Here is a 57,671-nt window from a genome sequence, read left to right on the forward strand (position 1 = left end):
AACAGTCGTAAAATCCAACAGGTGGAAAGGATTTTGGAATGAATTTTCTGAAAGGTATTATACAAAATTAACTGCGTAATATGAGAACTGCACCCAAAGTTTTTAACTCAGATTCCGTTAATCTTCCTAATTCAGCAATGATGTCTTCTCTTTTAACGGTTACAATTCTGTCAGCTTTAACCACTGATTTAACCCGAAGCTGATTTGATCCTCCCGGAAAAACAACAAATTCCCTGGGCGATTTTTTAGCAGAAACTACAGAACTTATTGCAGATACCAAAACATCCTTATATCTATCTGCTGTTTCTGTAATAACAGCTGCTGGTCGAACCTTTTTTTGATTGAATTCTGCAAAAGGAAAAGGAATCAAAATGATATCGCCGATTGTCATTTCTTATCCCTTTTTTGAGGTATGTAGTCCTGATAAATGTCTTCTGCTGTATTTTTCCAAAAATCAAAACTTTCAGTCCGGGATGAAAAATCACGAATCTCCTGTTCATCATCAGTTACCTCTTCAAGAAAAGTGACAACTACTCTGTACTTTTTATTCTTGTTAACCGGTTCAATGATTTTCACCCGTTTTCCATCGTATATACCACGTACTGCAAACATTTTTTTGTTCAAATATACTGAATATTATAATTATAAGTGAAGCCGCTTATATCCCAAGCAGCATTTTCCCGGCATCTTTTCCACCGGTCAACAAACGTTCCGGATTTTCAATAAACTCTTTCACTTTTACCAAAAAACCGACTGAGTCTTTCCCATCGATGATGCGGTGATCGTAAGACAAGGCAATGTACATCATGGGACGGATGACCACCTGCCCGTTTACGGCAACCGGCCGCTCCTGAATGTTGTGCATGCCCAGAATAGCCGACTGTGGCGGGTTGATAATGGGTGTTGAAAGCAGTGAACCAAAAACGCCGCCGTTGGTGATGGTAAATGTGCCACCACTCAGTTCATCAACCGATATTTTTTTGTTTCGGGCTTTTTCGGCCAGGTCTTTAATTTCCAGCTCAATCTGCGGAATGGATTTACTTTCGGCATTTCGAACAATGGGAACCATTAATCCTTTGGGTGTGGAAACCGCGATGCCCACATCCACAAACTTTGGAGAAACAATTTCATCGCCGTCGAGCTGAGCATTTACCATGGGATGAAAATCCATGGCCAGCGCCACTGCTTTGGTAAAAAACGACATGAAGCCCAGTTTAAAGCCGTGTTTCTCCACAAACTGCTGCTGATATTTTTTGCGCAACTCCATCACGTTACTCATATCAATTTCGTTGAAGGTTGTCAGCATGGCGGTTTCATTTTTTACAGCCACCAGTCGTTCGCTGAGTTTCCGGCGGAGCGAGGTCATTTTCTTCCGCTCAAGTTCGCGCGATGCTTCTTTTTGAGGGAAGGCGGCATTGCTTCCCGCCGGTGCATTCAAGACGGCCTCCACTTCTTTTTTTCCCAGGCGTTTCAACCCTTTAATTACATCGTCAACCGAAATGCCGTGTTCTTTCATCAGTTCTTTGGCCACAGGCGTAACTTTAACCTGATCGTAATCTTTTGAAATCTTTTCTACTTTTTCCTCTTTTTTTTCAGGAACCGCCGGCCCTTTTTCTAAAGATTCTGGTTCCTTCTTCTTTTTATTTTCCTTTTCGTATTCGAGCGTAGTCTCCTTTTTCTGCGGTTTTTCTTCTTCGGGTTTTTCTTCCGGCTTTACGCTGGTATCTATGGTGCACACCACGGCACCCACTTCAACGGTATCGCCTTCGGCCGATTTAATGGCAATTTTTCCAGCCTCGGCTGCCACAATGGTTAGCGTAGCTTTGTCCGATTCCACTTCGGCAATTTCCTGATCTTTGTGAACCAAGGTACCGTCTTCAACAAGCCATGTGCCTATTTCAACTTCGGTTATGGATTCTCCCGGGCTGGGAACTTTAACTTCTACAATCATTTTTGGTTTTTTTATGTAGCAACAACTTCTTTTTCTTCAAAAACTGAATTTAATATTTTTTCCAGGGCCTGCGTGTGTTTTTCCATTAACCCAACAGCCGGACTTGCACTTTCATTTCGCGCAATTACTTTTAACCCCAGGCAACTGATTTTCCGGTTCAGGAAAGGCCATGCGCCCATATTTTCAGGTTCATCCTGCGCCCAAACCAGGTTTGTTGTGTTATATTTTTTCAGAATCTGGTCGATCTGTTTGTTAGGAATGGGGTAAATCTGCTCCATACGTACAATGGCAACATTCGACATTCCTTTTTCCAACTTATATTTTGCCAAATCATAATATAACCTTCCCGAGGTAAACACAACTTTTTCAACAACTTCCGGATCAGCTATCGGATCGTCAATAATTTCCTGGAAAACACCTTTAGCCAAGTCTTCAACTGTTGAAATTACCTGCGGATGACGCAATAAACTTTTTGGTGTGAAAACGATAAGCGGTAACCTCATTTTCATTTTTACCTGCCTGCGCAACAGATGGAACATATTGGAAGGTGTTGTGGGCACTACAACCTGAATGTTGTTGTTGGCCGACAATTCGAGAAACCGCTCGATACGGCCACTTGAATGTTCAGGTCCCTGGCCCTCGAAACCATGTGGCAAAAGCAAAACCAGGTTATTCATCATTCCCCATTTTTCAAATGCGGAAGTAATATATTGATCAATTACCACCTGAGCCACGTTATTGAAATCGCCAAACTGAGCTTCCCAAATGGTTAACCCGTTTGGTTTGGCAAGGGCATAACCGTACTCAAATCCCATAACGGCATATTCCGAAAGGGGAGAATTATAGACATGAAAAGTAGCCTGGTCTTCAGACACATGCTTCAAGGGAAAATATTTTTCATCTGTTCCATCTATTACAAAAGAAGCATGCCGATGTGCAAAGGTACCTCGTTCTGTGTCCTGTCCGCTTAACCGAACCGGATGGCCTTCTGCTACAAGTGTTCCGTAGGCCAGGAGTTCGGCCATGGCCCAGTCGAGGCGGTCGTCGAGCATCATCATTCGTCGGTCGGACAATATGCGGTTAACCTTTTTAAAGAAGGTTAAATCTTTGGGAAGGCTGTTTATTTTTTCTGCAATTACAAACAACGTTTCAGCTTTTACACCTGTTTTCACCGACTGGTCGAACATCGATTTCTGGGGCATTTCATACGACTGGTATTCGTTGATGAGAAATTTCCGGATTTTCAGCTTATCAATTTTTTCAGATTCCTTGTATTTTTCGTCTAGAAACTTGTCGAAATCTTTTATTTCCTTTCTGGCGTCCTCTTCGGTCAATATCCCAAGTTTTGCAAGTTTTTCGGCATAAATATCACGCGGATTCGGATGTTTCTCAATCGCCTTGTATAAATTGGGTTGTGTAAACCGGGGTTCATCGCCTTCGTTATGTCCGTATTTCCGGTAACAAAGAATATCGATAAATACATCGGTCTGGAATTTCTGTCTGAACTCCATGGCAAGTGTAATGGTAAAAACCAGTGCCTCCACATCATCGCCGTTTACATGAAAAACGGGCGAACGTGTTACTTTGGCCACATCGGTACAATAGGTGCTTGACCGGGCGTCGATGTAAGGTGTTGTAAAACCAACCTGATTGTTAATTACCAAATGAATGGTTCCACCTGTCCGGTAACCGTCGAGCTGCGACATTTGAATGGTTTCGTAAACCACACCCTGAGCTGCCACTGCTGCATCGCCATGGATAATGATTCCTGCCGCTTTACTGTAATCGCTGTCATACACAGAATTGATGCGTGCACGTACCATTCCCTGAACAATGGGACCAACCGCCTCGAGGTGTGAAGGGTTAGGCATTAGTTTCAGTTTCACCTTTTTTCCAAAATCGGTAAGTACCTCACTTTCATAACCCAAATGGTATTTTACATCGCCATGCCAAATGTCTTCCTCGTATTCCTTTCCGTAAAATTCCTTAAAAATACCTTCGTAGGGTTTTTCAAGAATATTGGCTAATATGTTTAGCCTGCCCCGGTGCGCCATTCCCAAAACAAACTCTTCAATGCCCAGTTCGGCTCCGCGTTCAATAACGGCATCGAGTGCAGGAATCAGACTTTCTGCACCTTCAAGTGAAAACCGTTTTTGACCTACAAACTTTTTATGAATATAACTTTCGAAACCGACAGCTATTTTCAAATGATAGAAAATATCCTTTCGTTTTTCCTCAGAAAGCTCCTGCGAATTGCGGCTGCTTTCCATTTTTTCCTTCAGCCACTGAACCACTTCGGGTTTGCGCATATATACATATTCAACCCCAATTGAACGACAATAAGTGGCTTCAAGGTGTTCAATAATATCTTTCAGTTTTGCATGGCCAATACCAATATCGTTTCCAGCCTGAAAGGATGTTTCCAGATCATCCTGACTGAGTCCGAAATTTTCTATATCAAGCGTAGGCACATATTTGCGCCGGGCCCTAACCGGGTTGGTTTTGGTAAACAAATGTCCCCGCTGGCGATATCCGTGAATTAAACCTAATATGGCAAATTCTTTGTTAATATCACCCGCCATATTTAAAGCTTGCTTAACCGGGTAATTTGTGCGGGCCAGCTCAAAACCGGCAAAAAAATGTTGCCAGCTTTTATCCAGTGATTCAGGGTTTTCAAGATATGTTTGATACAGGTCATTAATTGTTTCCTGTTCCTGATTTCCAACCGAAGAAAATTTATCCATTGCTGATTTAAATATTATCCAATAATTGTAAAGAAAAACAACGCATTATTTTTAATGTTTATCAAAAAGTTGCAATTCCATTACAAATTTAATTTTAATTGAATTGAAGACTACGTATAAACATGTTTTCTTTTTTAATTTTATAGCCAATTTCTTACCTTTATAACGGTTTAGATGAAATTAAAAAATCAAATTCCTATTTATGAATCCAGATTCTGATCAATTTTCATCTCTTGATTTTTCTGTCAGATTGCAGGAAGAAATAAAAAAATTTGCCCTGATAAAAGAAGTTCCTCAGAATGCCGAACTTATGCATGAGGGGCAATTTGTTAATATAATTCCAATTGTTCTTAAAGGGTTAGTTAAAGTGTTTACAAGACATGAAGATAAGGAACTTTTACTTTACTATATTAAACCGGGAGAAACATGTATTATTTCATTTAATGCGGCGCTATCAAATAGTGCAAGTAAAGCTTATGCCGTTTCAGAAGAAGACTCGAAAATACTTTTAATTCCAACTGAAAAAATTTTTGTCTGGATGAAAGAATTCCCTGAGCTGAACTCACTCTTTTTTCAGCAATACAACAACCGGTACAACGAGTTAATTGAAATGGTTAATAAGGTTCTATTCGAGAAAATGGACAAACGGTTGCACGAATATTTAAAAACAAAGTCAAAAATATCCCAAAAAAACATTTTAAAAATCTCTCATCAGCAAATTGCCAATGATTTGGGAACCGCAAGAGAAGTTGTAACGCGTGTATTAAAAAAACTCGAACACGAAAAAAAAGTAATTCAGGTCAAGGATGGGATAAAAGTTTTAAGGTAGTGACCGTGGTCACAGCATTTTAGTTCAAATAGGACTAATTTTGAAACAAATCATAAATTTTTTTCAATTATGAAAAGAAATATGGGGATTGCCGACAGAATTATCAGGGCCTTAATTGCTCTGACTTTTGCAGTTTTATATTTTACAGGAATTATTGAGGGAACTGTTGGAATAGTGCTGCTTATAGTTTCTGTAATTTTTTTGTTTACAAGCTTAACGAGTTTTTGTCCGGTTTACTGGCCATTTGGAATTAGAACCTGTGCTAAACAAAAAGATTAAGCGGACATCTGGTTTTTTTCAAAAAAATAAGGATATTAATATCTTTATTTATTATTTAAAACATTTTAAAAAAATATTCTATGAAAACAATTTTTACATTTTCAAAACAAATCCTGCGGAATGGGATAATCATTTCCGCATTGATGTTATTGACCTTTTCTCAACTGGTTGCTCAATCGAAGCATATAGTTGAAGTAACTCAAAATGTATTCACACCCAACGAACTTGAAATAAATACTGGCGATACGGTTGAATGGAGAAACACAGATGGTTATCACAATGTAAACGGTACTACCGAAACGTATCCTTCAAACCCTGAATCTTTTGGAAACGATCCTGGCTCAGGTTGGACTTACAGTCACGTTTTTACCATTGCCGGCGAATACGATTACCAGTGTGATCCGCATGTAGGATTGGGAATGGTTGGGGAAATAGTAGTAAAAGAAGCTGACGATAATGGTGAAAAACACATGCTTTCCATTCATTTTACAGGCATGAACCCACACATCGGACAAAACCTTCGGCTTGCAGTAATTGAAAAGAATTCCGGGATGGAAATCTCAAGATTGGATACTATTGCTGAAGCAGAATTTATGGTGCAAGTTTTCGGAATTGAAAACGGAAATTCCTATAATGTCGATTTTTATGCCGACCACAATTCAAACGGAATGTATGACGCTCCACCAACCGACCATGCGTGGAGACTCGATCTGGACGATGTGATGGGCGACACCACGCTCAATTTTGCCCACAATACTGACTTCACGGACATCATGTGGCAAAACAGACTGACTGTTCATTTCACGGGGATGAACCCGCATGTGGGGCAAGACATTTGGCTGGCAGTTACCGATAAAACTTCGGGAATGGAAGTGGACCGTGTTAAAACCACTGCCGATGTTGATTTCATGGTTCATATTTTCGGAATTGAAAACGGAATGTCGTATAACGTCGATTTTTTTGCCGACCACAATTCAAACGGAATGTATGACGCTCCACCAACCGACCATGCATGGAGGCTCGATCTGGACGATGTGATGGGCGACACCACGCTTAATTTTGCCCACAATACTGACTTCACAGATATTATGTGGCAAAACAGACTGACTGTTCATTTCACCGGGATGAACCCGCATGTGGGGCAAGATTTCTGGATAGGCCTGGTTGACCAGGAATCAGGAAATTTAACTGACAGTATTGAAATGACAGCATCAGTTGATTTTATGGTACATTTTTACGGAATTGAAAACGGAATGTCGTATAACGTTGATTTTTATGCCGACCACAACCGAAATGGTATGTACGATGCGCCGCCTGCCGACCATGCCTGGAGGCTCGAACTTGAAAACGTAACGGGCGATACCACACTGACATTTGCACACAACACCAACTTTACAGATATTTTTGAGACCACCTCCATTTCAGAAATAGGTATGAACCGGCTCAAAATGTATCCAAACCCGGCTACTGACATTGTTTCAATTGAAATGAATCAACAAAATTTAAGAGATTTCACCCTTTCAATTTATGATATTACGGGGAAACTAAATCATATAGAAACAATTCATTCGAACAATAAAATTGAGTTCAGTGTTCTGCATTTAAAACGTGGGGTGTATTTTGTTGAATTAAAAACAAACAACCTGCGGGAAACATTGAAGTTGATAAAAAAATAAAATCAGATATGAAGATATTCCTGTTTTCAGTGCTGTATTTTTTGTTTGTGCTAAATTTAGGTGCCCAAGATGAATCTGAGGAAGTAAAAATCATAGAGCATGCTTTTCAGGGAACCCGGTTTGTGAATGAGCAATCAGTAAACCTGGCCGATCAGGGTGAATTACGCCTTTATATTCAACACCGATTTGGAGAAATTGACGGAGGTTTGTATGAGCTTTTTGGTTTGGACCAGGCGACCATGCGGTTGGGTTTCGAATACGGACTTGGAAAAAATCTGAATGTGGGTTTTGGCCGAAGTACCTATTTAAAAACGTATGATGTATATGCCAAAGGAAGAATTGCCGGACAAACAGAAACTTTCCCGCTATCCATTGGCCTGGTAGCTGCCGGTTCAATACCCACACTCCGCAATTTTCCTGATAATGAAAACAACTTTTCTTCAAAATTCTCGGGTAACATTCAACTTCTGCTGGCCAAAACTATGGGGCCTGTTGGATTACAGGTTTCCCCCGGTTATTTGAAAACAGGATATTTGCTTTTTGAAGAAAAAGCCGTTTCAACATTTACAGCCGGTTTTGCAGGCTCAATGAGAATTTCGTCCAAAGTTTCTGCAAATATTGAGTACCTCTATCCTTTTACGGATAAGTTACCGGGTTCAAATCCCCTGTCATTGGGAGTTGACATCAATACAGGAGGCCACCTGTTTCAGCTAATTTTATCCAATTCTCAGCAAATTTTCACCCAGGGACTGTACACAGCCACCCACGGAAACTGGGGTGATGGAAAATTGTTTTTTGGTTTTAACCTTATTCGTGAATTCAGAATTAAATATTACTAAAATGGAAAGAAAAGATTTTATACAGAAATTTGCAATCGGGGGTAGTATTTTGCTAACCACACCATTGCTCTTCAATGCCTGCAGCGACGGCAACGATGATGTTATGGACGATGAAGAAAATGGCCAAAATGGCAACGGGATAAAAGTAGATTTAAATAATGCAAGTTTTGCTGCCCTAAAAGATGTTGGAGGCTTTGCATACACCGGTAATATTATTGTTATCCGCTCGGGTGAAAATGCATACATCGCCTTGTCGAAAATTTGCACGCATGAAGGTTGCACGGTAACATACAATCACGCAAACAGTCAGTTGCCATGCCCATGCCATGGTTCAGTTTTTTCTTCTACCGGAGCTGTTGTGAATGGCCCGGCAAATTCAAACTTAAAAACGTATTCGGTTAAAAAGGAGGGAGATATTTTAACAATAACCTGAAAAATTATTCAAAAGTATAATGTTTTTTAATTTTTGATTGAATATCCCAAACACATTCAAGACCTGCCGGAAAAATCAGGTAATCTCCGGGTTTAATGGTAAGCGCATCAAACTCTGATACGATGTTCGCTTCGCCTTCAATAATGAAGCAGTGTTCTGTTTTATCGTAGTACCAGTCGAATTTATCCTCATCGTGCTCCCAGACCGGCCAACCAAAAACGCCAGCCTCTTCAAGTTCCTCCTGGTCGGGTCTTTCAATTTCTATTCTCATCGTTTTACGTTTCTGCAAAAATAAAAAAGAAACCTTTTCAGGTTACTGCAATACCAAATAAAAATGTAATCTATCAATAAAACGCAGAAAATCAGGGTATAAGAATATCACTTTAATTTCATTTTTAAACTTATTCGCCACCATTTTGTTTGAATTTTCATAAAAGAACACAATATGAGCGAATTTTGGAACGAACGATACACATTGAAGGAATATGTTTACGGTACAAAACCCAACGTTTTTTTCAAAACCCAAATCGCCAACTTATCACCGGGTAAAATTCTTTTTCCCGCCGAAGGAGAAGGAAGAAATGCGGTTTATGCAGCCAGGTTGGGTTGGGATGTTTATGCATTTGACAGCAGCATTGAAGCCAGAAAGAAAGCTTATTTGCTGGCTAAAGATCATGCCGTTGGGATTAAATACGAATTGAACGATATAGAAACTGCAGAATATCCTTCGGATTTTTTTGATTGCATCGTATTAATATTTGCTCATTTTCATCCTTTCGAAAGAAATTATTTTCATAACAGGTTGCTTTCATTTTTAAAGCCCGGAGGCACCATAATTCTTGAAGGTTTTTCGAAAAAACAATTGCAATTTAGTTCCGGGGGTCCCAGAACTGTTGAAATGCTTTTTTCTGAAGAAGAAATTCAAAATGATTTTAAACTCTTGTCGAAATTGGAGTTGGAAGAAGCAGAAATAATTTTGGATGAAGGAAAATTTCACCAGGGATCTGCATCTGTAATCAGAATGGTTGGTGAAAAATAGCTTGTTTTTATTATTTTAGCCCCTTCATTTTAAAAAACCAACGCTTTTGAAAACAAGGTTTTTCCTGTCATGGATCTTATTAATATCCTTCCAAATTGTATTAGCGCAACCTGTAATTCAGGCTGTAAGAATTGATACCCCTCCCCACATCGACGGAAATGTGATGGAGGAAGTTTGGGACGAAGCATTTGTTGTGAGCGATTTTTACCAGCGCGAACCCAATTTAGGGGCGCCGGTTTCCAAAAAAACTGAATTTCTGGTTTGTTACGACGAGCACAACATTTATTTTGCTGTTAAATGCTGGGACGATCCCAAAAAGATTACTGCAAAAGAAATGGCCCGCGATGTGAGCTTGGGAAACGACGACAGGATTCAGATTATTTTAGATACTTACCTCGACAAACGTAATGGTTACTGGTTTCAGATTGGCCCGCGCGGTTCCATTGGCGATGCACTTATTAGTGAGAACGGGGCAGTATTTAATAAAGAATGGGACGGATTATGGACAGGCAAAGCCAGTATAAAAGATTACGGTTGGGAAGCCGAGGTGGCTATACCGTTTAAATCCATGGGGTTCGACAAATCGAACACAAAATGGGGGATTAAATACATCCGGCATATTGTGAGCAATATCGAATCATCTTACTGGCCCGAGGCCAACCTGAACACACATAAATTTCAGGTTTCCGACGCTGCCGTTTTAGACGAAATAAAAGATATTACCCAGGGAATTGGGCTCGATATTTCACCTTACCTTGTTACAGGCCTCGATACAAAAAAAGGGGAAAAGAATGATCCCAAACTTACCGGAGGAGTCGATCTTTTTTACCAGATTACACCCAGTCTGCGCTCGTCGCTTACCATAAATACCGACTTTGCCGAAACCGAAGTGGATGACCGCCAGATTAATCTCACCCGGTTCAGCCTTCATTTTCCTGAAAAACGGGACTTCTTTTTAAATGGCGCCAATTATTTTCAGTTTGGAATTGAAGGTGATGATAACAGCCCTGCATCAAAACGGCTTATTCCATTTTTTTCGCGCAGAATGGGACTCGATGAAAACGGCCTGCCCATTCCTATTAATTATGGTGCAAAACTTGCAGGGCAACATAAAAACTGGAATATTGGCATGTTGCACATGAACGACGAACGGCAAGTTGGCAACCAGAACTTTTCGGTAATGCGTATTTCCCATAATCTTGGGAAACAATCAGCAATTGGTTTAATTGGTACACATGGAAATGCACTGGCCGATTCAACCAACATGTTGGCCGGCGCCGATATGAAACTTTCCACTTCCACCTTTCAGGGAAATAAAAATATTACACTCGCGCTGTTTGGTTTAAAATCGAATACCAGAAATATGGAAGGAGACAATGGAGCCTGGGGCGCTCAGTTTTCGTATCCTAATGATTTGGTAAATGCCCGGTTGGGACATCATCAAATAGGGAAAAATTTTATTGCCGGAATGGGGTTTGTGCCCCGCACCAATATTAAAGAAAGTTACGGCGAACTGGAATTTGGCCCCCGGCCCGGTAAATGGGGAATTATGCAACTTCAGTTTGGTGCAACGTTTAATTATATTCAAAATCTGGAAAACAAAAATCGCGAATCCCGTGAAATAAACCTAAAACCACTGGGAATCCGGTTCTTTTCAGGAGAGGAAATCAGCTATTCAATAATTAATCAATATGAATTTCTGTATGCTGATTTTAATATTTTCCAGGATATAAGCATTGAGCAAAAAGGTTACGAATGGTGGCGCCACGAAATTGAACTTAAAACCAAGGGTGCCCGAAATATTTGGGGAGAAGCGACTTACGGTTTTGGCCAGTTTTATCACGGTACACGCGAAGACATTATTATGAAAGCCAACTGGAAAGTGGCTGTACCTTTTTTTCTTGGCGGGTCTTTTATTCAAAATCATGTTGAACTTCCGGATGGAAATTTCACTGCAAACATTTACCAGTTGAACGCCAACATTTTGGTTAGCCCCGATATCACGTTATATAATTTTGTACAATACGACAATGCCAGTAAAAACGCAGGCTGGCAATCGCGTTTTCAATGGATTTTAAAACCCGGGAATGAAATAATAATCGCCTGGAATACACTGTTCTTAAGAACCGTTAGCCCGTTTTTTATGGATGAAAGTGCCCTGCGGTTAAAATTGAAATACAATATCAGGTTCTGAAAAGTAAAACAAATTCACTTTTTATCCGTTTTAAAATAAATCTTACTTTAAAAATCAAAACTTTTATTCAGGGTAATCGTAAAAAACGTTAGTTAATAACCTGACGAAACTAAATTGCCAGTTTCCAAAACAAAATTGAAAGACATAAACGTTCTAATATTAAATTAGTTGCATAAAAACCGGATATGAATTAAAAAAAGATTTGTAATTTTTGGAATGTGGTAAGTATTTGTTATACTTGCAGCCGAATTTCAACAATTTCTCGTCTCCATTTTATTTGTTCCAAATAGATTATCAAAATAAGTTTTAATCAGGATAAGAGAATAATAACATTTATACAATGTACGACATTTTAGAATTGAATAAAAAACTCGTCCCTGAATTGCGCGATATTGCAAAGGGACTAAACATCAAACGCGTAGAATCTTACAAAAAACAGGATCTGATATATAAGATTCTTGATACGCAAGCCATTCAGGAAGCAGAAAAAAATGTAAAAAAGAATAATCCGAAAGATCAACCCGATCAGAAAAAGGAAGAACGTTCGACATTCAAGAATTTTTTGCGAAAAAAACAAGATACTCCGAAGGATAGTGAGAGTCAAAAAGACAAAGATGCACGTCGCGGCAGGAGACCACGCCGGGACAGAGCTGAACCGGTAACCAATACCCAGCGTATTGAGGCGAAGGATAAAAAATCGGATAATAGTGATGATTCGATTGAAACCCGACAGGACCAGATAAAAGCCATTATTAAAGGGTACAGCGAAAAGTCGAAAAATTCAAAAACCGACGATAAACCAAAAAACCAGCAAGCTCAACCTCCCGAAAAAGAGAAGACTGAATCACCCGTGGTTAAACACCAGGAGGAGAAAAAAGAGAATCAAAAACCGGTAATTAAAAAAGCTGAACAACCTGAACAAAAGCCTGCTGAGGAAGAAAATGTTCAACAGAACAATAAAGAACAGGAAAAGAAAAAATTCCACAAAAAAGAATATAAAGAGCAGAAACCTTATCAGAATAAACAACAAAACGGGAATCAATCTTCAGGCAAAAGTAGTAACAGCAAATTTTACGAGTTTGACGGAATAGTAACCAATACCGGGGTTTTGGAAATATTGCAGGATGGTTACGGATTTCTTCGTTCATCAGATTTCAATTACCTGAACTCACCCGATGATGTTTATGTTTCGCAATCGCAAATAAAACTGTTTGGGTTAAAAACCGGTGATACAGTTACCGGTACCATCAGGCCACCAAAAGAGGGGGAAAAATATTTTCCGCTTATTAAAGTATTGGAAATTAACGGCAGAAGTCCGCAATACATTCGCGACCGGGTACCGTTCGACCACCTGACACCGCTTTTCCCCGAAGAAAAATTTGAACTAACAGGAAACGGACACGATAACATTTCCACAAGGGTGGTTGATATGTTTGCCCCCATTGGAAAAGGCCAGCGCGGATTAATTGTGGCACAACCCAAAACCGGTAAAACCGTTTTACTGAAAGAAATTGCGAATGCCATTGCAGCCAACAACCCGGAAGTTTACATGATAGTTTTACTTATTGATGAGCGCCCGGAAGAAGTAACAGACATGGCACGAAGCGTTAATGCAGAAGTAGTTGCCTCAACCTTTGATGAACCGGCCGACAAACATGTTAAAGTTGCCAATATTGTTTTGGAAAAAGCAAAACGACTGGTTGAATGCGGACACGATGTGGTTATTCTACTCGATTCCATTACACGTTTAGCACGCGCATACAATACTGTGCAGCCAGCTTCAGGTAAAGTTCTTTCCGGTGGTGTTGATGCAAATGCACTGCACAAACCCAAAAGATTTTTCGGAGCAGCGCGAAACATTGAAGAAGGTGGTTCGCTCACCATTTTGGCCACAGCACTTACCGATACCGGTTCGAAAATGGATGACGTTATTTTTGAAGAATTTAAAGGAACCGGCAACATGGAATTACAACTCGACCGGAAACTCTCGAACAAACGAATTTTCCCTTCAGTAGATATTCCTGCATCAAGTACTCGCCGCGAAGATTTGCTTATCAAAAAAGAACTTCTCGACAGACTTTGGGTATTGCGCCATTACCTTGGCGACATGAATTCACTGGAAGCAATGGAATTTATGAGAACAAGGCTCATGCGTTCCAATTCAATTGCAGAATTTCTGGCATCGATGAACGACGGCTAAAGATTTAACATTACATACAACTAAAGGAAGCAGGCCAAAAACCTGCTTTTTTATTTTTATCAAATCTAAATTACACAAATTCTTTTTTACTGACATCTTCACATTACAATTTCAGGCAAAAACTGTTATTTTTGCAAGAAAATTACATCTTGGAATATTTTCAAAATACACATAGAACCTTGCTGGAAAGCACCCATCCAACGTTTCGGAGGGAGTTGCAAAAAACCATTGACTGGTCAGACCGTCTTATTTGTATTAAAGGAATAAGGGGTGTGGGCAAAACTACTTTTTTGCTCGACTACCTGAAACAGAAATATCCGAATGATAATTCAGTTTTGTATGTTAATCTGAACAACTTTTACTTTACCCAGCGAACAATAATTTCATTTGCCGATGAATTTGTAAAACGCGGCGGAAAAATTCTTTTGCTCGATCAAATTCAAAAATACCAAAACTGGTCAAAAGAACTCAGGCAATGCTACGAGAGGCTTCCTGGTCTGAAAATTATTTTTACTTCATCGCCTGTATTGCGTATCACCGAAGACAATCCGGACCTGAAGGGGATTGTTAAAGTCAACCATTTGGAAGGACTGTCATTCAGAGAATACTTAAATTACAGCACACAAAACAATTTTCCGGTTTATTCATTAACTGATGTATTAAACCACCACGTTGAAATTGCCGGCGAAATTGTTTCCAAAGTAAGGCCACTCGCCTACTTTGGTGAATACCTTAAAATGGGTATTTACCCTTATTTTATTGACAATCCGAATTTTTATTCCAACCGCCTGCTTAAACATATTAACCTGGCTTTGGAAATAGATGTACCTTATATCAACCAAATTGAATTAAAATATTTGCCAAAACTCAGAAAGCTGTTGCATATCATAGCTTCAGAAACACCTTTTTCGCCAAATGTGAGTAAATTGGCGGCTGATATAAAAACATCGCGTGCAACGGTTATGAATTACCTTCGCTATCTTAAAAATGCGCGGCTTATTCAGTTGCTTTATGCAAACGGAGGTGAAAACGAGTTGAAAAAGCCTGACAAAGTGTATATGCAGAATACAAATCTTTTATATGCCATTGCACCCGAAAATACTGAAAAGGAAAATCTTAGGCATACGTTCTTTTACAATCAGGTAGGTTACGTTAAGCCAATTAACAGTTCAGTAAATGGCAATTTTTTGGTAAACCAAACCTGGAATTTTATAGTTGGAGGCCATAAAACAGAACCGGGAAAGGGGCAATACGCTGCGGCTGATATGATTGAAACCGGAAGCAAAAACAAAATTCCCCTCTGGCTTTTTGGTTTTTTATATTAGAAACAATTCAATACGAAATATTAATTTTTTGAAACAAAGGAGAAAAATAATGGCAAAACAAAAAAAATTTATCACGTGTGACGGGAACTACGCTGCAGCTTACATGAGCTACATGTTTAGTGAAGTTGCTTGTATTTACCCTATTACGCCTTCGTCAACCATGGCCGAATATGTTGATGAATGGGCAGCTTTTGGCAAAAAAAACATGTTTGGACGCCCGATTCGCCTGGCTGAAATGCAGAGCGAAGGAGGTGCAGCCGGAGCGGTTCATGGTGCACTTCAATCGGGTGCATTGGCCACCACCTACACTGCATCGCAAGGTTTACTGCTGATGATTCCGAATATGTACAAAATTGCAGGTGAATTGCTTCCTACAGTTTTTCATGTAAGCGCCCGTGCCATTGCCGGACATGCCCTTTCTATATTTGGCGACCACAGCGATATTTATGCTGCCCGTCAAACAGGATTTGCAATGCTTGCTTCAGGATCGGTGCAGGAAGAAATGGATTTGGCCGGTGTTGCACATTTGGCTACACTTAAATCAAGAGTTCCGTTCCTCGCATTTTTCGATGGTTTCCGTACTTCTCACGAAGTTCAAAAAGTTGAAGCACTACAAATGGAAGATATGATTCCGCTTGTGGATCAGGAGGCATTGCAGGAATTTCGTAACCGTGCCCTGAATCCGGAAAACCCGGTAACCCGTGGAACAGCTCAGAATCCTGATATTTTCTTCCAGGCAAAAGAATCTTCAAACAGGTTTTACGATGCAGTACCTGACATTGTAGAAGGATATATGAAAGAAATTTCCAAACTAACCGGACGTGAATACAACCTGTTCGATTATTATGGTGATCCTGAAGCTGAGAACATCATTATTGCCATGGGCTCAGTTACTGAAACCATTAAAGAAACTATTGATCATTTAGCTTCTCAGGGGAAAAAGGTAGGGATGATTGCTGTTCATCTTTTCCGGCCATTTTCAGTTAAACATTTTTTACAGGCGCTGCCAAAAACGGTAAAACGTATTGCAGTGCTCGATCGTGCCAAGGAACCCGGAGCTGGTGGTGAACCACTTTACCTCGACTTTAAATCTTATTTCTACGGAAAAGAAAATGCGCCCATAATTGTTGGCGGTCGTTATGGTTTGGGATCAAAAGATACCACACCATCTCAAATTCTTTCGGTTTACGAAAACCTTGAAATGAATGAACCGAAAAATGATTTTACTATTGGTATAGTGGATGATGTGACCTTTAAATCACTTCCCCTGAAAGAAGAAATAGACATTACACCCAAAGGAACATACCAGGCTAAATTTTACGGTTTGGGATCTGACGGAACAGTGGGCGCCAACAAAAACTCCATAAAAATTATTGGCGATGCAACCGACAAATTCTGTCAGGGATATTTCCAATACGACTCGAAAAAATCGGGCGGTTTTACCTGCTCGCATTTGCGTTTTGGCGACAAGCCAATCCGTTCAACCTATTTGGTAACCACCCCCGATTTTGTAGCCTGCCATGTTCCGGCCTATCTTCATCTGTACGATGTGCTTAAAGGACTGAAAAAAGGTGGTTCATTCCTGCTTAACTCCATTTGGGACGAAGAGGAAACCAAGCGTCGTTTACCCGATGGTATGAAAAAATACCTGGCAGAAAACGAAATCAAATTTTATATTATTAACGGAACCCAGTTGGGCGAAGATATTGGTTTGGGAACACGTACCAACACCATAATGCAGTCTGCCTTCTTTAAAATTACCGGAGTAATTCCTTATGAAATGGCAGTGGATGAAATGAAAAAAGCCATTGTAAAATCATACGGTAAAAAAGGTGAAAAGGTAGTTAATATGAACTTTGCCGCTGTTGAAGCCGGTGGAAAAAATGTTCACAAAGTTGCCATTCCGTCCGAATGGAAAAACATTGAAGTGAAAGACACCAACGGAACATCAGATCGTCCGGAATATATTGTTAAAGTTGTTGATGCAATTAACGGCCAAAGAGGAGACGATCTACCTGTATCTACATTCGTGGGTGCTGAAGACGGAACTTTCCCGCTGGGAACTGCGGCATACGAAAAACGAGGCATTGCAGTGAGTGTGCCCGAGTGGCAGGCCGAAAACTGTATTCAATGTAATCAGTGTTCTTATGTTTGTCCGCATGCTGCCATCCGCCCCTTCCTGTTAACAGATGAAGAAGTGGAAAAAGCACCGGAAGGAACAGAAACACGTGTTGCCACGCCATCCAAAATGTTTAACGGAATGAGTTTCCGGATTCAGGTAAGTGTACTCGATTGCACCGGCTGCGGTAACTGTGTTGAAGTTTGTCCTTCAAAAGAAAAATCGTTAATTATGAAATCACTTGACTCTCAGCAAGATGAAATTAAGCGTTGGGATTACCTGGTGAATGATATTTCTTTGAAAGAAAAAGTGGTGGACAAAACCAAATCGGTGAAAAACTCGCAGTTTGCGCAACCGCTGTTTGAATTCTCAGGCGCTTGTGCAGGTTGTGGCGAAACGCCATACGTTAAACTCATTACCCAGCTTTATGGCGAACGCATGATGGTGGCCAATGCCACCGGATGTTCATCCATTTACGGAGGTTCTGCACCATCAACTCCGTATTGCAAAAACAAAGACTCGGGTCACGGACCTGCCTGGGCAAATTCACTTTTCGAAGACAATGCCGAATACGGATTTGGATTTTCGGAAGGAGTTAACGCTCAGCGCAACCGGTTGGAAGACATCATGAGAAGTGCATTGTCAAACGGAGCTTCGGATGCTGAAAAAGAAGCATTCCAGCTTTGGCTCGACAATAAAAATGATGGCGACGGTTCTGCAGAAGCTTCTGCTAAAGTATTGGATGCCATTGCCAATAGCGACAGTGATTACGCCAAAGTTATTACCCAACTGAAACAATACCTGGTGAAAAAATCAATTTGGGTGTTTGGCGGCGACGGCTGGGCTTATGATATTGGTTACGGAGGTTTGGACCATGTAATGGCCAGCGGCGAAGATGTAAATGTTTTGGTTATGGATACCGAAGTTTACTCCAATACCGGGGGCCAGTCATCGAAAGCCACACCGGTTGGTGCCGTGGCAAAATTTGCTGCTTCGGGTAAAAAAATCCGAAAAAAAGATTTGGGTGCCATGATGATGACTTACGGTTACGTATATGTAGCTCAAGTTGCCATGGGTGCTAACCAGTCGCAGTACCTGAAAGCGTTGCGCGAGGCCGAATCATACCCGGGACCATCCATCATCATTGCTTACTCTCCTTGTATCAGCCACGGGCTGAGAGCAGGAATGGGCAATACGCAGGATGAAGAAAAGAGGGCTGTTGAATCGGGCTACTGGTCGCTTTTCCGTTACAACCCGCTGTTGGAAAACGAAGGTAAAAATCCGTTCCAACTCGACTCAAAAGAACCCGACTGGAGCAAATTCCAGGGCTTCCTGAATGGCGAAGTGCGTTATACTTCACTGAAAAAATCGTTCCCGGCAGAAGCCGACGAATTATTTAATGCTGCTGAAGAAAATGCAAAATGGAGGCATAATTCATATAAACGTTTGGCAGCCATGGACTTTTCCAAAGTTGAAGAATAAAAACCAAAAATATCCATACGGATTTCAGAACAGAAAATGGCCGGTGCAGCAATGTACCGGCTTTTTTTTCAGAAAAAAACAAGAGCTTTTACCCCTGCCGGAATATTGTAATTACTGCAAAGTTGCATTCCAGTCTTTTATAACTGATTCATTTTTCCCGTGAATTTGAACTATCCCGGTTATTTGTTTGCCTTCAACTCTGCCGCTGTAGATGTACTTTTCACCTGAAGAATGGTTTGCAGCAGTAAAACTAATTCTGTCGCCTTTAAGCAGGTTATTTGTTACTGGCAATATACTATTTCCATCTTTCATTTGCAAATCAATTTCCTGAAATTCCTGGCTGGCAGTCATGGAAAACGATTTTCCGTCAATTTTCCATGCCCACTGGCCTTGAATTTGTGCGGGTATCACCCAAAAATAAATGTCACTGGTTTCTTCCCTGAAAAACTGATCAGGCTTCCAGTTTCCCATGTCAAAATCGTGCGAAACCAGTCGCGAAGCGGGTTTCAGATTTTTAAGCAAATGAGGGCGCAACTGAATGTTTACCGAGTTAAGAAGATACATGGTAACGACACTGGCCCGGCTGAAATCAGCATCAAATATATTTCCTTCAATAAAAATCACTTTGTCCTCAACACCTGCTTTTTTAGCATTTTCCCGCGCCTCCTTAATTCTTCGCGGATCCAGGTCAATGCCATGCCCGTAAGCACCGCGTTTTGCAGCAGCAATTACAATGCGCCCGTCGCCCGAACCCAAATCAATAACATAATCGCCCGGCCCAACCTGGGCCATTTCGAGCATTTTTTCAACCACACTCTCAGGAGTAGGAACGTAGGGCACATCAAGTAGCTGGGCATTTAATTCCCCAATCAGAAAAACAAAAAAGAAAATCGCAGATAAAAACAAACTCATTTTTTTCTTCGACACCTTTATAATTCCCAAAGAATAATTTCTTTCAGTCTTAAAAGTACATGATTCCTTATTCATAACAATTTGATATAATTTATTAAACCGGATAATATTATCAGCTACAAGTTAAAAAAAATACCCATTCAAGACTGTCATTTCTGGTTTAAAAAAATTTCCGGCCTTTCTTCAAAACTTTCTGAACGGTTTAAGATGAGGAAATAATCGAATTTTTTTTAGTTGCATTTGAGGATAAAAAATATGTAAAAGTGTTGCTTTTAAGAGGATTGCGATTAGCTGAATTTTCTGATTAATTTGACCCAAATCAATGCTCTATTTTTCAAGCCTCTTTAAAACACAAATGGGAACTACTCTGTTACGAATAGCTCCCATTCACTTAGGTCAACCGAAGTTTTCCTCAGCGCCAGGCTACGGTTATTGTGGCCGGCTTCGAAATCATCTTTGCAGATGATTTTTTTGCCCTTTACTCTCCGGCTTTACTTTTTACGGTAAAACTTTTGAGCAGTCCGTTTGGCTTTCCGGATGCCTTCCCGGACGAAGTGTCATTCAGTGCTTTCGACAATTTTCCGAAGAAATTTGTCGTTGGCAATAAGCATTTTGCGGTTTGACCCGTTTGGTGCCATGCAGTTTGGGCTTTCAAAAAACCGAAGTTTTTTGCTGCTTTCCTTTCGGTTGGCGGCCTCCTGCCCGAAGACTCAATCTTGAAAGAACGTCTGGTTCTCTTCCAGTTGATTGAATGAACCTTTGGTTTCCAGACTCCCTGGTTCAAACTTCGGCTCCTCTGATATGCCCTCCCGAAGGAGGGGAAAAATGGTTCCGGTTTCAACTAAGAAACGTTCCCCGTTTCCACATTTTTGGAGCTGCCTTTTATCGCTCACCTGGTAAGTTCAAATGTAGGGGAAAACCACCATTCAAACCAAATATTTTAAACGGTTTGTATTCACCTTGTATCAACCTGTGTTATTAACAATTGTTGATAATTATTAGTTTAATTGATAAAACTGAGCGCCTTTTCAATGGCAGCCTGAATTCCTGAAACATCCTTGCCACCGGCAGTGGCATAAAATGACTGACCACCACCGCCGCCTTTTATTTCTCGTCCGGCCTCTCGCACTATTTTGCCGGCATTCAGTCCTTTTTCATTTACCAAATCTTCTGAAATCATTACAGTTAGGTTTGGCTTTCCGTCAATGTCGGCACCTAAAACCAGGTACAGATTTTCCACCTCATTTTTCAACTGAAACGCCAGGTCTTTCAACATCGCTGCATTGTCAATATCCACACGGTCGGCAATAATGTTTATGCCATTTTCCTTCAAAACTTTACTTTTTAGATTGCCTTTCAGAATTTTTAACCGTTCGCGGCCAAATGCTTCAATTTTTTTCGATAGTTCGGTGTTTTCCCTTAACAAGTTCATTACACCGGCTAAAATATCTTTGGAACCTTTTACCGTTTCCCGAATGTTTTTCAGGGTATTAATCTGGTCATTTACATATTTTTCAGCTCGTTTTCCTGTAATGGCTTCAATTCGGCGCACTCCGGCAGCTATAGCACTTTCAGATACAATTTTGAACAGCCCGATTTGCCCGGTGGCATCTACATGGGTTCCACCACACAACTCAACGGATTCACCAAATTTGATGACCCGAACCGACTCTCCATATTTTTCGCCAAAAAGCATCATGGCGCCTAATTCCTGAGCTTTTTGCATAGACATTTCCCGGTTTTCCTCGCGCGAAGTGTTGGCCCTGATTTTTTCGTTCACCAGAGACTCAACTTGTTCAATTTCTTCATCAGTCATTTTCTGGAAATGAGAAAAGTCGAACCGAAGGTGGTCGGAGTTTACCAATGAACCTTTTTGTTCCACATGCGTACCAAGAACTTCGCGTAAAGCAGCATGAAGTAGGTGAGTTGCTGTGTGGTTATTTGCTGTTTCCCGGCGCTTTTCCTGGTTTACCACTGCCAGAAAAGGTTCTTCAGGATTTTCGGGTAATTTTTCTGTTAGATGAACGATGAGGTTATTTTCTTTCTGCGTATCGAAAATAGTTATTTTAACGCCATCCTGTTCAATGTACCCAGAGTCGCCAACCTGTCCTCCAGATTCACCGTAAAAAGGAGTTTGATCAAATACCAGTTGGTAAAAGGATTTCTTTTTCTGGGAAACTTTTCTGTAACGCGCAATGCGAATTTCGGCCTCTGTGGAATCGTACCCTAAGAATTTTGTCTGCTCAATTTTTCTGATTTCAACCCAGTCTCCGGTTTCCAGTTGAGCTGCATTGCGCGACCGGTTTTTTTGTTCTTCCATTGCTTTTGTAAAACCGGTTTCGTCAACATTCAATCCGTTTTCACGAGCAATAAGGGCGGTCAGGTCGAGAGGAAAACCATAAGTGTCGTATAAAACAAAAGCATCATTTCCAGATATTTGTGATTTTTTTTCCTGTTTGGTTTTGAAAATCATTTCGTCCAGCAATTTAATTCCGGTTGAAAGCGTACGCAGGAAAGACTCTTCTTCTTCCTTCATCACCTTTTCAATGAGTTGCTGCTGTGCTGCCAGTTCAGGAAACGCATCTCCCATTGTTTTTTTTAGTACTTCGCTCAGGCGAAAAATGAAAGGTTCCCTGAAATTGAGGAATGTATAACCGTAACGAACTGCCCGGCGCAATATCCGGCGTATTACATAACCGGCTTTGTTGTTCGAAGGCAATTGTCCGTCGGCAATGGCAAATGCCACAGCCCGCAGGTGATCTGCAATTACACGCATGGCGATGTCGGTTTTTTCTTCAGCGCCGTATTTTATGCTGCTCAGGTTTTCAATTTCAGCAATGATGTTCTGAAAAATATCTGTATCGTAATTGGACGTAACGCTCTGCAATGCCATACATAACCGTTCGAATCCCATACCCGTATCTACATGTTTGGCCGGCAATTCCTGCAGGCTGCCATCGGCTTTCCGGTTAAATTGAATAAATACCAGGTTCCAGATTTCAATTACAAGTGGATGATCTTTATTCACCAATTCCTGTCCCGGTATTTTTTCACGTTCATTTTCAGGACGTATATCAATATGGATTTCAGAGCAGGGGCCGCATGGTCCGGTGTCGCCCATTTCCCAAAAATTGTCTTTTTTACTGCCATCCAAAATACGTTCTTTAGGTAAATGATTTTCCCAATAACCAGCCGCTTCGTTGTCGCGTTGCAGATTATCATCGCTGCTTCCTTCAAAAACGGTTGCATAAAGTCTGTCTGCCGGTAAACCCATTCTGTCAACCAAAAATTCCCAGGCCCAGTCAATGGCCTCTTTTTTAAAATAGTCGCCAAACGACCAGTTGCCCAGCATTTCGAACATAGTGTGATGGTAAGTGTCGAGTCCAACTTCTTCCAAATCGTTGTGTTTTCCAGAAACACGCAGGCATTTCTGCGTATCAGCAACACGTGGCCATTTTACAGGCTCATTTCCCAAAAACTGGTCTTTGAACTGGTTCATTCCGGCGTTGGTAAACATGAGAGTTGGGTCTCCTTTTACCACCATTGGCGCCGATTGAACTATCTGATGTTCTTTTTCTTTGAAAAAATCAAGGAAAGCATTTCTTATTTCTTTTGAAGTTCGTTTCATCATAAATCTTTCTGCCGTTTGTTAAAAATTTCTAATGCAATACAACAAATTGCCTGAATGAAAGTTATTTGTTTAATTTTGCGGCGTGAAAATAATTTCACATCATTATAAAATTGTTGCAAAGTTAGGTGTTTTAATTAATTTTGCTCAAAACAGAAAAAAATAGCCGGAATTTTATGGCGAAAAAGAAATACAAATTTAATCCCGACACCCTTAGTTACGAACGAGTGGGAATATCGTTCAAAGAAAAATTCGGCAAAATACTTACCTATTTATCGAGCAGTTTGGCACTGGCATTGATTATGGTTGTGGTTTTTCTGAATTTTTATGAAACCCCGCGTTCAAAAGCTTTGAAAAGGGAAAACCAGCAACTGCTTAGCCAGTATGAGTTAATGTCGCGCGATATTGAACGGATAGAAACTGTACTAAACGAGTTGCAGCAGCGGGATGACAATATTTACAGGGTGATTTTTGAAGCAGATCCAATTCCTTCTTCAGTAAGAAAGGCAGGTTTTGGCGGTACCAACAAATATTCCCATTTGGAGAATCTGAGCAATTCAAGTCTGATAATAGAAACCGCCAAAAAGATTGATGTGCTGGCCAAAGAGTCATATATTCAGTCTAAATCCTATGATGAGGTTTTGGAGATGGCTCTGAACAAAGAGCAGATGCTGGCAAGTATTCCTGCCATTATGCCGGTGGCCAACGAAGATTTAAAACGCACGGCCAGTGGCTGGGGATACCGGATTCATCCGATTTATAAAGTGCGGAAAATGCATTATGGAATGGATTTCACCGCACCGGTTGGCACTCCTGTTTATGCTACCGGCGATGGAAAAGTGGTGGAAGTGAGTGGCTCAAAGCGCAGCCGTGCCGGATTTGGACTGGTGGTAAAAATCGACCACGGATTTGGTTACGAAACAGTTTATGCTCACCTGAACTCTTTTAATGTAAGACAAAATCAGGAGGTGAAACGCGGAGATGTAATCGGATATGTGGGAAACAGCGGTGGCTCGACTGCGCCGCACCTTCATTATGAAGTGCACAGAAACGGAAGCGCCGTAAATCCGCAATATTTCTACTTTAAAGATCTCACTCCCCAGGAGTATGAAAGGATGATTGCCATTTCTTCGAACATTGGTCAGACGCTCGATTAAAAAACGTGCCCTACAAAAAGCCCATAATAGAAAAGGTTTTTTTCTCCATTGGAGAAGTTGCTGATATTGTTGGTGTTGCATCTTCTTCTATCAGATATTGGGAAAGCAGTTTTGAAGAACTTTCACCCAAAAAAAGCAGTAAGGGAACACGGCTTTTTTCGCACGATGATATAGAAACGGTTAAGTTCATCAATCATTTGGTGAAGGAACGCGGAATGACCATAAAAGGTGTTCAGCAAAAGCTAAAAGGCAACCGGCAGGCTGCTATTGATAATTGGGAAATAGTGAAACGCTTGCAAAAAGTAAAAGAAGAACTGGTTGCAATCCGAAATGAAATGGAGTCGTAATATGCTAAAAATAAAAGAAATAGTACAATTTCTTGAAACGGTTGCACCTCCGGCGCTGCAGGAATCTTACGACAATGCAGGTTTAATTGTTGGAAATCAGGAGGCTGAGGTTTCTTCTGCACTCGTTACCATAGATGTTACCGAAACGGTTGTTGACGAAGCCATTGAGAAAAAAGCAGGGCTGATTATTGCGCACCATCCAATTGTTTTTTCGGGTTTGAAAAAATTGACCGGCAAAAACTATGTGGAACGTACGGTGCTGAAAGCCATCAAAAATGATGTAGCTGTTTTTGCCGCACACACCAATCTTGATGCTGTTACCGGTGGTGTGAATACAAAAATATGTGAAAAACTGGGCTTAAAAAACTGCCGTGTGATGCAACCAGTTTCAGGCCAATTAAAAAAACTTGTAACGTTTATTCCTGCGGAATCTGTTGAAAAAGTGAGAACTGCGATTTTTGAAGCTGGCGCCGGACATATTGGTAATTACGATTATTGCGGTTACAATCTCGAAGGAACCGGAAGTTTTAGGGCAGGAGAAAATACCAATCCTTATGTGGGTGAAAAAGGACAGGTTCATTATAAAGAAGAGATCAGGTTCGAAACCATATTCCCGGGCTGGTTGCAAAATAAAATTTTAAAAGCGTTGGTTGAATCACATCCTTATGAAGAGGTGGCTTACGATATTTATCCGCTGGAAAATTCTTTTGAAAAAGCCGGAATGGGTATGATTGGGGAGTTGGAAAATCCCTTGTCAGAAAAAGAATTTTTGAAAATTTTAAAGAAAACATTTGACGCCGGTTGTATTAAACATACTGCACTAAAAGGAAAAAATGTGAGTAAGGTAGCTGTTTGTGGAGGAGCGGGTTCATTTTTATTAAACCATGCCATTGCTGCCGGGGCTGATTTTTTTGTTTCGGGTGATTTCAAATACCACCAGTTTTTTGATGCCGAAAACAAAATTGTGATTGCCGATGTGGGCCATTTTGAAAGTGAGCAATTTACTAAAGAACTTTTTCATGAATTACTTACGAAAAAATTCCCTAAATTTGCAGTCCGTTTTTCGGAGGTAAGAACCAACCCGGTATTTTACTTTTGATTTTTATTGAGTTGAATTTAAAGATTAACGAGCGATGAATACAAAAATTCCAAGGCAAGAAGACAAAGACATTTCGATTGAAGATAAACTGCGCGCATTGCATGAATTGCAGAGTGTGGTTTCTGAAGTTGATAAAATAAAAACTCTTAGAGGTGAATTACCGCTTGAAGTGCAGGACCTGGAAGATGAAATTGCAGGGTTGCGTACCAGGTTGGTAAACCTCGAGGATGAAATTAAAACCCTCGAAACCGCCATAAATAATAAAAAAATTGCCATTAAAGATTCGCAGGCTTTAATTGCAAAATACACCGAACAGCAAAATAATGTACGGAATAACCGCGAGTTCGATTCACTTTCGAAAGAAATTGAATTTCAAACCCTTGAAATAGAACTTTCAGAAAAAAGAATCAAGGAGTTTACTGCTGAAATGGAAGAGAAAAAGGAAACCATTGATTCTTCAAAAACACTGCTGAAAGAGCGTGAAGAGGATTTGGACAGGAAGAAGAATGAACTGGACGAAATTACTCAGGAAACCAGAATTGAAGAAGAAAAACTGAAAAGCAAAGCAGAAAAAATTGAATCATTTATCGAACCGCGTTTGGTTACCGCTTTTAAACGAATCCGCAAAAATGCTCGTAATGGTTTAGCAGTGGTTACCATTCAGCGCGATGCTTGCGGTGGATGCTTCAATAAAATTCCACCACAGCGCCAGCTCGATATTGCCAGCCGCAAAAAAATTATCGTTTGCGAATATTGCGGACGCATTTTGGTAGATAAAGATATTAACGTTGTTGAAGTAGAATAACACATTTGTTCGAAAATACTAAGAAAGCGCAGGAACATTTCTGCGCTTTTTTCTTTTCATTTAAAAATTTATTGCAATGAAAAAATTTAAAATTCTTCTCTTTTCAGTTTTTGCCTTTACAGGAATTATTGCTCAGGAAGCTCAGGACACTACGTATTGGAAAGTAACCGGTCAGGCATCAGTAAATGTGAGCCAGATTTCGTTTTCCAATTGGATTGGTGGCGGTAAAAACTCAGTTTCCGGTGTTGGTTTGTTCGACCTGAACGCCATTTACCAAAAAGAAAAAATTCAGTGGGACAATACATTAAAAACCGGTTATGGTCTTTTAAAAGAAGACGAGGACCAGGCAGTAAAAACTGACGACAAACTGGAGTTAAATTCAAAACTTGGTGTTCAAATGAAAAATGAACACTTGCTCTATTCAACCTACGCGAATTTTCTAACGCAATTTGCCAACGGGTATAAATATCCAAATACCACCGACAAAATATCAACACTTTTTGCACCGGCATATCTAACTGTGGCAACAGGGTTTGATTACCAGCCATCTGAAAATTTTTCACTGTTTTTTACCCCGGTATCCGGAAAATTTACTTTTGTTACTGATGAAGAACTGTCGGCTGCCGGAGCTTTTGGCGTGGAACCAGGGAAAAAAGCACGGGCTGAAATGGGCGCAATCGTTAAAAGTGAGTTTAAAACACCTGTAGTAAAGAATGTGGATCTTGCTACTACTTTAACTTTATTTTCCAATTATTTCAATAACCCGCAAAACATTGATGTAAACTGGGATATTGCATTGAATATGAAAATCAACGATTATCTTTCAGCCAATTTGCTTACCAATCTGATTTACGATCACGATATTTTGATTCCGATTGACGACGAAGGAAATACTGGAAGAAGAGTTCAACTCAAACAGTTATTTGGAGTTGGCCTCAGTTACAAGTTTTAGTCGGCTTTTTGAATTAAAAAATGGGGTAAGAAATCGATTTCTTACCCCATTTTTATATGGTATTTTTTGAATCTGTATTACCAGCTTCCGCCTGCGCCACCACCGCCAAAGCTTCCACCGCCAAAACCTCCAAAACCCCCGCCACCAAAACTTCCTCTGCCAGATGAAAAGTTACCGAATGAACCACCATGTAAATGATTCCCTGACAACATTCCTAAAGCTAACCAAAATGGCAGGTTTTTTCCGGGCGAATAAAACCGGCGTTTACGCCCCCGCAAAATGGGTAGGATAATAAAAAAGAAGATTAATATAATAATCATAGGAATTCCACTGCCTTTTTTGGTGTAGTTTTCCTGATAATATTCAGCAGTGTATTCTCCCTTGGTAATATCCATAATAACATTGATTCCACTTTCCAATCCCTGGTAGTAATTGTTTTGTTTAAAGTATGGAATTATTTCATTATCGATTATGGTGCCGTTTACTACTGCATCTGGCAGAACACCTTCCAGACCGTAGCCGGTGGCTATAAAAATCCGTCCTTGTTCATTGCCGGTTTTTGGTTTCACAAGTATCACCAAACCATTGTCTTTGCCTTGCTGCCCAACTCCCCATTTTTCACCCAAACGAAAGGCATAATCAGCAGCATCGTAACCTTCCAGATCAGGAACAGTAACCACCACAATCTGGGTTGAAGTTTCGCGTGCAAATTGTACCAGTTTTGTTTCCAGATTATTGGTTTCCGACTGGTCCAAAATTCCGGCAAAATCGTTTACCAGTTTAGGTGGAACCGGGCGTTCAGGTATTTCAGCGTGTAATCTTGAAAATCCTGCAAGTAAAATTAGCAGAATAAGTACTTTTTTCATTTTTCCTCCTTGTCTGTACCAAACGAAATTTCGTCTGATAATTCATTTACATCATCTTTTTGGAAAGGGAAATGTTGTTTCAATTGTTTCCCGGCTTGTTTAATTCCGGTTGAAAGGCCTTCGGTAAATTTTCCTTCCCTGAATTTTTCTGCCATTTCTTCTTTTATTTCTTCCCAGAAATTTTCCGGAACTTTTTGGTTTATTCCGGCATCTCCTAAAATGGCGAATTTATGATCTTCAATAGCCAGGTAAAACAGCACTCCGTTGCGCAATTGTGTTTTGTGCATTTCCAGTTTTTCAAAAATGTAGGCAGCACGGTCCAGCACATCGCCTTTACAATGCTTTTCAATATGCACACGTATTTCACCGGAAGTATTGTTTTCGGCTACCCGTATTGCATTTATAATTTGTAATTTATTTTCTTCTGAAAAATATTTCCGGACACTCATTTTTACTGAATTAAAATTCCACAACCGGGGGTTCATCGGCACCCTGGCGTGCTTCAAAATAGTTTTTCTTGTCGAACCCAAGCATTCCCGCAAAAATAAGTTGAGGGAACTTTCGGATGTAAGCATTGTATGTTTGCGTTACTTCGTTAAATTTCATGCGTTCAACTGTAATCCGGTTTTCTGTTCCTTCGAGCTGTGCCTGTAAATCAAGAAAATTCTGATTGGCTTTCAGGTCGGGATAACGTTCTACAACAACCATTAACCGGCTTAAAGCAGAAGAAAGTCCTTGTTGTGCCTGGTTGAATTGTTCAATGGCTTCCGGCGATAAATTATTTGGATCTATATTTATTGATGTGGCTTTCGAACGCGCCTCAATTACCCCGGTAAGTGTTTCCTGCTCAAATTCTGCATAACCCTTGACTGTATTCACCAGGTTGGGAATTAAATCGGCCCGGCGTTGGTAAACGTTTTCAACCTGCGACCATTGCGAAGAAACCTGTTCTTCCAGGTCAACCATTTTATTGTAACCGCAACTTGACAGAAACATGCCTGCCACTGCGACCAAAAGAATCAAAGTACCTCTTTTCATAACTAATTTTATTTGTTTAACTTTCAAATATCTTCAAAATGTGTGAAATATCATCTCGTTTTTCGGGGAAAGGCCCTAATTTGCCGCTGTATTTCATCTATCAAAAGATAAACCAAAGAAAAAAATGACAAAGGAAGAATTCAGGGAAGCAATTCTGGAAGGTATCCCGGCTGAACTTCCGGAAAATCCCCCTTATGATTTGTCGGTCAGCCACGCGCCTATAAGAAAAGATGTTTTGAACCGGGAAGAAAAAAAACTGGCGCTGAAAAATGCACTGCGGTATTTCCCGCAAAAATTTCACGACATTTTGGCACCCGATTTTTTTGAAGAATTACAGAAGTATGGTCGGATTTATATGTACAGGTTCAGACCCAATTACGAAATGCATGCCCGGCACATTAACGAATATCCCTTTCAAACGAAACAGGCCGCTTCCATTATGCTGATGATTCAGAATAATCTGGACCCTGCAGTGGCACAACATCCACACGAGTTGATTACTTACGGTGGAAATGGTGCGGTGTTTCAAAACTGGGCACAGTACCTGCTTACCATGAAATACCTGGCCGAAATGACCGATAACCAAACGCTGGTAATGTATTCCGGCCATCCGCTTGGTTTGTTTCCTTCGCATCCGGAGGCACCGCGCGTTGTGGTTACTAACGGAATGATGGTTCCCAACTATTCATCGAAAGAGGATTACGAAAAATTCAATGCACTTGGAGTAACGCAATATGGACAGATGACGGCCGGTTCATTTATGTACATTGGTCCTCAGGGAATTGTGCACGGAACTACTATTACATTATTGAATGCAGCACGCTTTCATGCCGACGGGCCAGTTGAAGGAAAAATTTTTGTTTCAAGCGGACTGGGCGGAATGTCAGGCGCACAGCCAAAAGCAGCGGTTATTGCCGGAATGATTGCCGTGGTGGCAGAAATCAATACGCAGGCGCTTCAAAAACGATATGAACAAGGCTGGGTAGATGAAGTTTATACTGACCTTGAAAAATTGATTCAAAGAATACTAAATGCCCGGAAGAACAAAGAAGCTGTTTCGCTGGCGTTTCAGGGAAATGTAGTGGATTTGTGGGAGATACTGGCTGAAAAAAATATAAAGATCGATTTGGGATCTGACCAGACTTCGTTACACAATCCGTTTGCCGGCGGGTATTATCCGGCTGGTTTATCGTTTGAGGAGTCGAATAAAATGATGGCAGAAAACCCTGCGGAGTTTAAGGAAAAAGTTTACCAATCACTGCGGCGGCAGGTGATTGCAATCAATAAATTAACGGCGAATGGAATGTATTTCTGGGACTACGGAAATGCGTTTTTGCTGGAAGCAAGCCGGGCCGGAGCCGAAATTTACGATCAACAGGGCGGGTTTCGTTATCCGTCGTATGTTCAGGATATTATGGGGCCGCTATTTTTCGATTACGGATTTGGCCCGTTTCGCTGGGTTTGTACTTCAGGAGATGCCAAAGATTTAGCCAAAACCGATCAGATTGCAGCGGAAGTTTTATTTGAACTGGCAGAAAAAGCTCCGGCAGAAATAAAGTTGCAAATGGAAGACAACCTGCATTGGATAAGGCAGGCCGGGTCAAATAACCTGGTAGTGGGTTCGCAGGCAAGAATTTTGTACGCTGACTGCACCGGCAGAATGCGTATCGCACAGGCATTCAATGAAGCCATCCGAAAAGGAGAAATTTCTGCGCCAATTGTTCTGGGTCGCGATCATCACGATGTTTCAGGTACCGATTCTCCTTATCGCGAAACTTCAAATATTTATGATGGATCGGCGCTGACTGCCGACATGGCCGTGCAGAATTTTGTGGGCGACAGCTTTCGAGGCGCAACCTGGGTTTCGTTACACAATGGCGGCGGAGTAGGGTGGGGCGAAGTAATTAACGGCGGCTTCGGACTTACCATCGATGGTTCGGAAGAAGCTGAAAAACGCCTGAGAATGATGCTGCACTGGGATGTAAACAACGGCATTGCCCGAAGGAGCTGGGCGCGCAACAAACCAGCGCGGTTCGCCATTGAACGAGCGATGGAAGAAAATCCGGAGTTAAAAGTGACGCTGGCAAATGAGGCAGATGAAAAACTTTTGGAAAATTTATTCTGAGAAAATCATGGAATAAGGCCGGCTGATTTCTCTTCGAAGTTCATCAATTCCAATGTTCCGGCTTTTACGGATGGTTTCGCGGCCATCGAAAAATACGAGGATGGTGGGTGCGGCAAAAACCTGGTGTTGCCCGGCCACATCTGGTAAAATATCCGATTTTACATAGGCCAGTTTTACCTTTGGAAATTCTTCCTGAATTAATTCCGCTACTTTGGGTTTCAGAACTTTGCACACGTTGCAGGCTTCAGTAGAAAAATATCCCAGCAGAGCAGATTCTTCCTGTTTCAGGGTGTTGAATTCTTCCAGCGAATGAATTTCTGTAAACATGTTCTGAATTTAAAATTGTTGAGTGCGCAGCATGACCAGTGTGCAGTTTTCAACGGTTTCAATGCCAGCCGATTCAAGTTTTTCTATAAATTCATCGTTTTCTGCACCTGGATTAAAAATTACCCGTTTGGGTTTCAACTTAATAATCTGTTCATAATATTCGGGTTGGCGTTTGGCTCCCAAATACATGGTAACGGTGTGAATGTCATTTTCTTTGGGAAACCCGGTTTGAATGCTGACACCGTCAACGTGGCCGGTTCGTTTAGCCAGTGCAACTACCTCATGATCATATTCACGCAACATTCGAATCGCTTTATTGGAATAACGCTCTGGTTTGGTGCTTGCTCCAATCACCAGCGTTTTTTTATTTGTGTTTTTCATAGTTTTTACTTTTTCTGAACCAGAACCACCGCAAGCGCTGAAATGCCCTCTTCCCTTCCTTCAAATCCCAGTTTTTCGGTGGTAGTGGCTTTTACCGAAATTTGTTCGGCTTCAACCCCAAGAACTTCAGCCATTACTTTTTTCATTTCAGGAATAAACGGTTTCAGTTTTGGTTGTTGCGCACTCACTGTGGTGTCAATGTTTACAATATCAAAACCTGCATTTTTTAGCAATGCATACGTTTCTTTTAACAGAATTTTGCTGTCAATGTTTTTGAATTTTTCAGTATTATCGGGGAAATGAGTGCCAATGTCGCCCAAATTAACTGCGCCAAGGAGAGCATCGCAAATGGCGTGGATCAGAACATCGCCGTCAGAATGGGCTACAGTTCCTTTGTGGTGTGGAATTAAAATACCGCCCAGCCACAAAGTTTCTCCTTCGGCAAGGCGGTGAACATCATATCCCTGTCCTATTCGAATCATTTTTTAACGCTGATTTCCAAAGGCTTCTACATCAAAAGAAAGTGTAAAACGCAATGTGTTTTCCAGCGGATGGTTTCGTTGGGTAGGCAATAAGTAAGAGAAATCAAGAGCAAAAACATTCATTCTGAAACCTGCACCTGCAGTCAGGAATTTTCTGTTTCCTTTGTTTTCATGTTCCCAGAAATAACCGGCTCTCAGTGCAAACTGATTGTTATACCAATATTCCACACCTGCCGAGAGGTTGATTTCCTGCAATTCCTCTTTCATTCCGCCTGGCGCATCGCCAAATGATGAAAATACACCGGCAATAACTGATTTGTCAGAATTAATTCCTCCCGGGTAAATAACGGCACCATCTTCAAAAAGGGTGGTATCTTTTGGTGGAGTTGGAACTAAAAGTTTGTTGGCTTCAAATGCAAAGGTAAATTTGTTGTATGTATCAAGTTCTGTTGTATAGGCTGCTCCCAGTTTCAACATGGTGGGAATAAAGTCTTTCACTTCGCCATCGGTATATGAAATTTTTGCCCCGATGTTCTGAATATTGATTCCGGCTGAAAAACTGTTGTCGCGACGATTTGCCCTGAATTCGTTAAAATAATAAAAAGCTACATCGGCAGCGTAGGAATTTCCAGGTTTGGATTCTACTCCGTTTATTAACTGTCCTCCGGTTAAATCAGAACGGATGTAACGAACTGTTACCGAACCGGAAAAAACTTCGGATAACAAACGGGAATAACCCAGGTCGATGGCAAATTCGTTCGGACTTTGTTGTCCCATAAATTCCCCAAATTCGCTTGTAAACATGATGTCTCCAAGCGAAAAGTAGCGGAGTGAACTGCTAACTGTTTGAACATCGTCTATTTTTTTGTAGCCTACCAGGTAAGCCAGGTTCATATCGTCAACCAGGTTACGCAACCATGGCGAGTAAGAAAGGCTTACGCCCATTTCGCTTTCCATAAACGCATATTTTGCCGGGTTCCAGTGTTGCGAACTTAAATCGGGAGTAGTTCCAACACCGGCATCGCCCATGCCGCCAGCCCGCGAGTCGGGAGTGATGGAAAGAAAAGGAACTGCTGTTGTAATTGTATTGGCACCTGAAGTTGTGGCTTGCCCTTTGGCTATTTCTGCTGTTGTTGCAACAAGTGCAATGACGAGTAAAATACGTACTAATTTGATCATAATTCTTTAAAAATTGGCGTTGCAAATATAAGAATAGTAAACGATGCAACAATTAAATCTAAAATGAGAGAACGGTGGTTTTTCTGAAAAAGTACATTTCGTTCATAAATTCATCTGGCTACAAGTAATTTTCCTGCATTTGAAGTAATTATACCGTCAGAATTCTGGGCAGTTACCCGGAATATATAAATGCCGCTTCGCATTTGTATTTTTGTTTCATTTAAATCCCACCTGACCGGATTGCTGACTGTACCGTTGGAACCCACCTGTGTTGTAAAATAGTCGATACGGCTGCCGTTTTGGTCGAATATTTCAAAAATAACTTCGAAAGTGGCATCAGCCTGGTTGTGATCGAAAGTAAAAAAGGTATAATCAGAAACCGGGTTGGGATAATTAGCCACATTAGATATTTCAAATTCTCCGGTTACTTCAAATTCAATTTCAACTTCGGTTGAATTATTGGCAACATCCCATGCTTTTAATTTTAAACTGTTTTTTCCTACCGGAATATCTTTCATCGGAAAACTTAAGGTTCCGCTGGTGAAATCTCCGGCATTTGCCTGATAGTAATTATTAAGGACCATTACCTTGGAATAATCGTTATTCAGAACTGCCGTAATATCGTGTCCAATTCCTGAACCGGCAGTATTTATACCGTTTTCGTCGGATAAATAAGCCAGAAGTGTGGGGTTTTTACTTACTTTATCACCAGGAATGAAATCAGGTGAATCGAGAAAAAGTTCAATTTCCGGGCCTTCGTTATCTGTAATTTCAGAACCCGGGCCTCCAATCATAAGATTGTCAAAAACTCCGTGGGCATCAACTTCTTCATTTTGTGCATAATAAATTATTTTGCCTTTTCCCAGGCTGTATGAAATGTCTTTTGGAATGACAAAACTAAAAGAGAAATCACCATTTGTTACCTCGGCAAGTCCTTTGTAAATAATATTTTCCTGAACTTTAAAATTCATGGGCCTTTCGCCGGCATTTCCCATGGTGCTCATCATTACAGCTTTATCGTAAACCGTTGGAATGATATCACCCGAAAAATTATTGAGTTTATTTCCCGATTCGTCTCCCACATATCCGGTAACAGTAACAGCCTGCATAGCACCAACTGTGTCAGCCGATTGCGTGGCATCGTGCCCGTTAATTGTGGTGGTGAAAACCCGGTGCCGCGGATAAGATAGTTTCAGCGCCGGATCGGCTAAAAGACTAAAATTTCTTTTATTGGTGGTATTTATGGTGTTTATTTTTGCCAACCGCATAATGTCTCCCATTCGGTAATGTTCGCCACTTTCATTTTTTTCAAAAACAAAATTGTAGAAGCTACGACTCAGTAAATAATTTGAATAGGCAAAAACAAGGCGGGTTGTTGAAAAAAGGCCGATTCCTCCTCCATTGGAGTTAAAAAGAACATATTCTCCAGCCGAAGTGTCATCTGCATCGAACCGGCTGAATTCACAGGTTGCCGTTACAAAAATAAAAAGCCGTTTACTATTCGACCAGGAATTAATGTGGCTGATATCCAGCACTTTTTCATCGGCAAGGAATCGTTCGTTTGCATGTCCCACGTAATTCAGAACAAGAACGCCATCTTTTACCCGCTGGTTGATTGCTCCGGTAACTTCAGGATAACTTTCACCTCCCGGACCGGTAATTTGCTGATAAGCATCGAAATATATTTTATCGGTTATAAATTCGCCGTGGTTTTCGTTGAGGTAGTTTGCAAGTTTTTCGGAATCAGACATGTGCAAGTTCCCGTCTTCATCGTCGGCAATAAAACTTACCATGTTTCGCCAGTTGCCCAACGCCTGCTGATTGTGGTAATCGTTCACCTTTTTAATGGCTATTTCAGCCTCAAAGGTAGTTGACGCCGGAATTCGTCCTATTCCCAAATCAATGGCGCCACTGTAAACACTTTCACCGGCATCAAGCATAACAAAGTAATCGTCAGTAACGAATGAATAAACGGGATTCAGGGAATTTTCTGACTGAAATGTAGGAATGAAAGCGGTACTTCCTTCAAGTATTCCTTTATTGTCATAACTTCCGTCGCCAAACAAAAGTACATACTTTAATCCATCGTTTCGGTCGTAAAACATTTTAATAAAATTGCGAATCCCGGTGGCATCCTTGTTCCCCGAACTGAACTCGTTATAAATTTTGTCGGATGCCACAACTTCAACCTTCATATTGTCTTGTGTACGATGAAAATCAGCCAGTTGATTGGCCTGTGTTAAAAATATTGGGTGCGAAATGATTAGAAACTCGGGAGTGCTAATTCCATGGAGATTTTGATTCTCCACCCCGCCAACCAATTCAGGTTCCGGAAAATTTCCATTCGGGCTAAATGCCACATATTCTTTTAATGAATCAGCCGGTCTTTTTCCTGTTGCTTTATTGTTGTTAATTTGTGTTGGAATTTCCTGAACATTAAAAGCATCGGTAACATCCCAAACTTTGAGGTCTGATGTCCCGGTCTCTATTGCAAATTCCAGGATGTTATTTTGCCCTACCGATTTTTTATCGCGGAAAAACAACAATTCGTTGTTCGTTTTGAGTTTTCTGATGTAATTGATTTCAATAAAATCGAGCCAGGCTTCCGGACTTGAGCCACTTCCGAAAAACTGTACTTTTAAATCGAGATTTTCAGCTTGCGCAGGAAAGGTAAATCGTTCTGAACGTCCGTCTGCAAACAAACTTGCATTATCGGCTGTGTTCACTTGCGAAAAATTAATTTTTCCGAGGTTGGTCTGGTTGGCACTCACTGGCATTTCAGAGCTGGAAGATGATCGTGCTGCTGCATTTACCCTGATATAAATATCTGAAGCGTTTTCAATGTCTTGAAGTTCAAAACTGTAATCTTTATTTGTACCGTTTATAAATTTATCGCTGAACCATTGCTTTCCTGAATGAATCAGATTAATTTTTTCAGTTTTATAAATTTGAAATGCATTAAAAGAGGAAATTGAATGAGTTGGTGAATCTTCAATAACAGGCAAAACCTGAATATTTTTTTGCGAACCTCCGTTTTCGCTTAAAAAGAAATGACCCTTTTGGGTATAGGAATTTAACCTGTGATCGAAAAAATCTCCTGTTGATGAAGGATTCCACTCCACAGTTCCGGGAGCATAAAAAAACAGGCAGTCGGCTCCATTGTTTTTTCCGTGCCAAACTGCAACCTGTGGCAAATCGTCATAATCAATTTTACCTGGATCTTCAGAAAGAATTATTCCTCCTGCACCAAATACCTTAACCTGCGAGGGATTTGTAAATCCGTATTCCGTAAGTTTAGAATATGGAATTTTGTAAATCCCTTTTTCCGAAATTCTGATTTTAACCCACTTGCCCTCCTTTAAAACCGATTCATTTTTCCATTCATGGGAATTAATTTGTGCCGATTTTAATTGCTGAGGGATTTGTTTTAATGCAAACTGGTTCAGTTTTAAGATTTTTTCTCCTTTGCGAATAATGGCAGGAATTTGAATTTCAATTTTTTTGTTTTCTCCCGATTTCAGCCGGTTTTGTTTAATTTGAAATTCCTCTGGAATTTCGTGAAAATGTGAATTCAATTGGTGCGATTCGATTTCTTCATATTGCGGATTTTCCAGAACGAATTGAAAATTCTGTTCATGGTTTTCAACTGGAAATGATTTAAAAAAAATGGGTACCTGCGAACCGGGAAACGCATACCCTGCATCAGGAAATGTCTGCCCCAGTTTGTTTTCAACAGCATCAGAAATTTCCCATTCGAGGGTGATTATTTCCCTACGGATATCGGTAGGAGTAAAACCGGTAAATAAAATCAGCAGCAGAATGATATATTTATTCATTACGAATCAACACTATTAAACAACTTTAAAACGCCTTCCGAAAATAATTATTGCAGGTGCAATCATTTACAATAAAACAATTATTTTTGTCAAATAACAGGCAAATATAACCACAAGGTTTATAAAACGTGAAAAATTATAATATTGCAAAACAATAAGAATTCAACAAATCAGTTATATTTGTGACAATTGGAAAAAAATGAAAAACACTAATTTGATGAAGCTAAGGACGTTATTGTTACTGTTTTTAGCCGCCTTTGTGTCAGGATGTGGACTTTTTGGAGGTGGCGGAAGTGGTGAATCTTCGCGTACTACCGGATGGGAATATAATGCCGAGGAAACGGGAAATATCCCTCATATATCTGGTTATGAACAAGAACCAGGGCCAGGGCTCGTTTTTATTCAGGGTGGTACTTTTACTATGGGCCGTGTTGAAGAAGATGTGTTGTACAAATGGGACAACCATCCGCGCAGGGTTACTGTTGCCTCATTTTATATGGACGAAACTGAAGTTTCAAACCAGGACTACCGTGAATATATTCACTGGTTGGGCAGAGTTTACCCCGGCGACAGGCAAAAACTGAATGCAGCACTTCCCGATACTACTTTGTGGAGAAGTGAACTTGCATACAACGAACCTTATGTCAATAACTACTTCAGGCACCCGGCTTATACCGATTATCCTGTTGTTGGTGTTACATGGGAACAGGCCGAAGCCTATTGCGATTGGAGGACTGACAGGGTAAATGAACAAATTCTGGTTTCACGAGGAATTCTTCAGCACGACAATGCTCAGTCTGGTGAAAATGTTTTTACCACAGACACATATTTGACCGGATTATATGATGGAACTGCAGGAGAAGATCCTCAGGAAAATCCTGACGGTACTTCACGCAGGGTTAGATGGGAAGACGGACTGATGCTTCCAAATTACCGCCTGCCCACCGAAGCAGAATGGGAATACGCAGCTTACGGACTAATTGGTAATACCGACGGAGAACTCCTCACCGATCGCAGAATTTACCCATGGAACGGAGCTTATCTCAGAGAGGATAGCCGCAAAGAAAAAGGTCGTTTGAAAGCCAACTTTGTAAGAGGCCGTGGTGACATGATGGGGATGGCTGGCGCTTTGAACGATAACGCCGACGTAACCGCTCCGGTATTTTCCTACGATCCGAACGATTATGGATTATATTGTATGGCAGGTAATGTTAACGAATGGGTGGCTGATGTTTATCGTCCGCTCTCATTTCTTGATGTGGAAGAATTCCAGCCTTTCAGAGGTAATGTGGTAACAGAATACCGCCGTGGACCTGATGGAGGATATGTTCGGGATCAGTACGGAGAACTGGTGCGGGACACTATTGCCGATTACCGAAATTATCTCGATGGAAGTGCCAATTCTCAATTAATTGAAACCGGAGACTGGAATGAAGTGGAAGGAAGATCTACTGATGATATGTACATTCAGGATGACAGACCTGGTTATTTTTCCTCCTTAATTAGCGACGAAGTTAGGGTTTACAAAGGAGGTTCATGGAGAGACCGTCCATACTGGCTTGTTCCCGGAACCAGAAGATATCTTGAACAATCCAAAGCTCAGAACGATTTAGGATTCCGTTGTGCCATGACTCGCGTTGGAAGTCCTGAAGGATTTTAATATGAATTGAATGTTTAACTGAACCTCATTTGCCTCGGGTAAATGAGGTTTTTTATTTTAGACTATGACTATTGACCAAATCTATAAACTTTTCGAAGCACACCCGAACGTAATTACCAACAGCAGGAAAATTGAAAAAGGTTGTCTGTTTTTTGCTTTGAAAGGTGAAAATTTCAACGGAAACAAATTTGCCCATGATGCACTGAATAAGGGAGCTGCTTTTGCTTTTGTAGATGAACAGGAATACCATAATTCAGAAAAAACAATTTTGGTAGAAAATGTTCTTCAAACTTTGCAGGAATTAGCACTATTTCACCGGAGAAAACTGGGAATACCAATTCTCGGTATTACGGGTTCAAACGGAAAAACAACTACAAAAGAACTTATCTCAACCGTTTTAAGTGAAAAATACCAGGTGGCATTTACACAGGGAAATCTGAATAATCACATCGGCGTACCACTAACACTCCTTACTATGAATAAAAGTACTGAAATAGGAGTTGTGGAAATGGGTGCGAATCACCCGTTTGAAATTGGCGAGCTTTGCGCCATTGCTGACCCTGATTTAGGTATAATTACGAATATTGGCCGGGCCCACCTCGAGGGATTTGGTTCATTTGAAACAATAAAAAAAACAAAAGCCGAATTATATGAGCATTTGAAAAGAAAAGGCGGCACTATTTTTTATAATAACGATAATATTATATTACAAGAATTGATTGGTGATTATTCCCGGACAGTAAGTTTTGGAAAAACAAGTGCCGATTTTACCGGAGAACCGGTTTCTTCACCTCCCTATCTTCATGCCAAATTGAATTTTCCCAAAGGTGCCATTTATTTGAATACTCAACTAACCGGGCATTACAATTTCGAAAATTTGATGGCCGCAGCCTGCATTGGGAATTATTTTCAGGTTGACCCGCTAAAAATTCAGTCAGCAATAAAAAACTACCGACCTAAAAATAATCGGTCACAACTTATTGAAAAAAGCGGGCTGCAAATAATAATGGATGCATACAATGCCAATCCTACCAGCATGCAGGCATCCATCGAAAGTTTTGTATCTGCCTTTCAGCAACCCCGGTTTCTGATTATGGGTGATATGCTTGAACTGGGCGACCAGGCATTAAAAGAGCATATTTCCATTTTGGAACAAACAAAAAAACACCCCTTTGAAGCGGTGTTTCTTGTTGGGCCGGTTTTTAAGGAAGCAGCCCAAAGTTCTTCGTATTATACTTTTCCTGATGTATCCGCGCTTTGCAATTATTTTGCTCAGAATCCTGTTAAAAAAGGATCTGTTCTAATAAAAGGCTCCCGCGGAATTCACCTCGAAAAAGTGCTCGATTTTCTTTAGTTTACTGAAGATTTTTCAACTTTCAGCACATCTGAAATAGCCTGTTCGAAAGTGGCTTTAGGAAGCGCTCCCATGGCCATTTGTGGTTGACCGTCAACCGGAACAAACAGTAATGAAGGGATACTCTGAATACCAAACATGCCTGCCAATTCCTGTTCCTGTTCTGTGTCAACTTTATAAATTACAAGCTTGTCGCCATACTCTTTCTGCAGTTCTTCCAAAACGGGGGCAACCATTTTGCATGGACCGCACCAGTCAGCATAAAAATCTATCATACAAGGTACTGAACCTTCGTATTTCCAATCTTTGTTCACTTCAAAGTTAAATACTTTTTCTTTGAATGTCTCTTTTGTTAAGTGTTCCAACATATTTATTAAATTTAAAGATTTACATATCTAAATTTGTCGATATCCAAAATACAAAGATAATACCATTTTATCTGAATGAAAAATAGAACTGGGTTTCCCTCAAATAATTGTAATTTTGTCACGATTTTTTCCCGGACTGTCAGGAAATTTTTTTTTTGAATACTTTTTTGTCAGAAAAATGAAGCATAAACTAAAAGATAAAATATTTGAATATATAGCTAATGGTGCTGAACAAATAGGCCAGGAAACCTATGTGATAGGAGGTTACGTGCGGGATTTGTTCCTGAACAGGCGTTCCAAGGACATTGATATTGTAACTTTGGGTAGTGGTATTGAACTGGCTGAACATATTGCCCGAAATTTAAAACCAAGACCTAATGTTACTGTTTTTAAGAATTTCGGTACAGCTCAATTAAAATACCGCAATTTCGAAATTGAGTTTGTTGGAGCCCGCAAGGAATCTTACCGCAGCGATTCACGAAAACCAATTGTGGAAAATGGTACGCTTGAAGATGATCAAAACCGCCGTGATTTTACCATTAATGCGTTGGCTCTAAGTTTAAACAAAGAAAATTTTGGGGAACTTTCAGATCCATTTAACGGGTTGAAAGACATGGAAGAAAAAATTATCCGGACTCCGCTCGATCCCAATATTACATTTTCGGATGATCCGTTGCGAATGATGCGTGCCATCAGATTCTCTACCCAACTGGATTTTGAAATTGAAGCAACTACACTGCAGGCCATTGCAGCAAACCGTGATCGAATAAAAATCGTTTCATCTGAGCGGATTGCTGATGAGCTGAATAAAATTATGATGGCAAAAAAACCCTCTGTTGGGTTTAAATTACTGGACGAGACTGGATTGTTAAACATTATTTTCCCCGAATTACAACAGATGAAGGGAGTTGATATAGTAAAAGGAACCGGACATAAGGATAATTTTTACCATACACTTGAAGTGCTCGATCGCATTGTTCCGCATACTGATAATCTTTGGTTACGGTGGTCGGCATTGTTGCACGACATTGCCAAACCAGCTACCAAAAAATTTATAGAAGGGCAGGGCTGGACTTTTCATGCCCATAATTTTGTAGGAGTTAAAATGATTCCCAAAATTTTCCGCAGATTAAAACTTCCACTCAACGAGAAAATGAAGTATGTTCAGAAAATGGTAAAGTTACACATGCGACCCATTGTTCTCTCAGAAGAGGAAGTATCTGATTCTGCTGTTCGGCGTTTGCTTTTTGAAGCCGGCGATGATATTGACGATCTGATGACTTTATGCGAAGCTGATATCACCTCCAAAAATCCGGAGAAGGTAAAGCGTTACATGAAAAATTTTAAAATTGTGCGCCGGAAGCTCAGAGAGATTGAGGAAAAGGACGCCATTCGAAATTTTCAGCCTCCCATTTCGGGTGAGTTAATTATGGAAAAATTTGGCCTGTCGCCCAGTCGCGAAGTTGGTCTGATTAAAGATGCGATTAAAGAGGCCATCCTCGATGGGGAGATAAGGAATAACTATGACGAAGCATTTGCTTTTATGCTGAAAAAGGCTGAGGAACTGGGTTTGACACCCGTATATTAAGGATTGTTTTGCAATTTTAACAAAACTGGCAAATGGTCGCTAAATCCTCCATTGTAACGAAATCCAATGTATGTTCGGTTTGTTTTTATTCCGCCATATCGTTCATCTTTTTCCAGGAGAAAAGGTAATTGAACGATTTTTGCCCACTCCGGCCGGGTAAACATATTATTTTCGCTTTTCAGTAAATTTCCTGAAACCATTATCTGGTCAAAAACAGACCATTGCGACTGGTATTTCAAAGTCCCCGGTTCCTGATTCATCCACGAATAGGAAAGATTGTAAATTTGGGTTTCATTATAATCAAGGTTTTTCTCTGAATATTCTTCGGCACCCAGATGAATAGAAACGCTTTCATCAGAAGGCTGGTCGTTAAAATCGCCAACAATTACAATGTTGGGTTTTTTGTGCTTTTTTTGCAGAATTTCAAATTCAGATCGTAAAATATGTGCTGCAAGATTTCTATGTAACTGACTTTCAAGCAGCCCCGAATACCTCGAAGGCCAGTGATTGACGAAAATATGCAAGGTATCAGTTTTGTTTACAATACCTGAAACATACAAAATTTCCCTTGAATTCAACACCGAATCATTGTCAAGCTGCAATGGTATATATTTGTACTCCAGTGGATAGAATTCATTTTCATTATATAAAAGCCCAACATCAATTCCCCTAAAATCTAGCGATTCTTTGTGAATGATTTTATAGGGAAAAGATTTTAATGGTGTTTCGCTGATTAACTTTTCCAGCACAAAGCGGTTTTCAATCTCGCAAAGTGCCACAAGTTTAGGCGGATTCCATCCTGATGAGCTTAATATTACTTTTGAAATATTCTGAAGTTTCTTGTTAAATCTATTGAATGTCCATCGCCGGTCTCCGTTCGGAGTAAATTCATCATCATTTGTTTCGGGATTATCTTTTAAATCGAAAAGATTTTCAACATTGTAAAAGAGAATAGTTGTTTCGTTTGAATGTTGTTGCGGAAAAGTTTTGCCAGCGAAAAGAATAAACAGGCAAAACAGGAAAACTTTATTTTTCATCCTTTTTTTCAATTCGCTCATAAGCGCCAAGGTCGGGGCCGTCGTCAGAAAGTCGGTCTTTATTCAGAATATCCGTGGGGAATAATTTGCCATAATCAGGATTTCCGATGTCTTTTGCAGCCGAGAGGGTATCCAATTCATAAATATAATCATCATACGGATCCATAAACAGTGGATTGAATTCTTCGCCTTTCCATACATTTTTGTAATGGTCTTTATTTGAGGTATTAAATGTGTCGGGAACCTGTATAATACAATGGTCAAAGAAATAATTAAAGGCTTTTTCTTCGTTTTTGCCCAATTCTATTTCCATCTGGTTATTCCCGTAAATAATGCTGTTTCCAAAAAATGCCTTTTCCAAATCTCCGGTATGTGTCACTTTTGAACCATCTGCCGATTCAATGACCAATGCGTTGGAAAGTACCAATGACGCCGTTTTTCGCACCCGTGAAGTATATCCACCCCAGTAATTGGCAATGGTGGTATGGTAAAATTCATATTCTCCGCCAACCAGCAATGCAGCAGCATAGAAACCGCAATTTGCAATTACGTTGTTGTACCCCGAAATTTTTGATTTCATGGCAAATAATCCGGCATAGGCCATGTTTTCAATTTTTGAGTTTGAAAGTTCGAGCGTGGCGTAACCTTCATCTTCAATTGTTCCTACCTGCAATCCAATATTCGCATTTTTAATGTTGGTGAAATTGAATACATTATCGTGGCTGCCCGAAAAGAGAATAATTCCGTTCCACTGGTCTGGTATGTTTTTGTAAGTATCTTCGAGCCTGTCAGCAGTAAAAAGTATCTGGTTTTGAAAATTCCCCTCTGCAATCACATTTCCCCTTACATAAAGTCCAGCATCTTTGTGAAAATAAATTCTGGTACCTGGCTCAATGGTTAAAGTTGAAGTGCTGTCAACATAAGCATAATCGTAAACCAGGTAAGGCTTTTCTGCAGTCCAGGTTGTTGTGCCAATGTTTTCGCTTTTAATCAGTTTAAAATCCTGACCATAGGCAATCAGTTTAATGTTTTGCCGGGTTGTATTGGTTGTAAATTCTATTGAATCCTGAACAACCATGGGCAGGTTTTGTCCATTTGGATCAATGGTAACTTCCACAAAAATAAAAATACTATCGCGCGCAGGTACTTCTACTTCATAAACTTCATTGGAAGATTCTCCGTTTACATTCAGCCTGAAATTTGAAAATTCGCCTCCGGCAACCCGAATACGGCCAATAAGAATATTTTCGTCGTAAGGATTGTATATTTTCAGATTTTGAGTTGTTGAACCAATGGTCGTGAAAATGGTATCAAACATTACCGTATCAACAGAAAACCTAAGTTGTGCATCGGGTGAATTCAAATATCCCTCATCTTCGCATGAAAACAGCGAAAAAGCCACGAAAGCCACAAGCAATATTTGAAGCAGATACCTTTTCAATTCCCCAGTTTTTAATGCTACAACGGATTTTATGCCATCTTATTCTGCAAATATAACAAATCAATTTACAAAATTTAACATTTATTTGCAACTATTCATATTTTAATTCATTTTTTTGAAATGACCCACAATCCTAAACATGTTAATAAGCCGTTTAGGATTAAAAGTTCAAATCCGAATTTGTACCCGTGAAAAAGTACTTCAGAATAGACAGAAATAACATAGCACAAAACGGGTGAAATTATTGCTACAACCGGAACCCATTTATCTTTAATATTTTTTTTGGTGTACATGCCAAACACAAACAAACCCAGAATTGGCCCATAGGTATAACCAGCCACTGTAAAAACTGCAACTACCACACTTTCGTTGCTGATGGCCCTGAACACCAAAATTATTGCTGCCAGTAAAACGGAAAACAGCAGGTGTGCCCTTTTTTTAATGCGTCTTCTTTGTGTCTCTTCGTATTTATCAATTTTTAAGAAATCAACACTAAATGAGGTGGTCAGCGCAGTTAGTGCCGAGTCGGCACTGGAATATGCTGCCGCAGTAATTCCCAACAGAAATGCAATGCCAACCGCTAAACTTAAATGGTTCAGTGCAATTAACGGATACAAGTCATCCGTATTTTCAGGAATTTGAATACCGGTTTCATGGGCAAAAATATACAGTAAAACCCCCAGGCAAAGGAAAAGAAAAACAGCCGCCAAAAACGATAAACTGAAAACTACCATGTTTTTTTGCGCCTCTTTTTTGTTTTTACAAGTTAGGTTTTTTTGCATCATGTCCTGGTCCATCCCAACCATAACAATGGTTATAAACATTCCGGCAAAAAATTGCTTGAAAAAATTATTCCCACTGCGCCAGTCCCAAAAGAATATTTTCGAAGTTGGTTCAGCAGAAATTCGTTCAGCAAGTGAAAAAAAATCGAGATTAAGTGAGCGGCTTATTGATATGATGGTAAATATTACGGCACTCACCAGAAAAAGAGTTTGCAGTGTATCTGTCCAAACTATGGTTTTTATTCCGCCTTTAAACGTGTAAACCCATATTAGGGCAATAGTAACCAAAACAGTTATTGAAAAGGGAATATTGAACGTATCGAAAAATGCAATTTGCAATACCGTAGCTACCAAATACAACCGAAATGCAGCGCCAATAAGTTTTGAAATAAGGAAGAAAAACGAACCGGTTTTGTAGGATGAATTTCCGAAACGCTGGTCTAGAAACGAATAGATGGAAACCAGGTTGAGCCTGTAATAGAGCGGGAGTAAAATTCCAGCCACAAGCCAGTACCCGACAATGTTTCCAAAAATAAATTGCAAATAGGAAAAAGCTGAATTGCCCACTTCGCCGGGTACAGAAATAAACGTTACTCCCGAAAGAGTTGCCCCAACCATGCCAAAGGCAACAAGGAACCAGGGCGATTTTCGGTTGGCTGTAAAAAATGCCTGGGTATCAGCATCTCGCGAGGTAAGCCAGGATATGCCAACCAATACTAAAAAATAACCTAATACAAGACTTAGAACGAGGTAGGGATTCATAACTATTCAAAATCGGGATAGAGTAAATATTTTTTTCTTATTCGTTTATATTTTTCCAGTTCGGGCTGCCAGCTTTGTACAATTTCTGCCTCGGAAAGCCCTTGCCTGATTTGCTGAATGAGTTTATCTGTTCCGGCAAGCAGGTTTAACCAGCGTTCGCGGGTAAGAAATTCTTCTTCGTTCTCATACTTCTGGTAAAAATCAAGAAAGAATTTCAGTGTAAATTGTGGTACTTCTTCGAGTTGTCTTAAATCAGCACCATAACAAACTTTTCCCTCGTTGAGCGGTTTTAGGGCTGCGTTAGGAATACTTCGGGGAGTAAAGCTGAAATCTCCCAGTTCTGGTTTTAACCCACCCAATACCTGAAAAGGAAAATCGGTACCACGCCCAACACTTACGCTGGTTGCTTCGAAAAAACAGAGGGAAGGATAGAGCCGTACTGCCAAATCGTTGGGTAGATTAGGCGATGGCGCAACGGGCAGGGAATAAGCCATCTGATGCGAATAATTGGCCACTGGAATTATTGTAAGCTCACACCGTTTCTCATTTTCCAGCCATTTTTCACCATTAATCATTTGAGCCAGTTCGCCAACGGTACATCCATGAACAAGAGCGATGGGGTGCATTCCCACAAACGACTTATATTCAGTTTTCAGTATCGGACCTGCAACATAATCGCCATTGGGGTTTGGCCGGTCGAAAACAACGAGCGGTTTATTGTTTTCAGCACAGGCTTCCATTACAAGGTGAAGCGTTGAAATGTAAGTGTAAAACCTGCATCCCACATCCTGAATGTCAAAAATAAGCAAATCGAGATCGGCCAAATGTTCCGGCAAAGGTTTGCGCGTATCGCCGTAGAGTGAAACCACCGGAACGCCTGTTTTACTGTCAACACCGTCTTTAATTAATTCGCCCGCCGAAGCATCGCCCCGGAACCCATGCTCGGGAGCGAATATTTTAACCACTTCAATGTTTTGTGCCCGTAAAAAATCGATAAGATGAACTTCTCCAACAAGCGAGGTATGGTTTACTACCAATCCAACTTTTTTATTTTGAAGTAGATAGATGTAGTTTTCCGGTTGTTCGGCACCTGTTTTTAATTCTGTTTTGGATTGCGCGTTGCAGGAAAAGGAAAACAGGATTACCGCAAGAAAACCAATTCTTTTCAGCATGGCATAATTTTTTTAATTCTGATGGCTAAAATACCATTTGAAAAATCGAAAACCTAAAAAATTAGTGTGTATTTCCGAAGGGAATTGTAAAACCGAGCCATGGAATAGCAATCAATCCGGCGTCTGCTCCAACAGGCATGAACAGCCCAAAGTCCAGTGCGGCCTTTTTTATAATCCAGCGTGCGCCGCCACTAATTATTCCTCCTCCGCTTTCAGCAAAACCAATGTAGTAATTTTCAGAAAGGAAGTACCACCGGGATGAAAGCCTGAACATTCCGCAAAAATTAATGAGTGGACTGGAAGCCCATTCACCTCCTGCAAAACCATATCCCAAACCAATACTTATATTGTTATCAGGCGTTCCGAAAGTTGAAACCCCATACAAAATACCAAAAGTTGCATCCGATTCTCCCAAAATTGTTCCTGCTAAAGCACCGGCTCCAAGGTTGAATTTATTTTTTTCGAGGGGAAACGATAATTTCGGGTTGATTAAGACTGGTGTGGGACCTCCACCAAATAAAAAAAGCGGAATAACTGTTGCTCCAATGGAAAAGTTATCTGTAATTCCATAAGCGAACTGATTCCAAAGTACCCATATGTTTTGGTAATATCCTTCTCCTTTTTTTAATCCGTAGCCATTGGGAGCCCAAAAATACCGTGTTGACTGTGGATTTGGAAACCAAAGCTCTCCATCCTTATACTGGTTTGGCAAAATTTCTTTTTGAGAAATAATGTCTTTGGTTAGAATGGAAATTTCTCCAAGATTTTCGGTTAAAAGAACAACTTTGGCAGTATCCTGGCTGGTTATTCTGCCAACAAATTCATTCCCGTCGCGGGTTTCAATTCTGACTAAGGTTGAGTCAGTTTCATTTTGTGCAACTACCTGGTTCATGGTTGGAGCCAGCAAAAAAATGAATAAAAGGAGTTTTACCTTTTTCATGCCATAAATTTTAAATTTCACTTAACCCGAATAATCCAAGAATTATTCCTGTCTCCGACAACGACTAAGATTACGTAAAAACTTTTTTTAAAAGTTTAACTTCCCCGAATCAACTTCGGGGCAGGCTATCTAAGTCGGGATTAACCTGCATTTCATTCATTACAAACAAAATTTATGAATAATGCAGGTTAAAATATATGCTTTGAAAGGTAAGGATATTTTGAATTGAAGGCAATACCAAAAATGGAGAATTAGCAAATATTAATTGGGAAGCTATTTGTTTTTCTGACCTGATGGCCGGCTTTTGAATTTTTTTCCTCCGTCTTTTCCTTTTTTGCTGTTATTGAATTTTTTTCGACGAAATTTTCCAGATGATTTTCCTGGTTTCCAATCTGGGCCCTGACCCAAACCTTCAGGTAACGGAAGTTTAATTACTTCCCGCTCAATGAGCTGTTCAATCTGTTGGAATTTTCCCATGTCTTTGTCGTTCACCAGAGTCAGGGCCACACCGGTGGCATCGGCACGGGCAGTTCGGCCCACGCGGTGCACGTAGTCTTCTGCATCGTGTGGAACATCAAAATTGATAATGAGGTTAATTTCCTTAATGTCGATTCCGCGGCTAAGCACATCGGTTGCAACCAAAATTCGTGTTCGGCGTGCTTTAAATCCCTGAAGTACTTTTTCCCGATCGGTTTGCTCCAAATCAGATGAAATGGGTTCAACCGACATGTTATTTTTTTTCAGCGACCGGGCCAGTTCGTTCACTTTTACTTTGGTGGAACAAAAAATAAGAATGCTGTTATATTCCGGTTTATCGGCAAGCAAGTGATTAATGAGATCAATCTTTTGGTTTTCGTAACACAGGTAAGCTGCCTGCAAAACTCCTTCAGCCGGTTTCGACATGGAAATGTTTATTTCCTTTGGATTAACCAGAATTTTTGAGGCCAGTGTTCTGATTTTAGGCGCCATGGTTGCGCTAAACATGAGTGTTTGTCGTTTTTTTGGCAAAAAAGAAATGATTTTCAGAATGTCTTCATGAAACCCGATGTCGAGCATGCGGTCGGCTTCATCGAGAATAAGGTATTTTATGGTATCAAATTTTACATATCCCAGGTTTAGGTGGGCAATAAGTTTACCGGGTGTGGCAATAACAATGTCGCCACCCTGGGTGAGTGCCTTTTTTTGCTGGCCCCAGTCGTCGCCGTCGCTTCCTCCGTAAATGGCTATGGAATGAATTCCCAAACCGTATGCAATTCCCTGAACCTGCTGATCAATTTGCATGGCCAGTTCGCGGGTGGGAACTAAAATTAATGTAGTTGTTTCACCGGCAGGATGTTCTAAAATTAAATCGAGAATAGGAATAACAAATGCTGCCGTTTTCCCGGTGCCTGTTTGGGCGCAGGCAATCATATCTTTTCCTGCAAGTATTTCAGGAATCGCTTGCTCCTGTATCGGAGTTGTGTTTTTAAAACCCATGTACGAAATGGCATGGAGTATGTCGTCGTGTACGCCTAATTCAGAAAATTTCATTCAATTCAATCATTTTTATTCTTTACTTGTTTGGGAAAAACATCTTGTTTTCTGAATGCAAAGTAAACTAAAATTATTGATTTATCGGGTTTTAAAAGTAAGTAAGAATTTTTTCGATGAGCTCCATTCCGGCGTGTTTTCCCTGATTTGAAAAAATCACTTTTCCATTGGTATCTGCAAGTTCAAGTTTTATTTCAGAGTCGATACTTTCTTTAATAATCCGGTTCATTTGGCCGGTAACAGGCGCTTTTAAGTTTCCACTGTTTTGCTGAACGGCCGTTACCTTTAACCTGTGTTTTTTATTTTGCATTTCAATTTGAAGTGTTTTTCCTGAAAATGAAAGTTTGGTGATTTTTGAATTGTTATAAGTAGCAAACAGGTAAAATTTTCCATTGAGGTATAAAAAACAAATGTGCCCGATAAAAAAACTGCCAAGCCAGGGAATTTTTGCCACCGAAAAAGTGAATGAGCAATTGGGGTGGTCAAACGTATTGCAGTGCAGCCAAATCCACGATTCAGGGAAGGATGTTCCCCAGTCTTTTTCGATGTAACCTGTGCCATCAGAGAAATCAACAGCATTGCCGTTTAGTTCAAGTTTTCCGGTTAATTGGTGCAAAACCGAACCAATGCCGTGTTTACATTCCATAAAAGGAACAAATGAGTACCACCCCATAATTCCGGGAGAAAACATACTTTTCGGAAATTTAATCATTTCTGAATAGCTGATTTCCCCAGTAACCGAAATTTCAGGTGAGTCAATCTGAAGCACAATTCCTTTTTCGGAAAACCTGTTGTTTTCAATATTAACCTCCATTTTTTTTGTTGAATATTGAAATGCCGAAAGCGGATATTTTACGTATGCCGTTTGCCCCGAAATTCCATCGATAAACTGGATAAATGCATGTTTGTCGGTTTTATTCAGCGAAATGCCCGGGATAAATGAAAAAACATGCTGCCCGTTTTTGGCAACATGTTTAAAATACCATCCTTCGAAATAGTTTTTTTTATTTAAATCTCCCTGAAAAACCTCAGGCTTAAATAGTTTCATCATTTTATTCCCGAACTTTTTTATATCCTTCCCAATCGAATGATTTAATAAACTCAAGGCCTTTTTTCGCTCCCAGCAAAAACAATTTCTTTTTCTTTTCGTCCTCCATTTTAAAGTTTAACCAGTTAAATTCCTTGTCGGCATCAATAAAACAAATCAATTTTCTGAAGTCGGGATTTTGTAACAGGAACTCGTTGTCGGCGTCGTGGCGCATGGTGCTAATCATCGACCCAACAAATCCGCCCAGGTCGTCCACATCGGCAAACATTTCGCGATAGGCGCTTAATTTAACACCAAATGTGGGTTTTCGGGGAATGGTTTTGGTTTTAGAGTGAAAAACATTGATTGGGAAATTAGAAATCATGCCGCCATCCACAAATTTTGCTTTTTTAGGAATAGGTCCGAAATAATTGGTTTGTCTAATCCATTCACCTGTAGCCGGTTCTCCGGCATTGGGAATATCTTTTATTTCGAAAGGAACAAAAAAGAAAGGAACCGACATGGAAGCGCGAACCATTTTGGCCGGCGATATTTCATTTACTTTTTCTCCATAGTACAAATGGCCCATTTTAGGGAACAACACCTTCGATTGTGTGGTAACATCTGCAGCTATAATATGAGTTAAAGCCATTTCGTCGGTAATTGCTTCTCCTGTGCGACGGTTGATAAGGCCGGCAGGGTAATATTTACTGCTCCTTTTTTCAAGAAGGTCTTTAATGTTTGTAATTTTATTGGGCGATTCAATCAGAATTTTTTCAATCCACTCTTCAAAAGCTTTTCCGGGATTCAATCCAAGGTTTACAAACAAAGCCTGTTTCACTTTCCTGAAATTCCAGGCCAGTTTTCCCAAAACCCTTTTGAATGGAGTTCCGTCGATTACACGCTGAACAATATTTTTTAAAGCAGGATCTCCGTCAACAAACTCAAATAAATCCTGTTTGGCCAAAACATCGAGCACCTTTTTCGACTTTTCTTTGTCGATGGAATCAATTCCTGCAAGTACCAAGGTGTTAATGGCTCCGGCAGAGGTTCCGGCCAAATGGAAAAAGCGAATTCCGGCAAGTTCAAGAATATAGGTGTAACCCACCAGAGCAATTCCCAAAACACCTCCGCCTTCCTGAACCAGGTCAACATACTGGTGGCCTTCTTCGTCAATTACATCTGAAAAAATCTTGTCTTTTAATCCTTCAGCTTCGCGCATCATTTGCTGAAATTCAGGCTGGTTGGTAAAATCTTCGTAAGTCATTTTATTTAAATTTTATTGAATTATAATATCAGAGTAAAAGGTACAAAATTTACTTTATAGTTTTATTGGAGGGCGGAGGAAATTTTAGTGGAAAATTATTCAGTGATGACATGGGCTTGTGCACCACATGTTTTGCAGGTTCCTTTAAAACCGTTTTGTACAATTTTAGTCTGATAATGATTTCGTTCAATTAATAATGCATGGCAATTCGGGCATCGGGTTGTTGCATGCTCTTCATCGTTTACGTTTCCGAGGTAAACGTGATACAGATATTGTTTGGCAACGGAAAACAGGTGATTCAAAGTTTCAACTGGTGTGGGAGGCAAAACAAGTTTATATTGGGGAAAATAGCGCGACAAATGAAGAGGAATGTGCGGACCTAATTCTCCGGCAATCCATTTTATCATTTCTTCAAATTTTTTGTCATTGTCGTTCAAACCAGGAATAACCAGGTTTGTAATTTCAAGATGATTTCCATGCGCCGCGATTATTTTCAAAGTTTCCAAAACCGGTTCGAGTTTTCCCCTGGTAAAGGTTTTGTAAAAATCATTGTCGAACGCTTTTAAATCAATATTAAAGGCATCTATTAAGGGAAGTATCTGTTTTAAAGGTTGCGGATTAATGTATCCGTTTGATACAACCACATTTTTCATATTTTTTTCTTTTACCAGTTTAGCTGTGTCAACCATAAACTCATAAAAGGTAAAAGGCTCATTGTAAGTGTAGGCAACTCCAATGTTATTTTTGGTTTTCATAGCTGTTTTTAAAATCTGTTCTGAAGTTACCGCATGAAAATCGTTGAATTCCTTTGCAAAGCATTGCGATATTTTATGGTTCTGGCAGAAAGAACAATACAGATTACACCCTACTTCGCCGATGGAAAGAATATTTTTCCCCGGGAAAAAATGATACAACGGTTTTTTTTCGATGGGATCTGTTCCCAATGCTGCCACCTGATTGTAAACATGCGTAACAAGCAATCCATCAATATTTTCGCGCACTTTGCAAATTCCGGTTTGTCCGGGTTTTAATTCGCAATACCAGGGACAAAGAAGGCATTTTGTCACATGGTCTTCAGCTTTTTGATAAAAACGTGCTTCCTGCATTTTTATGCTTTTTTTCAAAGTTACGAAAATTCTTTTGTTACTTTAGAAGCATGTTTTTTCGAATATTATCCGAATTTTAAGAAACTAATACGAATTGCATGTCAAAACCTGTGAAGAAAAAAACCTCCCGGCTGCAAAGGATCATGTTAATAGTAGCGCCGGTAATAAGTTTGCTCATTGTTTTATTTGCTGACCTCGATCCTGAGAATAAAAAAGTAACCTACACCTTTGCCATTGCGCTTTTAATGGCCATTTGGTGGATTACAGAAGCCATTCCGCTTGCAGCAACAGCGCTCATTCCGGTTGCACTTTTCCCATTATTCGGTGTTGTTGACGGAAAAACGGTTTCTGCCATGTATTTTAACCATCTCATTTTTTTGTTTATTGGAGGGTTTATAATGGCATTTGCCATGGAACGCTGGAATTTGCATCGCCGAATTGCGCTCAGAATTCTTATTTTGTTCGGAATTAGCCCAGGCCGGATATTATTGGGTTTTATGCTGGCCACTTCTTTTTTGTCGATGTGGATGTCGAATACAGCCACAGCCATGATGATGGTTCCCATTGCGCTCTCCATTATTTTGAAACTGGAGGAAAATCTTGGGAGAAAAGCTACCAGAAGATATTCAGCGGGGTTGTTACTTTCCATTGCTTACTCAGCCTCAATTGGCGGAATAGCCACTTTGGTTGGTACACCACCCAATCTGTCGTTTGCACGGATTGCGAGTATTCTATTTCCTGAAATGGAAGAGATTTCTTTTGCCGATTGGTTTGTATTTGCATTGCCAGTCACCATTTTAATTTTTTTTGCTGCCTGGGCACTGTTATATTTTATGTTCAGGCCAAAGAAAAATTGGGAAAATCTTCATTTAGATGATTTTAGAAAGGAATACAAATTGCTGGGCAGCGCCAAACCTGAAGAAAAAATAGTATTCGCGCTTTTTTCCACACTAGCATTACTTTGGATTTTCAGGACAGGATTCGAAATTCAGTCGGTTAAAATACCCGGATGGTCGCAGTTGTTCCAAACGCCGTCTTTTATAAACGATGGCACTGTGGCTATTTTTATGGCATTGCTCTTATTTATTATTCCCTCTAAAACTGAAAAAGGTGAGCGGTTAATGAATTGGGAAACCGCTAACCGCATTCCCTGGGGCATTGTACTTCTTTTTGGAGGTGGTTTTGCTCTGGCCCAGGGATTTGTGGATTCCGGTTTGTCGGTTTGGTTTGGAGAGCAATTGGCCGGGTTGGGTAAAATGGACCCAGTAATACTTACGCTGGCCAATGTTTCCATGATGTCAGTTCTCACCGAACTTACTTCGAATGTTGCTACCACCGAAATGATTTTACCCATTTTGGGCGGATTGGCTGTTACCATTAATATTAATCCGTTGTTGTTAATGGTTCCGGCTACTTTGGCCGCTTCCCTGGCATTTATGCTTCCGGTTGCCACTCCTCCCAACGCCATTATTTTTGGCACAAACCGAATTAAAATTAAACAGATGGTAAAAGCGGGAATTTTATTGAATATAGTCGGAATAATTGTAGCTACGCTTGTTATGTATTTCTGGGGAACCCTCGTTTTTGGAATCGATATTTCAGTTTTTCCCGACTGGGCCAAATAAAAAGCCACCCTTCAGATTAAGGATGGCTTTTTATCAATAATTTTATTCTCAAATCTTCCTGCTCAATACTCTGTACTTAATTCTTTGTACTTCTTCAAATTTAGCTTCCAAAATCGTCAAACTTCACGTTTTCGTCCGGAACGCCAAGGTTATAGAGCATTTTTTGAACAGCATCATTCATCATGGGTGGACCGCAGAGGTAATAGTCAATTTCTTCTGGTTCTTCATGTTTGCTGAGGTAATTGTCGTAAATAACCTGGTGAATAAATCCTGTTGGTCCATCCCACTTATCTTCCGGAAGGGGTTCAGAAAGAGCCAGATGAAAATTAAAGTTGTCATAATTTTTTTCAATATCACGGAACTGATCGTAGTAGAAAACTTCTTTCCACGACCGTGCACCGTACCAGAACGTAACTTTTTTCTTTTTCTCCTTAACCGTATGGAATAGGTGGAACAGATGCGAACGCATGGGCGCCATGCCGGCACCACCGCCAATAAACATCATTTCGTTGTCATTGTCATTCAGGAAAAACTCTCCGTAAGGGCCTGAAATTGTTACTTTATCTCCGGGTTTTCTTGAAAAAATATAAGACGAACAAATACCCGGGTTAACTTTTTTAAATGCGTTATTGGCACGGTCCCAGGGAGGAGTGGCAATACGTATGTTCAGCATAATAATGTCTCCTTCAGCGGGGTGGTTTGCCATGGAATAGGCACGGAATGTAGGTTCCGGGTTTTTCATTTGTAAATCGAACATACCGAATTTTTCCCATTCGTCGCGGAATTTTTTGTCCACTTCAATGTTTTTAAAATCCACTTCAATTTTCGGAACATCGATTTGAATATATCCCCCCGACTTGAAATTGAGGTTTTCGCCTTCAGGTAGTTTAACCACAAATTCTTTAATAAACGTCGCAACGTTTTTATTGGAAACCACTTCACATTCCCATTTTTTTACGCCCAGCACTTCCTGCGGAATTTGTATTGTAAGGTCTTCTTTCACCTTTACCTGGCAGGCTAACCTCCATTTTTCATTCTGTTCTTTTCGGGTGAAGAAGTCGGTTTCGGTAGGTAAAATTGAACCACCGCCTTCCAGAATCTGGCAACGGCACATGGCACAGGTTCCGCCACCACCGCAGGCAGAAGGAAGCAAAATTTTATTGTTGCTTAATGTGGAAAGCAAGGTGTTTCCGGGCTCGGTTACAATCTCTCGCTCTCCTTCATTAATTTTAATTTTTACCTCTCCTGATGGAGTCAGCTTTTTCTTGGCAAAAAGCAAAATAGCAACCAGCAGTACAATAACCCCAAGAAACACTGCCACACTGGCAATTACAACAGTAGTTTGTGTTGAAAGCAAAAGCATTGAAAATGTATTTTATTTTACAATTTAATTCCCATAAAACCCATAAAAGCCAATCCCATAAGGCCGGTAACAATAAATGTAATCCCCAGTCCGCGCAACGGAGCCGGTACATTTGAGTATTGAATTTTTTCCCGAATGGCTGCAATTCCCACAATAGCCAGAAACCAGCCGACACCAGAACCGAGGCCATAAACAGTAGCTTCGCCAATGTTTAAGAAAGCTTTTTGCTGCATAAACAGCGATCCGCCTAAAATAGCACAGTTTACTGCAATTAGCGGAAGGAAAATACCCAACTGCGTGTAAAGTACAGGTGCGAATTTTTCCACAATCATTTCTACCAGTTGAACCATGGAAGCAATTACTGCAATGAACATGATAAACGACAGAAAACTGAGGTCAACGTCG

47 protein-coding genes (1 of these 47 running past the window's edge) are annotated in these 57,671 nt (G+C 40.3%); 20 read left to right on the forward strand and 27 right to left on the reverse strand.

Going from position 1 to position 57,671, the window contains the following annotated elements:
- Positions 1 to 67: 67 nt before the first annotated feature.
- From ACESMA_RS06215 to ACESMA_RS06230, 4 genes are read right to left on the reverse strand one after another with little or no spacing between them, the layout of a single operon-like run.
- The gene (locus ACESMA_RS06215; protein ID WP_372947913.1) at positions 68 to 391 is read right to left on the reverse strand and encodes a type II toxin-antitoxin system PemK/MazF family toxin; all 324 of its coding nucleotides are present in this window, start codon (positions 389 to 391) and stop codon (positions 68 to 70) included.
- Positions 388 to 612, reverse strand: coding sequence for a hypothetical protein (locus tag ACESMA_RS06220; RefSeq protein WP_372947914.1), 225 nt, complete (start codon positions 610 to 612; stop codon positions 388 to 390). The genes ACESMA_RS06215 and ACESMA_RS06220 overlap by 4 nt, the downstream gene beginning before the upstream one ends.
- Positions 613 to 658: 46 nt before the next feature.
- Entirely contained in the window at positions 659 to 1,951 is a 1,293-nt protein-coding gene (gene odhB / locus ACESMA_RS06225) for a 2-oxoglutarate dehydrogenase complex dihydrolipoyllysine-residue succinyltransferase (protein ID WP_372947915.1), read from the reverse strand.
- Between the two features lie 11 nt (positions 1,952 to 1,962).
- The gene (locus tag ACESMA_RS06230; RefSeq protein ID WP_372947916.1) at positions 1,963 to 4,695 is read right to left on the reverse strand and encodes a 2-oxoglutarate dehydrogenase E1 component; all 2,733 of its coding nucleotides are present in this window, start codon (positions 4,693 to 4,695) and stop codon (positions 1,963 to 1,965) included.
- Between the two features lie 202 nt (positions 4,696 to 4,897).
- Here ACESMA_RS06230 and ACESMA_RS06235 point away from each other — a divergent pair, with 202 nt between their 5' ends.
- From ACESMA_RS06235 to ACESMA_RS06255, 5 genes are all read left to right on the forward strand, one after another.
- The gene (locus ACESMA_RS06235) at positions 4,898 to 5,524 is read left to right on the forward strand and encodes a Crp/Fnr family transcriptional regulator (RefSeq protein WP_372947917.1); all 627 of its coding nucleotides are present in this window, start codon (positions 4,898 to 4,900) and stop codon (positions 5,522 to 5,524) included.
- An 81-nt stretch (positions 5,525 to 5,605) separates the two neighbouring features.
- Positions 5,606 to 5,803 (forward strand): DUF2892 domain-containing protein, encoded by a 198-nt coding sequence (locus ACESMA_RS06240; protein ID WP_372947990.1) that lies wholly within the window; start codon positions 5,606 to 5,608, stop codon positions 5,801 to 5,803.
- Between the two features lie 80 nt (positions 5,804 to 5,883).
- Positions 5,884 to 7,479, forward strand: coding sequence for a T9SS type A sorting domain-containing protein (locus tag ACESMA_RS06245; RefSeq protein ID WP_372947918.1), 1,596 nt, complete (start codon positions 5,884 to 5,886; stop codon positions 7,477 to 7,479).
- Positions 7,480 to 7,487: 8 nt separating this feature from the next.
- Positions 7,488 to 8,318 (forward strand): DUF5777 family beta-barrel protein, encoded by an 831-nt coding sequence (locus ACESMA_RS06250; protein WP_372947919.1) that lies wholly within the window; start codon positions 7,488 to 7,490, stop codon positions 8,316 to 8,318.
- 1 nt (position 8,319) lies between these two features.
- On the forward strand, positions 8,320 to 8,751 hold the full coding sequence (locus ACESMA_RS06255; RefSeq protein WP_372947920.1) for a ubiquinol-cytochrome c reductase iron-sulfur subunit: 432 nt from the start codon (positions 8,320 to 8,322) through the stop codon (positions 8,749 to 8,751).
- Positions 8,752 to 8,755: 4 nt separating this feature from the next.
- Here ACESMA_RS06255 and ACESMA_RS06260 read toward each other — a convergent pair whose 3' ends face one another.
- On the reverse strand, positions 8,756 to 9,022 hold the full coding sequence (locus ACESMA_RS06260; protein WP_372947921.1) for a cupin domain-containing protein: 267 nt from the start codon (positions 9,020 to 9,022) through the stop codon (positions 8,756 to 8,758).
- A gap of 174 nt (positions 9,023 to 9,196) precedes the next feature.
- Between ACESMA_RS06260 and ACESMA_RS06265 the strand changes: the two genes are divergently transcribed.
- The 5 genes from ACESMA_RS06265 to nifJ all read left to right on the forward strand — a co-directional run bounded on the left by ACESMA_RS06265 (position 9,197) and on the right by nifJ (position 19,110).
- Complete coding sequence (locus tag ACESMA_RS06265) at positions 9,197 to 9,790, forward strand: class I SAM-dependent methyltransferase (RefSeq protein WP_372947922.1); 594 nt, start codon at positions 9,197 to 9,199, stop codon at positions 9,788 to 9,790.
- Positions 9,791 to 9,836: 46 nt separating this feature from the next.
- Positions 9,837 to 11,984 (forward strand): carbohydrate binding family 9 domain-containing protein, encoded by a 2,148-nt coding sequence (locus ACESMA_RS06270; protein ID WP_372947923.1) that lies wholly within the window; start codon positions 9,837 to 9,839, stop codon positions 11,982 to 11,984.
- Positions 11,985 to 12,324: 340 nt separating this feature from the next.
- Positions 12,325 to 14,184, forward strand: a complete 1,860-nt coding sequence (rho, locus tag ACESMA_RS06275) for a transcription termination factor Rho (protein WP_372947924.1) — start codon at positions 12,325 to 12,327, stop codon at positions 14,182 to 14,184.
- A 149-nt stretch (positions 14,185 to 14,333) separates the two neighbouring features.
- On the forward strand, positions 14,334 to 15,509 hold the full coding sequence (locus ACESMA_RS06280) for an ATP-binding protein (protein WP_372947925.1): 1,176 nt from the start codon (positions 14,334 to 14,336) through the stop codon (positions 15,507 to 15,509).
- Positions 15,510 to 15,558: 49 nt separating this feature from the next.
- Positions 15,559 to 19,110 carry a pyruvate:ferredoxin (flavodoxin) oxidoreductase gene (gene nifJ, locus ACESMA_RS06285; RefSeq protein ID WP_372947926.1) on the forward strand — a complete coding sequence of 1,184 codons (3,552 nt, stop codon included), beginning with the start codon at positions 15,559 to 15,561 and terminating at the stop codon, positions 19,108 to 19,110.
- Between the two features lie 111 nt (positions 19,111 to 19,221).
- Here nifJ and ACESMA_RS06290 read toward each other — a convergent pair whose 3' ends face one another.
- Both ACESMA_RS06290 and alaS read right to left on the reverse strand, forming a co-directional pair.
- The gene (locus ACESMA_RS06290; RefSeq protein WP_372947927.1) at positions 19,222 to 20,022 is read right to left on the reverse strand and encodes a class I SAM-dependent methyltransferase; all 801 of its coding nucleotides are present in this window, start codon (positions 20,020 to 20,022) and stop codon (positions 19,222 to 19,224) included.
- A 1,003-nt stretch (positions 20,023 to 21,025) separates the two neighbouring features.
- Positions 21,026 to 23,650 (reverse strand): alanine--tRNA ligase, encoded by a 2,625-nt coding sequence (alaS, locus tag ACESMA_RS06295; protein WP_372947928.1) that lies wholly within the window; start codon positions 23,648 to 23,650, stop codon positions 21,026 to 21,028.
- 176 nt (positions 23,651 to 23,826) lie between these two features.
- Here alaS and ACESMA_RS06300 point away from each other — a divergent pair, with 176 nt between their 5' ends.
- From ACESMA_RS06300 to ACESMA_RS06320, 5 genes are all read left to right on the forward strand, one after another.
- Positions 23,827 to 24,807, forward strand: coding sequence for a M23 family metallopeptidase (locus ACESMA_RS06300; protein WP_372947929.1), 981 nt, complete (start codon positions 23,827 to 23,829; stop codon positions 24,805 to 24,807).
- A gap of 5 nt (positions 24,808 to 24,812) precedes the next feature.
- Positions 24,813 to 25,154, forward strand: a complete 342-nt coding sequence (locus ACESMA_RS06305) for a MerR family transcriptional regulator (protein ID WP_372947930.1) — start codon at positions 24,813 to 24,815, stop codon at positions 25,152 to 25,154.
- Between the two features lies 1 nt (position 25,155).
- A complete protein-coding gene (locus ACESMA_RS06310; RefSeq protein ID WP_372947931.1) occupies positions 25,156 to 26,253 on the forward strand; it encodes a Nif3-like dinuclear metal center hexameric protein in 1,098 nt (365 codons plus the stop codon).
- A 34-nt stretch (positions 26,254 to 26,287) separates the two neighbouring features.
- Positions 26,288 to 27,058 (forward strand): zinc ribbon domain-containing protein, encoded by a 771-nt coding sequence (locus tag ACESMA_RS06315; RefSeq protein ID WP_372947932.1) that lies wholly within the window; start codon positions 26,288 to 26,290, stop codon positions 27,056 to 27,058.
- A gap of 76 nt (positions 27,059 to 27,134) precedes the next feature.
- Positions 27,135 to 28,010 (forward strand): DUF3078 domain-containing protein, encoded by an 876-nt coding sequence (locus tag ACESMA_RS06320; RefSeq protein ID WP_372947933.1) that lies wholly within the window; start codon positions 27,135 to 27,137, stop codon positions 28,008 to 28,010.
- Positions 28,011 to 28,087: 77 nt separating this feature from the next.
- Here the strand turns inward: ACESMA_RS06320 and ACESMA_RS06325 are convergent, their stop codons facing one another.
- The 3 genes from ACESMA_RS06325 to ACESMA_RS06335 are packed head-to-tail and all read right to left on the reverse strand — an operon-like array spanning position 28,088 to position 29,914.
- Positions 28,088 to 28,876: a TPM domain-containing protein gene (locus tag ACESMA_RS06325; protein ID WP_372947934.1), complete on the reverse strand. Its 789-nt coding sequence runs from the start codon at positions 28,874 to 28,876 to the stop codon at positions 28,088 to 28,090.
- On the reverse strand, positions 28,873 to 29,325 hold the full coding sequence (locus ACESMA_RS06330; protein WP_372947935.1) for a TPM domain-containing protein: 453 nt from the start codon (positions 29,323 to 29,325) through the stop codon (positions 28,873 to 28,875). The genes ACESMA_RS06325 and ACESMA_RS06330 overlap by 4 nt, the downstream gene beginning before the upstream one ends.
- 10 nt (positions 29,326 to 29,335) lie before the next feature.
- Positions 29,336 to 29,914 carry a LemA family protein gene (locus ACESMA_RS06335; RefSeq protein ID WP_372947936.1) on the reverse strand — a complete coding sequence of 193 codons (579 nt, stop codon included), beginning with the start codon at positions 29,912 to 29,914 and terminating at the stop codon, positions 29,336 to 29,338.
- Positions 29,915 to 30,038: 124 nt separating this feature from the next.
- On the opposite strand from ACESMA_RS06335, the gene ACESMA_RS06340 reads away from it, so the two are divergent.
- Entirely contained in the window at positions 30,039 to 32,039 is a 2,001-nt protein-coding gene (locus ACESMA_RS06340) for a urocanate hydratase (protein ID WP_372947937.1), read from the forward strand.
- On the opposite strand, the gene ACESMA_RS06345 is transcribed toward ACESMA_RS06340, so the two are convergent.
- From ACESMA_RS06345 to porU, 5 genes are all read right to left on the reverse strand, one after another.
- Positions 32,031 to 32,366, reverse strand: coding sequence for a thioredoxin family protein (locus ACESMA_RS06345; RefSeq protein ID WP_372947938.1), 336 nt, complete (start codon positions 32,364 to 32,366; stop codon positions 32,031 to 32,033). The genes ACESMA_RS06340 and ACESMA_RS06345 overlap by 9 nt on opposite strands.
- Before the next feature lie 9 nt (positions 32,367 to 32,375).
- Entirely contained in the window at positions 32,376 to 32,747 is a 372-nt protein-coding gene (locus tag ACESMA_RS06350) for a CoA-binding protein (protein ID WP_372947939.1), read from the reverse strand.
- Positions 32,748 to 32,752: 5 nt separating this feature from the next.
- Positions 32,753 to 33,229 (reverse strand): 2-C-methyl-D-erythritol 2,4-cyclodiphosphate synthase, encoded by a 477-nt coding sequence (gene ispF / locus ACESMA_RS06355; protein ID WP_372947940.1) that lies wholly within the window; start codon positions 33,227 to 33,229, stop codon positions 32,753 to 32,755.
- A 3-nt stretch (positions 33,230 to 33,232) separates the two neighbouring features.
- On the reverse strand, positions 33,233 to 34,408 hold the full coding sequence (gene porV / locus ACESMA_RS06360) for a type IX secretion system outer membrane channel protein PorV (protein ID WP_372947941.1): 1,176 nt from the start codon (positions 34,406 to 34,408) through the stop codon (positions 33,233 to 33,235).
- Positions 34,409 to 34,518: 110 nt separating this feature from the next.
- Positions 34,519 to 38,244, reverse strand: a complete 3,726-nt coding sequence (gene porU, locus ACESMA_RS06365) for a type IX secretion system sortase PorU (protein ID WP_372947942.1) — start codon at positions 38,242 to 38,244, stop codon at positions 34,519 to 34,521.
- A gap of 217 nt (positions 38,245 to 38,461) precedes the next feature.
- On the opposite strand from porU, the gene ACESMA_RS06370 reads away from it, so the two are divergent.
- Together ACESMA_RS06370 and ACESMA_RS06375 are read left to right on the forward strand one after the other, a co-directional pair.
- Positions 38,462 to 39,904 carry an SUMF1/EgtB/PvdO family nonheme iron enzyme gene (locus ACESMA_RS06370; protein ID WP_372947943.1) on the forward strand — a complete coding sequence of 481 codons (1,443 nt, stop codon included), beginning with the start codon at positions 38,462 to 38,464 and terminating at the stop codon, positions 39,902 to 39,904.
- 64 nt (positions 39,905 to 39,968) lie between these two features.
- Complete coding sequence (locus ACESMA_RS06375) at positions 39,969 to 41,258, forward strand: UDP-N-acetylmuramoyl-tripeptide--D-alanyl-D-alanine ligase (protein WP_372947944.1); 1,290 nt, start codon at positions 39,969 to 39,971, stop codon at positions 41,256 to 41,258.
- Here the strand turns inward: ACESMA_RS06375 and trxA are convergent.
- Positions 41,255 to 41,626: a thioredoxin gene (gene trxA / locus ACESMA_RS06380; protein WP_372947945.1), complete on the reverse strand. Its 372-nt coding sequence runs from the start codon at positions 41,624 to 41,626 to the stop codon at positions 41,255 to 41,257. The two genes, ACESMA_RS06375 and trxA, sit on opposite strands and share 4 nt — an antisense overlap.
- A 178-nt stretch (positions 41,627 to 41,804) precedes the next feature.
- On the opposite strand from trxA, the gene ACESMA_RS06385 reads away from it, so the two are divergent.
- Positions 41,805 to 43,214, forward strand: coding sequence for a CCA tRNA nucleotidyltransferase (locus tag ACESMA_RS06385; protein WP_372947946.1), 1,410 nt, complete (start codon positions 41,805 to 41,807; stop codon positions 43,212 to 43,214).
- On the opposite strand, the gene ACESMA_RS06390 is transcribed toward ACESMA_RS06385, so the two are convergent.
- From ACESMA_RS06390 to amrS, 9 genes are all read right to left on the reverse strand, one after another.
- Positions 43,211 to 44,251 carry an endonuclease gene (locus tag ACESMA_RS06390; protein ID WP_372947947.1) on the reverse strand — a complete coding sequence of 347 codons (1,041 nt, stop codon included), beginning with the start codon at positions 44,249 to 44,251 and terminating at the stop codon, positions 43,211 to 43,213. The two genes, ACESMA_RS06385 and ACESMA_RS06390, sit on opposite strands and share 4 nt — an antisense overlap.
- Positions 44,241 to 45,692: a hypothetical protein gene (locus ACESMA_RS06395; protein WP_372947948.1), complete on the reverse strand. Its 1,452-nt coding sequence runs from the start codon at positions 45,690 to 45,692 to the stop codon at positions 44,241 to 44,243. The genes ACESMA_RS06390 and ACESMA_RS06395 overlap by 11 nt, the downstream gene beginning before the upstream one ends.
- Before the next feature lie 107 nt (positions 45,693 to 45,799).
- Complete coding sequence (locus ACESMA_RS06400) at positions 45,800 to 47,236, reverse strand: sodium:solute symporter (RefSeq protein WP_372947949.1); 1,437 nt, start codon at positions 47,234 to 47,236, stop codon at positions 45,800 to 45,802.
- 2 nt (positions 47,237 to 47,238) lie between these two features.
- Positions 47,239 to 48,408: an exo-beta-N-acetylmuramidase NamZ domain-containing protein gene (locus tag ACESMA_RS06405; RefSeq protein ID WP_372947950.1), complete on the reverse strand. Its 1,170-nt coding sequence runs from the start codon at positions 48,406 to 48,408 to the stop codon at positions 47,239 to 47,241.
- A 61-nt stretch (positions 48,409 to 48,469) separates the two neighbouring features.
- Positions 48,470 to 49,348: a hypothetical protein gene (locus ACESMA_RS06410; RefSeq protein WP_372947951.1), complete on the reverse strand. Its 879-nt coding sequence runs from the start codon at positions 49,346 to 49,348 to the stop codon at positions 48,470 to 48,472.
- Positions 49,349 to 49,621: 273 nt separating this feature from the next.
- On the reverse strand, positions 49,622 to 50,878 hold the full coding sequence (locus ACESMA_RS06415) for a DEAD/DEAH box helicase (protein ID WP_372947952.1): 1,257 nt from the start codon (positions 50,876 to 50,878) through the stop codon (positions 49,622 to 49,624).
- Between the two features lie 91 nt (positions 50,879 to 50,969).
- Positions 50,970 to 51,929, reverse strand: coding sequence for a tocopherol cyclase family protein (locus ACESMA_RS06420; protein ID WP_372947953.1), 960 nt, complete (start codon positions 51,927 to 51,929; stop codon positions 50,970 to 50,972).
- Position 51,930: 1 nt separating this feature from the next.
- Positions 51,931 to 53,172: a patatin-like phospholipase family protein gene (locus tag ACESMA_RS06425; protein ID WP_372947954.1), complete on the reverse strand. Its 1,242-nt coding sequence runs from the start codon at positions 53,170 to 53,172 to the stop codon at positions 51,931 to 51,933.
- 95 nt (positions 53,173 to 53,267) lie between these two features.
- Positions 53,268 to 54,278: an AmmeMemoRadiSam system radical SAM enzyme gene (amrS, locus tag ACESMA_RS06430; protein ID WP_372947955.1), complete on the reverse strand. Its 1,011-nt coding sequence runs from the start codon at positions 54,276 to 54,278 to the stop codon at positions 53,268 to 53,270.
- A gap of 110 nt (positions 54,279 to 54,388) precedes the next feature.
- Here amrS and ACESMA_RS06435 point away from each other — a divergent pair, with 110 nt between their 5' ends.
- Complete coding sequence (locus ACESMA_RS06435) at positions 54,389 to 55,903, forward strand: SLC13 family permease (RefSeq protein WP_372947956.1); 1,515 nt, start codon at positions 54,389 to 54,391, stop codon at positions 55,901 to 55,903.
- 100 nt (positions 55,904 to 56,003) lie between these two features.
- Here ACESMA_RS06435 and nqrF read toward each other — a convergent pair whose 3' ends face one another.
- Both nqrF and nqrE read right to left on the reverse strand, forming a co-directional pair.
- Positions 56,004 to 57,266 (reverse strand): NADH:ubiquinone reductase (Na(+)-transporting) subunit F, encoded by a 1,263-nt coding sequence (gene nqrF / locus ACESMA_RS06440; RefSeq protein WP_372947957.1) that lies wholly within the window; start codon positions 57,264 to 57,266, stop codon positions 56,004 to 56,006.
- A 17-nt stretch (positions 57,267 to 57,283) separates the two neighbouring features.
- On the reverse strand, positions 57,284 to 57,671 hold the 3' portion of the coding sequence (nqrE, locus tag ACESMA_RS06445) for an NADH:ubiquinone reductase (Na(+)-transporting) subunit E (protein ID WP_372947958.1). Its footprint extends 230 nt past the window's final position; only the last 388 of its 618 coding nucleotides appear in the window; its start codon lies off the right edge, out of view; it ends in the stop codon at positions 57,284 to 57,286.

Origin of the sequence: Mariniphaga sp. (assembly GCF_041687215.1) — a bacterium.
Classification (GTDB): Bacteria; Bacteroidota; Bacteroidia; order Bacteroidales; family Prolixibacteraceae; genus Mariniphaga.

What these genes read in the sequence shown, in the direction of transcription:
- ACESMA_RS06215 (WP_372947913.1), bottom strand. Translation starts at nt 391, where the DNA reads ATGACAATCGGCGATATCATTTTGATTCCTTTTCCTTTTGCAGAATTC.
- ACESMA_RS06220 (WP_372947914.1), bottom strand. Translation starts at nt 612, where the DNA reads ATGTTTGCAGTACGTGGTATATACGATGGAAAACGGGTGAAAATCATT.
- odhB (WP_372947915.1), bottom strand. Translation starts at nt 1,951, where the DNA reads ATGATTGTAGAAGTTAAAGTTCCCAGCCCGGGAGAATCCATAACCGAA.
- ACESMA_RS06230 (WP_372947916.1), bottom strand. Translation starts at nt 4,695, where the DNA reads ATGGATAAATTTTCTTCGGTTGGAAATCAGGAACAGGAAACAATTAAT.
- ACESMA_RS06235 (WP_372947917.1), top strand. Translation starts at nt 4,898, where the DNA reads ATGAATCCAGATTCTGATCAATTTTCATCTCTTGATTTTTCTGTCAGA.
- ACESMA_RS06240 (WP_372947990.1), top strand. Translation starts at nt 5,606, where the DNA reads ATGGGGATTGCCGACAGAATTATCAGGGCCTTAATTGCTCTGACTTTT.
- ACESMA_RS06245 (WP_372947918.1), top strand. Translation starts at nt 5,884, where the DNA reads ATGAAAACAATTTTTACATTTTCAAAACAAATCCTGCGGAATGGGATA.
- ACESMA_RS06250 (WP_372947919.1), top strand. Translation starts at nt 7,488, where the DNA reads ATGAAGATATTCCTGTTTTCAGTGCTGTATTTTTTGTTTGTGCTAAAT.
- ACESMA_RS06255 (WP_372947920.1), top strand. Translation starts at nt 8,320, where the DNA reads ATGGAAAGAAAAGATTTTATACAGAAATTTGCAATCGGGGGTAGTATT.
- ACESMA_RS06260 (WP_372947921.1), bottom strand. Translation starts at nt 9,022, where the DNA reads ATGAGAATAGAAATTGAAAGACCCGACCAGGAGGAACTTGAAGAGGCT.
- ACESMA_RS06265 (WP_372947922.1), top strand. Translation starts at nt 9,197, where the DNA reads ATGAGCGAATTTTGGAACGAACGATACACATTGAAGGAATATGTTTAC.
- rho (WP_372947924.1), top strand. Translation starts at nt 12,325, where the DNA reads ATGTACGACATTTTAGAATTGAATAAAAAACTCGTCCCTGAATTGCGC.
- nifJ (WP_372947926.1), top strand. Translation starts at nt 15,559, where the DNA reads ATGGCAAAACAAAAAAAATTTATCACGTGTGACGGGAACTACGCTGCA.
- ACESMA_RS06290 (WP_372947927.1), bottom strand. Translation starts at nt 20,022, where the DNA reads ATGAGTTTGTTTTTATCTGCGATTTTCTTTTTTGTTTTTCTGATTGGG.
- alaS (WP_372947928.1), bottom strand. Translation starts at nt 23,650, where the DNA reads ATGAAACGAACTTCAAAAGAAATAAGAAATGCTTTCCTTGATTTTTTC.
- ACESMA_RS06300 (WP_372947929.1), top strand. Translation starts at nt 23,827, where the DNA reads ATGGCGAAAAAGAAATACAAATTTAATCCCGACACCCTTAGTTACGAA.
- ACESMA_RS06310 (WP_372947931.1), top strand. Translation starts at nt 25,156, where the DNA reads ATGCTAAAAATAAAAGAAATAGTACAATTTCTTGAAACGGTTGCACCT.
- ACESMA_RS06315 (WP_372947932.1), top strand. Translation starts at nt 26,288, where the DNA reads ATGAATACAAAAATTCCAAGGCAAGAAGACAAAGACATTTCGATTGAA.
- ACESMA_RS06320 (WP_372947933.1), top strand. Translation starts at nt 27,135, where the DNA reads ATGAAAAAATTTAAAATTCTTCTCTTTTCAGTTTTTGCCTTTACAGGA.
- ACESMA_RS06325 (WP_372947934.1), bottom strand. Translation starts at nt 28,876, where the DNA reads ATGAAAAAAGTACTTATTCTGCTAATTTTACTTGCAGGATTTTCAAGA.
- ACESMA_RS06330 (WP_372947935.1), bottom strand. Translation starts at nt 29,325, where the DNA reads ATGAGTGTCCGGAAATATTTTTCAGAAGAAAATAAATTACAAATTATA.
- ACESMA_RS06335 (WP_372947936.1), bottom strand. Translation starts at nt 29,914, where the DNA reads ATGAAAAGAGGTACTTTGATTCTTTTGGTCGCAGTGGCAGGCATGTTT.
- ACESMA_RS06340 (WP_372947937.1), top strand. Translation starts at nt 30,039, where the DNA reads ATGACAAAGGAAGAATTCAGGGAAGCAATTCTGGAAGGTATCCCGGCT.
- ACESMA_RS06345 (WP_372947938.1), bottom strand. Translation starts at nt 32,366, where the DNA reads ATGTTTACAGAAATTCATTCGCTGGAAGAATTCAACACCCTGAAACAG.
- ACESMA_RS06350 (WP_372947939.1), bottom strand. Translation starts at nt 32,747, where the DNA reads ATGAAAAACACAAATAAAAAAACGCTGGTGATTGGAGCAAGCACCAAA.
- ispF (WP_372947940.1), bottom strand. Translation starts at nt 33,229, where the DNA reads ATGATTCGAATAGGACAGGGATATGATGTTCACCGCCTTGCCGAAGGA.
- porV (WP_372947941.1), bottom strand. Translation starts at nt 34,408, where the DNA reads ATGATCAAATTAGTACGTATTTTACTCGTCATTGCACTTGTTGCAACA.
- porU (WP_372947942.1), bottom strand. Translation starts at nt 38,244, where the DNA reads ATGAATAAATATATCATTCTGCTGCTGATTTTATTTACCGGTTTTACT.
- ACESMA_RS06370 (WP_372947943.1), top strand. Translation starts at nt 38,462, where the DNA reads ATGAAGCTAAGGACGTTATTGTTACTGTTTTTAGCCGCCTTTGTGTCA.
- ACESMA_RS06375 (WP_372947944.1), top strand. Translation starts at nt 39,969, where the DNA reads ATGACTATTGACCAAATCTATAAACTTTTCGAAGCACACCCGAACGTA.
- trxA (WP_372947945.1), bottom strand. Translation starts at nt 41,626, where the DNA reads ATGTTGGAACACTTAACAAAAGAGACATTCAAAGAAAAAGTATTTAAC.
- ACESMA_RS06385 (WP_372947946.1), top strand. Translation starts at nt 41,805, where the DNA reads ATGAAGCATAAACTAAAAGATAAAATATTTGAATATATAGCTAATGGT.
- ACESMA_RS06390 (WP_372947947.1), bottom strand. Translation starts at nt 44,251, where the DNA reads ATGAAAAATAAAGTTTTCCTGTTTTGCCTGTTTATTCTTTTCGCTGGC.
- ACESMA_RS06400 (WP_372947949.1), bottom strand. Translation starts at nt 47,236, where the DNA reads ATGAATCCCTACCTCGTTCTAAGTCTTGTATTAGGTTATTTTTTAGTA.
- ACESMA_RS06405 (WP_372947950.1), bottom strand. Translation starts at nt 48,408, where the DNA reads ATGCTGAAAAGAATTGGTTTTCTTGCGGTAATCCTGTTTTCCTTTTCC.
- ACESMA_RS06410 (WP_372947951.1), bottom strand. Translation starts at nt 49,348, where the DNA reads ATGAAAAAGGTAAAACTCCTTTTATTCATTTTTTTGCTGGCTCCAACC.
- ACESMA_RS06415 (WP_372947952.1), bottom strand. Translation starts at nt 50,878, where the DNA reads ATGAAATTTTCTGAATTAGGCGTACACGACGACATACTCCATGCCATT.
- ACESMA_RS06420 (WP_372947953.1), bottom strand. Translation starts at nt 51,929, where the DNA reads ATGATGAAACTATTTAAGCCTGAGGTTTTTCAGGGAGATTTAAATAAA.
- ACESMA_RS06425 (WP_372947954.1), bottom strand. Translation starts at nt 53,172, where the DNA reads ATGACTTACGAAGATTTTACCAACCAGCCTGAATTTCAGCAAATGATG.
- amrS (WP_372947955.1), bottom strand. Translation starts at nt 54,278, where the DNA reads ATGCAGGAAGCACGTTTTTATCAAAAAGCTGAAGACCATGTGACAAAA.
- nqrF (WP_372947957.1), bottom strand. Translation starts at nt 57,266, where the DNA reads ATGCTTTTGCTTTCAACACAAACTACTGTTGTAATTGCCAGTGTGGCA.